Origin of the sequence: Serratia sp. YC16 (genome assembly GCF_009707615.1) — a bacterium.
Lineage (GTDB): Bacteria > Pseudomonadota > Gammaproteobacteria > Enterobacterales > Enterobacteriaceae > Serratia > Serratia surfactantfaciens.
This window is the reverse complement of record NZ_WLYN01000001.1, coordinates 683,948-739,811: the sequence shown is the minus strand read 5'-3', so window position 1 is coordinate 739,811 and position 55,864 is coordinate 683,948. Positions and strand designations below refer to the sequence as shown.

Below are 55,864 nucleotides of genomic sequence, written 5' to 3'. Positions count from 1 at the left end.
AAAGCACGCTGGTGCAACGTGGCTTCGACGGGGCGGTGCGGCATTTTCTCCATGCGGTTGCCAATCAGAGCGCGCCGGAAACCGGCGGCGAACAGGCGCTGGTGGCTCAGCGGATGGTCGAGCGCTTGCTGCGGGATAACTCTATGTAACATATGGCGGTAGCTATTCTTTTCCGGATGCGTAAACTGAGCCGATTGTTTCACTGACGCCTGCTGTTGCAGGCGTTGATATTTACGGTACCTATCAGATAACCACATGAACCTACTCAAATCCTTGGCTGCCGTCAGCTCGATGACGATGTTTTCGCGGGTGTTGGGCTTTGCCCGCGATGCGATCGTCGCGCGCGTGTTCGGGGCCGGTATGGCAACGGACGCCTTTTTCGTGGCGTTCAAACTTCCCAACCTGTTGCGCCGTATCTTCGCCGAAGGAGCGTTTTCGCAAGCCTTCGTGCCGATCCTGGCCGAATATAAAAGCCAGCAGGGTGAAGAGGCGACGCGCACGTTTATTGCCTACGTCTCCGGGCTGCTGACGCTGGTGCTGGCAGTAGTGACGGTGCTGGGGATGCTGGCCGCGCCCTGGGTTATCTATCTCACCGCGCCGGGCTTTACCGATACGCCCGACAAGTTTGCGCTGACGTCGGCGCTGCTGCGCATCACCTTCCCCTATATTCTGTTGATTTCGCTGGCATCGCTGGTGGGGGCCATCCTCAATACCTGGAACCGCTTCTCGATCCCGGCCTTTGCGCCAACGTTGCTGAACGTCAGCATGATTGGTTTTGCGCTGTTTGCCGCCCCCTACTTTAACCCGCCGGTGCTGGCGTTGGCCTGGGCGGTAGTGGTCGGCGGCGTGCTGCAGCTGGGCTACCAGCTGCCGCACTTGCGCAAGATCGGCATGCTGGTGCTGCCGCGACTCAAGCTGGGCGATGCCGGGGTCTGGCGCGTGATGCGTCAGATGGGGCCGGCGATCCTCGGGGTGTCGGTCAGCCAAATCTCGCTGATCATCAACACCATTTTCGCTTCGTTTCTGGTGTCCGGTTCGGTGTCCTGGATGTATTACGCCGACCGCCTGATGGAGTTTCCTTCCGGCGTGCTGGGCGTGGCGCTGGGCACTATCCTGCTGCCGTCGCTGGCCAAAAGCTTCTCGAGCGGCAACCACGACGAGTATTCGCGTCTGATGGATTGGGGGCTGCGTCTGTGCTTCCTGCTGGCGTTGCCGAGCGCCATCGCGCTGGGTATTTTGGCCAAGCCGTTGACCGTCTCGCTGTTCCAGTACGGCAAGTTCAGCGCCTTTGACGCGGCGATGACGCAACGCGCGCTGGTGGCCTACTCGGTAGGGCTGATGGGGCTGATCGTGGTGAAAGTTCTGGCACCGGGCTTTTATTCGCGTCAGGACATCAAAACGCCGGTCAAAATCGCCATTATTACGCTGATCATGACGCAGGTGATGAACCTGGCATTTATCGGCCCGCTGAAACATGCCGGTTTGGCGCTGTCGATCGGTTTGGCGGCCTGTCTGAACGCTTCGCTGCTGTATTGGCAATTACGCAAGCAAAAGATCTTCCAGCCGCAGCCTGGCTGGGCGCTGTTCCTCACCAAGCTGGTGATCGCGGTACTGGTGATGTCGGCGGTATTGATTGGCGCGATGTGGCTGATGCCGGCCTGGGATCAGGGCAATATGCTGGAGCGTTTGCTGCGCCTGGCTGCGGTGGTGGTGGCCGGTGTGGTGGCCTATTTCGGCGTGCTGGCCGGGTTGGGTTTCCGTCCGCGTGATTTCGCGCGCCGGGTCGCCTGAGCCGAATGCCAGAATGAAAAAAGGTCGCCTTGGCGACCTTTTTTGTTTTTCCGCACAGCGCGATTTACATGCGCTCGACGGTTTCGATACCCAGCGTATCCAGACCGGTTTTCAGCGTTTTCGAGGTCAGCAGCGCCAGCTTCAGGCGGCTCTGACGCGCTTCTTCGCTGTCGGCGCTCAGGATCTGGCAGTGCTCGTAGAAACCGGAGAACAGACCGGCCAGATCGTACAGGTAGCTGCACATGACGTGAGGCGTGCCTTCACGCGCGACGGTGGTGAGCACTTCTTCGAACTGCAGCAGGCGGGTGGCCAGCGCAATTTCGCGCTCTTCGGTCAGCGTCAGCGGCAGCGTCAGGCTGGTTTCGTCGATGCCAGCGCGTTTGAATACCGATGCCACACGGGTATAGGCGTACTGCATATAAGGCGCGGTATTGCCTTCGAAGGCCAGCATGTTATCCCAGTCGAAGACATAGTCGGTGGTGCGGCTTTTCGACAGGTCGGCGTATTTCACCGCGCCGATGCCGACCACGCGAGCGACGTTTTTCATTTCGTCTTCCGGCATATTCGGGTTTTTGCCGGCGATCAGCTGTTCGGCGCGCTCAATGGCCTCATCCAGCAGATCGGAGAGCTTCACCGTACCGCCCGAGCGGGTCTTGAACGGCTTGCCGTCTTTGCCCAGCATCATGCCGAACATGTGGTGTTCCAGCGAGACGGACTCTGGCACGTAACCGGCCTTGCGCACGATGGTCCAGGCCTGCATCAGGTGCTGATGCTGACGGGAGTCGATGTAATACAGGACGCGGTTGGCGCCCAGGGTTTCGTAGCGATACTTGGCGCAGGCGATGTCGGTGGTGGTGTAGAGGTAGCCGCCATCCTTTTTCTGGATGATGACGCCCATCGGGTCGCCGTCCTTGTTCTGGTATTCGTTAAGGAACACCACGGTGGCGCCTTCGCTTTCCACCGCCAGCCCTTTGGCTTTCAGATCGGCGACGATGCCCGGCAGCATCGCGTTGTACAGGCTTTCGCCCATCACGTCGTCTTCGGTCAGCGTGACGTTCAGGCGGTTATAGGTCAGTTGGTTTTGCGCCATGGTGATGTCGACCAGCTTGCGCCACATTTTCAGGCAGTACTGATCGCCGCCCTGCAGCTTCACGACGTACGCGCGCGCGCGCTCGGCGAACTCGGCGTCTTCGTCGTAATGCTTCTTGGCTTCGCGATAGAACTGTTCCAGATCGGACAGTCCCATATCGCTGGCGTTTTCATTCTGCATTTTTTCCAGATAGGCAATCAGCATGCCGAATTGAGTGCCCCAGTCGCCGACGTGGTTGGCGCGGATCACCTTATGGCCCAGAAACTCTTGGGTGCGCGCCGCGGCGTCGCCGATGATGGTGGAACGCAGGTGGCCGACGTGCATCTCTTTCGCCACGTTCGGCGCGGAATAGTCGATAACGATGGTTTGCGGCTCAACCGGCGCGATGCCCAGTTTCGGCGCGCTCAGCACCAGGTCCGCCTGACGGGCGACCCACTCGCTGTTCAGGAAAATATTGATAAAGCCGGGGCCGGCGATCTCCACTTTGCAGGCGATGTCGCCGAGATCCAGCAGTTGCACCACTTTTTCCGCCAGCTGGCGAGGGGGCATGCCGAGCTTTTTGGCGACGGACATCACGCCGTTGGCCTGGTAATCACCAAACTGAGCCTTGGCGGATGGGCGGACCTGCGCTTCGCAATCGGCTGGGGCGCCAGCGGCGATCAGCGCCTGGCTGACTTTATCTGAAAGAAGAACCTGAATATTCACCGGGTTACCTTAATGACGAACGAGGGGCCGATGCCAGCCCCTGCGGGATTCAACGGTGGTGGGCGCCGACGGCGACCGCCACAAAACAGCCTGCAAGTGTAACCGATTTGACACAGCCCGTCAGCAGTTGGCACGGCCGCCGCGATGAAACTGTTGTCGGGTGCGGCCGTCGATTATCAGGTCGATTGTCAGAAGGTGGGAAATGGTACGGCCGAGAAAAGAGCAGGCAGGGAGGAGAGAGCCTGGAGGCTAACGTTTTTTATTGTGACGTTTGCTGCCAAACGTATTGGGGCTGCGTGATTTAAAATGACGGTAAATGGCGTATACGGCGATAATTATCAACACCAAGGATATCGTCAGCAATAGCATAATGATCATCTCGAATTAAATTTTCCTCCAAGGTAGCCGAGTTGCTTCGGTGAATCAATTGCCCAGATCGAAATTAAGATAATCCTTAGGATTTTGTTTATCTGATAATTTTATCTTCTTTTTATACAACGGGTTGGGTTTTTTGTTTTGCATAATCTGGAAGCATCATCAGGGTCCGGATAAATTAAGTAATTCAATCGGTTTAACGACTCAATGCGGGTTTAACTTGTGTAAAATAACTTAAGTCCGGGCGTCATGATTAAAAAGTATAATGAAGTGCGAAAAATCTGATTTGTTATTTTATTGCCAATTTTATATCCCCCCCCTTATAGGATATCGGTTTCTTGTTCTTCGCCGATGTCAGAAAACCGGAGGAACTGTCGCGTATCTCTGGCGAGTACGGCCACCACCGTGTAAATTACGGCGTTTAACTTTACGCTCGTTGTTTTGAGGTTTCTATGACCACTCCCTTGCAGGCTATTGCCGAGCTTGACGATCTGACGCTTGACCTACCGCGTTTCGAACAGGCGTTGCAACAATTTGCAGCCAGACTGCGGCTCGATCTGTCCTCGTTTACCGCCGATCACATTTCCCTGCGTTGCCACCAAAACGCCACTGCCGAACGCTGGCGTCAGGGATTGATGCAGTGCGGAACACTGTTTTCCGAGGCGGTGATCAACGGGCGGCCTATCTGTCTGTTCGATTTGTCGCAGCCGCTGGTCGTGGGCCCGTGGCACATAGACTGTGTCGAGCTGCCGTATCCCGGGGAGAAACGCTATCCGCATGAAGGCTGGGAACATGTCGAGTTGGTCCTGAGCGGCGATCCGCAGACGCTGCACGCCCGGGCGTTGAGCTATCTTGCCGATGAAGTATTGCTGGCACCGGGGATCAAGCTGAAGCAAAGCTCGCCAAAAAACGAAGGCGAGAGATTGCCGAATCCAATCCTGGCCATCACCGACGGAACGGTCACGATCAAGTTTCATCCTTACTCCATTCGGGACATTGTCGCCAGCGAGCAAGGCTAGTCGAACAGCGTGGCGCAGGCCCGCGCCATGCGTTCGAGCGCTTCATCGAGCAGAGCCCGCCGGCAACCGAAGTTCAGTCGTACAAAGCGCCGATCGCCGAAATCCAAACCGGCGCTTAATCCAACGCCCGCGTGCTCGAAGAACTGTTGCGGATTGTCCACCGGCAAAGCGCTGCAGTCGATCCAGGTCAAATAGGTGGCTTCAATCGGCAACAACTTCAATCCCGGCATGGCGTTGATGCGCTCTGTCAGCCGATCGCGATTGGCGCGCAGATAAATCAACTGCTCGTCCAGCCAGGGTTGCCCGTATTGATAGGCCGCTTGGGCGGCGATCAGCGCCAGCAGATTGACCTCCGGCACGATGCCGCTGCGCGCGCGTTTCAGCTTTTGTCGCAGCGCGTCATTAGGGACGATCGCCATCGAGGCGCCCAACCCGGCGAGATTAAACGCTTTTGATGGCGACATCAGGGTTACGCTGCGTTGGGCCGCGTCTTCGTTCAGGGTGGCGAAAGGGATATGACGCACGCCGGGTTCAAGCAGCAGTTCGCAGTGGATCTCGTCCGAACAGACGATTAGATCGTGCTCGCGGGCGAACTGATGGTGCTGCAACAGCTCCTCTCGGCGATAAACGGTGCCGCCTGGATTTTGCGGGTTGCACAGCAGCAGGAGCTTTTCGTTGCCGCTGAGCCGTCCGCGTATCGCGGCAAAATCCAACACCCAACGTTGCTCCACTGCCGCCAGCGGCACCGAGAGGTGTTGGCGTCCGGCGAATTTGGCCGCTTTGCGAAACGGCGGATAAATCGGGGTAGGGGCCAGCGTGCTCTGGTGGGCATCGGTGCAGGCGCGCACGCACAGGTTCAGGCCGCACACCAGGCCCGGCAGGAAAATGATCCACTCAGGCTTGATGTGCCAGCCGTAGCGCTCTACCATGCGGCGGGTAAAAACCTCAATAAGATCATGGGATGGATGGGTGTAACCGAACACGCCGTGCGCTACGCGGCGCTGCAAGGCTTCGATCACCGCCGGCGGTGAGGTGAAATCGCTGTCGGCGACCCAGAGCGGAATAATGTCACGATCTCGATATTTATCCCACTTAACGCTGTCACTGTGACTGCGGTCTACCCATTGATCAAAATTGAATGCCATAGTGATAACCCTGAGCCGGTTTATGCTTAAGCATGAGCCTACGTGAGAAATAAAGAAATGAACAATTGCCGCCGTATGTTGGCCGTTATCTGGGGGTGACAATGATAAAACTGGAAGTTTGTTGCTTTAGCGTCGACTGTGCGCTGACGGCCGAACGGGCGGGCGCCGATCGTATCGAGTTGTGCGCCAGCCAGAGCGAAGGGGGATTGACGCCGAGTTATGGCACGTTGCGTCTGGCGCGCGAGCGGGTTTCGATCCCGGTACATCCGATCGTACGCCCGCGCGGTGGCGATTTCTGCTACGGCGCGGTTGATTTCGCGGTGATCAAGCAGGATATTTGCCAGATCCGCGAGATGGGGTTCCCTGGCGTGGTGGTCGGCATGCTGGATGAAGAAGGGCACATCGATCTGCCGCGCATGGGCGAAGTGATGAAGCTCTGTGAGGGCATGGCGGTGACCTTCCATCGCGCGTTCGACATGTGTCAGAACCCGATGGTGGCGCTCGCGCAACTGACCGACCTGGGCGTGGCGCGCATTCTGACCTCCGGCCAACAGCAGAGCGCCGAACTGGGTCTGCCGCTGCTGCGCGATTTGCGCCAGGCCAGTCAGGGGCCGGTGATCATGGCGGGCGCTGGCGTGCGCCTCAGCAATCTGCACAAGTTTGTCGATATCGGCCTGCACGAATTGCACAGCTCTTCCGGCCATCTGGTGCCGTCGACCATGCGTTACCGCAAGGCGGGGGTCACCATGTGCTCCGACAACGAGTTTGACGAATTTAGCCATTATTGCGTGGATGGCGAAATGGTGGAGGCGATGAAAAACGCGCTGGCCTTGGTTGATCCCTTGGCGCAAAGCGCATAAACACGCAGCTAACCGCGTTTGACAACCGGTTTCCGGGCCGTAAGACCCCTTTGCGTGACGCTGAGCCCTCGGCGATCGCGCAAGTACCAGGCCCCGGCGTATTGCCGGGGCTTTTTTTATGCCTTGTAAAGACTCTCTGCCCATTCCAACGCCGTTTCGCGGCTGAACAGGCCTTAACTCCTCTTGCGATCGTTATGTCCTGCTGATAAGTTTGTGAGTTAAAATCCTTTAAATATCATAATATTAAATGATTTTTTGATATGCATTTATGCGGTGAATGATTGGCGCCATGCCTCTCAATGCTGCGTCTGCATTTTCATGTCCGAACACAGCCTGGCTGATGGCCGGAACATCACAGCATCAATTGAGGAGAGCCGTCGGCGCAGCCGCAGAACGCGCTGATGGCGGACTTAACAAGGAGATAACGATAATGACCCGAACGGCACACTGTTTGACCGCTGCGCTTTTGCTGACCTTGACCCTGACCGGCTGTCAGACCGCCAAGCGGCCTGTTTCTACCTTAAGCAAGCCGCCCAGCGCAGAAGAAATTGCGGAGCAAGACAAACGGCAGCGTGAGGCCGAACGCATGCAGCAATGTCAGCGCGAACTGGATGCGATGCGCGGCATGGATAACGAAAAGTACCAAAAATTCAAACGCGAATTCGATACCTTGATGGGCGGTGCAGCGCAATATGCCGGGGTACGCCAACGGGTCAATACGGACACGCAGGAAACCGTCGACGCGCTGTATCGTTATCGTACCAACCGCCTTTGTGCGGACATCAGTTCTGCAATGATGACCGGACTGGCTGAGCGCGGAGAACGCGCCAAATGATCCTGCGTGCGAGAAAGGCATTGCTGAGCCTGATGATACCCTTGGCGTTTGCGCCAACGGTTGCTGTGGCAGATGACGATGTGCCTGCGCTGTTGCAATTTGCCGAGCGCTACCAGCGGCAGGATGCCCCGGCGGCGGACGCCGCTGCAACGGCCGTCCAGCCCCAGAAACCCCAAAAATCGGCGAGCCGGCCGGTTCAACCCCGCGAGGCGGCCACTCAGAAGAGGCAACTGGCGCAGTTGCAAAAGACGCTGCGCGAGAAAGATGCGCGATTGGATCAACAGCAAGCCGCTATTCAATCATTGCAGCAGGAACTGACCGCGTTGCGCGTCGCGTCCTCCCTGGCGGCTGCCGATAAACCGGCAGCGGCACCCGATCTGAGCGCGTTGAGCGACTTTGCCAGCGGCGTGCGGCAGGCGTTGAACCTGACGCCGCAGGAGCGACAGGCTCAGGCGCAAATAGCCGCGGCGCAAACGGCGCTAGCGCAGCAAAAGCAACAAACCGAGGAGCGAGATCGACGCATCGCATCGCTGGAACAACGGTTGGCGACGTTGTCTGAATCGTCTGATAACGTTCCGCAGCAGGTCTGGCGGGAAAAACTGACGGCGGCGCAAACCGCCAATGATAAAGCGCGCCAGCGTTATGAGCAGGACAAAAAAGCGGCCGCCGCTGAACTGGAACAACAGAAGGCCGAGGCCGCCAAGGCGCAGGATACGCTCCAGCAGCAGCTGGCGTTGCTGCAAAAAGAGCAGGAGGGCCAACGACAGCAGGGCGGGCAGCAAGAGAAAAGCCTGAAGGCGGCGTTGGCGCAGCAAAAGGCCGAGGCTGCCAAGACGGCGGGCGAACTGCAGCAGCAGCTGGCAACGCTGCAGAAAGAGCTGGACGGCCAACGCCAGCAGGGCGGGCAGCAAGAGAACAGCCTGAAGGCGGCGTTGGCGCAGCAAAAGGCCGAGGCTGCCAAGACGGCGGGCGAACTGCAGCCGCAGCTGGCAACGCTGCAGAACGAGCGGGACAGCCAGCGCCAGCATGCCGCGCAGCAAGAGAACAGCCTGAAGGCGGCGTTGGCGCAGCAAGAGGCCGAGGCTGCCAAGACGGCGGGCGATCTGCAGCAGCAGCTGGCAACGCTGCAGAAAGAGCGGGACAGCCAGCGCCAGCAAGCCGAGCAGCAAGAGAACAGCCTGAAGGCGGCGTTGGCGCAGCAAAAGGCCGTGGCCGCCAAGACGACGGGCGAGCTGCAACAGCAGCTGGCGCAGCTGCAGGAAAAAAACCAAACGCAAACCGAGCAGGCTAAGGCGCTGGAACAGCGTTTGGCGGCGGCAGCAGCGGAAAGCGCGCAGGCAGCGCAGCAGCGGGATAACGCGACGCAACAGGCGGATAAAACGGCGACGGCGCTGGCAGCCGCCCATCAGGCGCAGCAAGCCTTGCAAGAGGAGCTAAATGGGCTGAAAGCGCGGGCCAAATGGCTGCCGGATGCACTGACGCTCAAGAAAAAACCGGAGCAACAGAGCTATGCCGCCGGTGTCGCCCTGGGGCGCGACATTCAAACGATGCTGGCGGAGCGTAAAAATTGGGGCATCATTCCCGATAAAACCGTGCTGCTGGCCGGCGTAATTGATACCTTCAACGGCCATTACCAACTGAGCGATGCGCAGCTGGCCAGCGCATTGGCGGAGTCGGAAAAAGCGGTGAACGACGCCAGAAGCCAGGCGGCGAAGACGCAAACCAGCAAAGGCGAAGCGTTCGTCGCCGAGTTTAAAAAGAAGAAGGGCACGCAGAAGTCGCCAGCCGGCTTCTGGTATCGCATCGATTATGCCGGTGATGAAGCCATTGCGGAAAATGCGCGGGTGGACATCGTGGTGAAAGAGAGCTTGACCGACGGCAGCGTGATTCAGGATATGGATCGCAGTGGGAAGGTGATGTCACAGCCGCTCTCCGCCTATCCGCCGCTGTTCCGCGAGGCGATAGGCCATCTGAAAAATCACGGCTCGCTGACGATGGTGGTGCCGCCGGAGTTGGCGTACGGTGAAACGGGCTATGCGCCGCAGATCCCGCCGAACGCGACGATGGTCTATGAGCTGCGGATTGTCGATGTTGGCAACGGGTAAATGCGGGCCGGCGCAGGCCGGCCCGATTAGCAAGCGCTAGGGCTTTTTGGCGGTCAACACGGCGCGCAGCGGCGCCGGATAGCCTTCAACCGTTTTGCTGCGGTCGTTCGGGTCGAGGAATTCAGCCAGCGACTCGCTGGTCATCCAGTCTGTACGGCGCTGTTCTTCGAGGCTGGTGACGCACATATCGGCGATTTTCACGTCGACGAAGCCGCATTTCTCCAGCCAGCATTTCAGCGCTTCGGCGGAAGGAATGAAATACACGTTGCGCATCTGCGCATAACGGTCGCCCGGCACCAGCACCTGGTGGCGATCGCCTTCCACCACCAGCGTTTCCAGCACCAGTTCCCCCTCGGAGACCAGCTGATTTTTCAGTTGGTACAGGTGATCGAGCGGCGAGCGGCGATGATACAGCACGCCCATCGAGAACACGGTGTCGAACGCCGCCAGTTCCGGCAACTGCTCGATGCCGAGCGGCAGCAGGTGGGCGCGATGATCGCCGCCCAACAGTTTGCGCACCGCTTCAAATTGGCACAGGAACAGCTGCATCGGATCGATGCCTACGGCAAAGTGTGCGCCGGCGCCGATCATGCGCCACAGGTGATAACCGCTACCGCAGCCGACGTCGAGAATAGTACGGCCGGCCAACGGGGAGATGTGCGGCAGCACGCGATCCCATTTCCAGTCGGAATGCCATTCGGTATCGATATCGATGCCATACAGAGAGAAGGGTCCTTTGCGCCATGGCATCAGGGTGCGCAGCATTTTCTCGATACCTTCGAGCTGGCCCGGCGACAGCCCCGGTTCCATCTCGGCGCGCACGCCGTGCAGTAGATCGAGGCGGGTTGGGGCCAGCGTCGGCAAGTGCTCGACCGAGTTGAACCACTGTTTGAATTTGCCGTGCAGCGACTCCCGCTGCCAGGCGCTGAGTTGCGCGGGCAGCGTATCCAGCCAGTGGCTGAGGGGGCTTTTGGCGATATGCTGATAGAAGTCACCAAACTCGATCATTGCGCATCCCCCGCTTTCAGAGCGATCAGCGAACCGAAGTTGAAGCACTGGAACCACACTTCGGCATGCTCGAACCCAGCCTGTTGCAGACGCGCCTTGTGCGCCTCCACCGAGTCGGTCAGCATCACGTTTTCCAGCATGCTGCGTTTTTGGCTGATCTCCAGCTCGCTGTATCCATTGGCGCGTTTGAAATCGTGGTGCATGTTGAACAGCAGTTCGCCGACTTCGGCATCTTCAAAGCTGAACTTCTCCGACAGCACCAGCGCGCCGCCCGGGCGCAGGCCGCGATAGATTTTCTCCAGCAGACGCAGGCGGTCGGCGGGTTCGAGGAATTGCAGCGTAAAGTTCAGCACCACCATCGAGGCATTCTTGATATCGATATCGCGAATGTCGGCTTCGATAACCTCAACCGGTGTCTCGGCACGGAAGGCGTCGATATGGCGGCGGCAGCGTTCCACCATCGCCGGCGAGTTGTCGACGGCGACGATATGGCAGCCGGGCACCTTGATATTCCGCCGCATCGACAGCGTCGCCGCGCCCAGCGAGCAGCCGAGGTCATACACTCGGCTGTCGGGTTGCACAAAGCGTTCGGCCAGCATGCCGATCATCGAGATGATGTTGGAATAGCCGGGCACGGAGCGTTGGATCATGTCGGGGAACACTTCGGCGACGCGTTCGTCGAAGGTCCAGTCGCCCAGTTTGGCGATGGGGGCGGAGAAAAGGGTATCGCGGTTTGGCATAGCGGCAAATCAGTTCAGAATTCGAAGCTGCGTAGTCTAACAGAAAAGCGCAAAAAAGCGGAGCGGAAGCAGGCGGCGCGGCCGCCTGGTGATAAAACGGGATCAATGCAGGCTGAAAATCAGATCCCACGGCAGATAGAAGATATTTGCCAGCACCATCAACAACAAAGAGATATAGGTCGCGGCCATGCCCGAACGGCGCCAGCGCACCTCGCGGTTGCGTAAACCGTAGTAATGCACCAGCCGCCCGGCCATCAGCATCAGGCCGCAGAGGTGAATCATCCAGATTTCCGCGCCGTTCATCTCCATAATCACCAGCAATAAGGCAGCGATAGGAATGTATTCAACGGCGTTGCCATGTACGCGGATGGCGGTCTGTAACTCGTAAAAACCGCCGTCGCCGTAGGCTACGCGGTACTGCATCCTTAATCTGACTACGTCATAAGAGAGTTTGATCAACAACAATGCGCCGAGCACCACATAAAGCGCGCTTACCATTTTTCACTCCGTTCCCTAACCAAAACTGGCAGCCAGCATCATAGCCGTCATTGTATTCACTGTCGCGGGGAAATATTTGATGTTATTGGTCAGATTAATAGGTCAAAACAGTGCATCCTGTTCCGGCCAGTCCGGCGGCGCAGGCAAATTGGGGATCGCCAGGCGCAGCTGTTGCCAAATTTTTTGCGCTTGCTGGGGGGAATCGCCGTTGTCCGGCGTATGAATAAACAGATAAGGCTGATGCTGTTGCTGCCACAGCGGCAGTTTTTGCTGCCAGGCTTCGAACCAACGCAGGTTGTCAGTCAGTTGATCGCCGCCGATAAAGCGCACCAGCGGTTGGTCGGCGGTGACCAGGGCGTGTACCGGCAGCTTCGGCTTTTTCTGCTGCGCATCGCGCACGGCGGCGCTATTGGGGGCGGCGTGATGCACCGGGCGGCTGTCGAGGATCACCCGATTGATGCCGCGCTGGTGCAGCCCCTGATTCAGCGCACGTTCTTCCTCGCCCTTGGCGAAAAACGCCGGATGGCGCACTTCAACGCCGTAGGTGAATTCCTTCGGCAGGCTTTCGAAGAATTGCCACATGCGCGGCAGCTCATCGGGGCCGAAGGCGGCGGGCAACTGCAGCCACAGCTGACCGATGCGCTGGTGCACCGGACTCAGGCAGTGGTAAAACGCCTGCAGCTCGGCGGCGCAGTTGCGCAGGGCTGCCTTGTGGCTGATGTCCGACGGGAATTTGAAGCAGAAGCGAAAATCGTCGCCGGTCATGTCGCGCCAGCGCTGCACGATCTCCAGTTTCGGCAGCGCGTAGAAGGTGGTGTTGCCTTCCACGCAGTTGAAGTAGCGGCTGTAATCCGCCAAATCACGCAGCCCGATACGGTTCCAGGCCGAATGTTGCCACTGCGGCAGTCCGATGTAGATCACGGCGTCGTCTTCCTTTACTTAGCTCATCAGGCTACAACTTAACGTTACCGCTCGAGCGCGGCAAGAATTTCGCCGGTGTCGCGCACCCGTGCCAGCCGCGGGAAGATGTGCTCGAACGCGAAGCGGTGCATTTCCGCACTCTGCGCGCTGCAGGCATCTTCGGCGATCAGCAGTTCATAGCCGTGCTCCCAGGCGGCGCGGGCGGTGGACTCCACACCGATATTGGTGGAAATGCCGCCCAGCACCACGGATTTGACGCCGCGGCGCCGCAGCTGCAAATCCAGATCGGTGCCGTAGAAGGCGCCCCATTGGCGTTTGGTTACCCGAATATCGCTGTCGCTGACCGCCAGCTGCGCGGGGAACTCCCACCAATTGGCCGGTAAACCGCCGGCGGGCGCGGGAGCCGGTTTGTCCACCGGCTGCTTCAACGCTTCGGCGAAGGAGTCTGACCAGCCGACGCGCACCAGCAGTACCGGCGCGCCCAGCATACGAAAACGCGCGGCCAGCAACGCGGCGTTCGCCACGATCTGATCGGCGCTGTGCGGGCCGCCGGCGTAAGGGAGAATGCCGTTTTGCAAATCGATCAGCACCAGAGCGGTGGTTTGGGCGTCAAGTTTCAGCATGGATTTCATCTCGTTGCGAAGTGGATAAAAACTGTTCGGTACGCCAGCCGAGCGGCGTAAGGCGCAAAACCGGGGGAGAGTCAGGCTACGTGAAAAAACTGTCGCAGGTTAATGGGAAATTTGTTAATCGATGTGTTGATTCGGACAAAAACGCGCCATTTAGTGCAGTAACAATGCTGTGTTCGCACTTATCGGGCGGATGAATTTCCTTTATAATGACTCCCTTTTTTCAACACTCTTTAATCCAACGACCTATGCCGATTTATGAATATGCATGTGGTGCTTGCAACCATCGGTTAGAGAAATTGCAAAAATTTTCCGATGCGCCGCTGGCAGACTGCCCGGCGTGTGGGCAGCCCGCGTTGACCAAGTTGATCTCATCCTCCGGTTTCCAGCTTAAGGGCACCGGCTGGTATGCGACGGATTTTAAACCGGGCAACAAGTAGAATTTATCAGATAACAGCCGCGCGACAGGGGCGCAGTAGCCCGGCGCGGCATCGGCTGTGTAAAAGGATAGCGTATGCGTACTGAATATTGCGGGCAGTTGAATCTGTCCCACGTGGGCCAGGAAGTCACTCTGTGTGGTTGGGTCAATCGTCGTCGCGATCTCGGCGGCCTGATCTTTATTGATATGCGCGACCGCGAAGGCATCGTGCAGGTGTTCTTCGATCCGGACGAGAAAGTGGCGTTCGACAAGGCTTACGACCTGCGCAATGAGTTCTGCATCCAGATCGTCGGCACCGTGCGTGCGCGTCCGGACAGCCAGATCAATAAAGATATGGCCACCGGCGAAGTGGAAGTGTTCGCTCACGCGCTCGAGATCATCAACCGCTCCGAGCCGCTGCCGCTGGACTCCAACCAGGTCAACAGCGAAGAAGCGCGCCTGAAATATCGCTACCTGGATCTGCGCCGCCCGGAAATGGCCGAGCGTCTGAAGACCCGCGCCAAGATCACCAGCTTCGTGCGCCGCTTCATGGACAGCCACGGTTTCCTCGACATCGAAACGCCGATGCTGACCAAGGCGACGCCGGAAGGCGCCCGCGATTACCTGGTGCCGAGCCGCGTGCACAAGGGCAAATTCTACGCGCTCCCGCAGTCCCCGCAGCTGTTCAAACAGCTGCTGATGATGTCCGGCTTCGATCGTTACTACCAGATCGTCAAATGCTTCCGTGACGAAGACCTGCGTGCGGACCGTCAGCCTGAATTCACCCAGATCGACGTCGAAACCTCCTTCATGACCGCGGATCAGGTGCGTGAAGTGATGGAGAAACTGGCGCGTGAACTGTGGCTGGACGTGAAAGGCGTGGATCTGGGCGATTTCCCGGTCATGACCTTCGCCGAAGCGATGCGTCGCTTTGGTTCCGACAAGCCGGACCTGCGTAACCCGCTGGAGCTGGTGGACGTGGCTGACCTGGTCAAGGACGTCGAGTTTAAAGTGTTCTCCGGCCCGGCCAATGACGCCAAAGGCCGCGTGGCGGCGATCCGCGTACCGGGCGGCGCACAGCTGACCCGTAAGCAGATCGACGAGTACGGCGCTTTCGTCAACATCTACGGTGCCAAAGGCCTGGCGTGGCTGAAGGTCAATGACCGCGCCGCCGGCATGGAAGGCGTGCAGAGCCCGATCGCCAAATTCCTCAGCGCGGACGTGCTGGAAGCCGTCCTGGCGCGCACCGATGCGCAGACCGGCGATATCCTGTTCTTCGGCGCCGACAGCTTCAAGATCGTCACCGATGCGATGGGCGCGCTGCGCCTGAAGCTGGGTCGCGATTTGGCGCTGACCCAACTCGACAGCTGGGCGCCGCTGTGGGTGGTTGACTTCCCGATGTTCGAAGAAGACGAAGAGGGCGGCCTGGCGGCTATGCACCACCCGTTCACTTCACCGCGCGACATGAGCCCGGAAGAGCTGGCCGCCGCGCCGGTCAACGCCATCGCCAACGCCTATGACATGGTGATCAACGGCTACGAAGTGGGCGGCGGTTCGGTGCGTATTCACCGCAGCGAAATGCAGCAGACGGTGTTCAGCATTCTGGGCATTAACGAACACGAACAGCGCGAGAAGTTCGGCTTCCTGCTGGACGCGCTGAAGTACGGCACGCCGCCGCACGCCGGCCTGGCCTTCGGCCTGGACCGTCTGGTGATGCTGCTGACCGGCACCGACAACATCCGCGACGTCATCGCCTTCCCGAAAACCACCGCGGCGGCCTGCCTGATGACCGACGCACCGAGCTTCGCCAACCCGGCGTCGCTGCAGGAGCTGGCGATCAGCGTGGTAAAGAAAGCCGGTGCGGAACAAGAGAGCGAGTGATGAGTTATAAGCGCCCTGAATCTATCCTGGTAGTGATTTACGCGAAATCCAGTGGTCGGGTGCTGATGTTACAGCGGCGCGACGATACCGAGTTCTGGCAGTCGGTCACCGGCAGCCTGGAGCAGGATGAGTCGCCGCCGCATGCCGCGCAGCGTGAAGTCATGGAAGAAGTCGGCATCGATATCGAAGCAGAGCACCTGCCGTTGTTCGATTGCCAGCGCTGCGTGGAGTTTGAACTCTTTGTCCATTTGCGACATCGCTATGCGCCGGGAACCACGCGCAATAAAGAGCACTGGTTTTGTCTGGCGTTGCCCGAGGAGCGCGATCCGGTGATTACCGAGCATCACGCTTACCAATGGCTTGAGGCGGCAGAAGCCGTGAAGTTGACCAAGTCGTGGAGCAATCAGCAGGCGATTGAAGAGTTCGTGATCAATTCAGTCCAGTAGTTTTTTTCGGAGATTTTTTTATGGCAGGTCATAGTAAGTGGGCCAACACAAAGCACCGTAAAGCGGCGCAGGACGCCAAGCGCGGTAAAATTTTCACCAAGATTATTCGTGAGCTGGTCACGGCCGCCAAGCTGGGCGGCGGCGATCCGGATTCCAACCCGCGTCTGCGCGCGGCGATGGACAAGGCACTGTCGAACAACATGACGCGCGACACCATGAACCGTGCAATCGCGCGCGGCGTGGGCGGTGATGATGATACCAACATGGAAACCATCATCTATGAAGGCTACGGCCCTGGCGGCACCGCCGTCATGATCGAATGCCTGAGCGACAACCGCAACCGCACCGTGGCGGAAGTGCGTCACGCCTTCACCAAATGCGGCGGCAACCTCGGCACCGACGGTTCCGTTGCCTACCTGTTCACCAAGAAGGGCGTGATCACTTACGCACCGGGCCTGGATGAAGACAGCGTGATGGAAGCGGCGCTGGAAGCCGGTGCGGAAGACATCGTGACCTATGACGATGGCGCCATCGACGTGTTCACCGCCTGGGAAAGCCTGGGCGCGGTGAAAGACGCGCTGACCGCGGCGGGCTTCGAAGCCGAAGCGGCGGAAGTGTCGATGATCCCATCGACCAAGGCCGACATGGATGCGGAAACCGCGCCTAAGCTGCTGCGCCTGATCGATATGCTGGAAGACTGCGACGACGTGCAGGAAGTTTACCATAACGGTGAGATCTCCGACGAAGTGGCGGCGACGCTGTAATCCGGTAAAACGGGCGCCGCCACTCGGCGGCGCCGTGCATGCAAGGTGGATGTAGATATGGCGATCATACTCGGTATCGATCCCGGCTCACGCGTCACCGGCTATGGCCTTATTCGCCAGCAGGGGCGTCAGTTGAGCTATATCGCCAGCGGTTGCATTCGCACGGTGGTGGACGACATGCCGACGCGGCTGAAGCTGATTTATGCCGGCGTCAGTGAGATCATCACCCAGTTCCAGCCCGACTTCTTCGCCATCGAACAGGTGTTCATGGCCAAGAACCCGGATTCGGCGCTCAAGCTCGGTCAGGCGCGCGGCGTCGCGATCGTGGCGGCGGTGAATCAGAATCTGGAAGTGTTCGAGTATGCGGCGCGGCAGGTCAAACAAACCGTGGTCGGCACCGGTGCAGCCGAAAAGGCGCAGGTGCAACACATGGTGCGCTCGCTGCTCAAACTCTCGGCCAACCCGCAGGCGGATGCCGCCGACGCCCTGGCCATCGCCATTACCCACTGCCACCTTAGCCAGAACGTGCTGCGGATGAGCGAAGGGCGGCTGAACCTGGCGCGCGGGCGTTTGCGCTGACGCAAAGCGGTGATTACTCAGGCTGGATATTCATCCAGCCTTTTTTATGTTATAAGCTTTACCAGCAACGGCATGGCAGGGCGCCATGCCCGGTAATTCTGCAGGAGGGTAAATGATAGGTCGTCTCAGAGGAAATATTCTGGAAAAGCAGCCGCCGCTGGTGTTACTGGAGGCAAACGGCGTGGGCTATGAAGTGCACATGCCGATGACCTGCTTTTACGAGCTGCCGGAACTGGGGCAAGAGGCCATCGTGTTTACCCACTTCGTGGTGCGTGAGGACGCGCAGCTGCTGTACGGTTTCAACGACAAGCAAGAGCGTGCGCTGTTCCGCGAGCTGATCAAGGTTAACGGCGTCGGGCCGAAGCTGGCGCTGGCGATCCTGTCGGGCATGTCCGCACAGCAGTTCGTCAGTGCGGTGGAGCGCGAAGAGATCACTGCGCTGGTCAAGCTGCCGGGCGTGGGCAAGAAAACCGCCGAGCGCCTGGTGGTAGAGATGAAAGACCGCTTCAAGGGGCTCAACGGCGATCTGTTCAACAACAGCAGCGAGATCAGCCTGCCGGCCGCCGCCGACAAAACGCCGGAAGCGGACGCGGAAGCCGAAGCCGTCTCGGCGCTGGTGGCGTTGGGCTACAAGCCGCAGGAAGCCAGCCGCATGGTCAGCAAAATTGCCAAACCGGGTGCCGACTGCGAGACGCTGATCCGCGACGCGTTGCGCGCTGCTTTGTAAGGCCGCTAAGAGGTAGATAATGATTGAAGCCGATCGCCTGATCTCCGCCGAACCGATCAACGAGGAAGACGTCCTCGATCGTGCCATTCGCCCCAAGCTGTTGACCGAATATGTCGGCCAGCCGCACGTCCGCGAGCAGATGGAGATCTTCATCCAGGCGGCCAAACAGCGCGGTGACGCGCTCGACCACCTGCTGATCTTCGGCCCGCCGGGGCTGGGGAAAACTACCCTGGCCAACATCGTGGCCAACGAAATGGGGGTGAATCTGCGCACCACCTCCGGCCCGGTGCTGGAGAAGGCGGGCGATCTGGCGGCGATGCTGACCAACCTCGAACCGCACGACGTCTTGTTCATCGACGAAATCCACCGCCTGTCACCGGTGGTGGAAGAGGTGCTGTATCCGGCGATGGAAGATTACCAGCTGGATATCATGATCGGCGAAGGGCCGGCGGCGCGCTCGATTAAGCTCGATTTGCCGCCGTTTACCCTGGTGGGCGCCACCACCCGCGCCGGCTCGCTGACCTCACCGCTGCGCGATCGTTTCGGCATTGTCCAGCGGCTGGAGTTTTATCAGGTAGCGGATTTGCAGCACATCGTTTCTCGCAGCGCCGGTTGTCTGGGGCTGGAACTGTCCGATGAGGGTGCCCATGAGGTGGCCCGTCGCGCGCGCGGTACGCCGCGTATCGCCAACCGCCTGTTGCGCCGGGTGCGCGACTTCGCCGAGGTGCGCGCCAACGGCGTGATCAGCGGCGGGGTGGCGGCGCAGGCGCTCGATATGCTCAACGTCGATGCCGAGGGCTTCGACTATATGGATCGCAAGCTACTGCTGGCGATTATCGACAAGTTTACCGGTGGCCCGGTCGGGTTGGACAACCTGGCGGCGGCGATCGGCGAAGAACGCGAAACCATCGAAGACGTGATCGAACCGTTCCTGATCCAACAGGGCTTTATTCAGCGCACGCCGCGCGGCCGTTTGGCGACGCAGCATGCTTACCGGCACTTCGGGCTCGAACGCGAAGAGTAAGTTTTCCATCCTCAATGAAAAAGGGCCGCAAATGCGGCCCTTGTCATATCCCGGCTTTAAATCAGGCCTGCTGTTTTTTGAACAGGCTCAGCGTGAACAGCACGGCGGCGCAGAGCACCACCGAAGGGCCGGCCGGCGTATCGTAAAACGCCGAGAAGGTCAGGCCGCCGGTGACCGCCACCATGCCGAGCAACACGGCGACGCCGGCCATTTGCTCCGGCGTACGCGCGAAGCGGCGAGCGGTGGCCGCCGGAATGATCAGCAGCGAGGTGATGATCAGGGCGCCGACGAATTTCATCGCCAGGCCGATGGTCAATGCGGTAATCAGCATCAGCACGGTGCGAGCCCTCGCCAGATTGACGCCGTCGACGTGCGCCAGCTCCGGGCTGATGGTCATCGACAGCAGATCGCGCCACTGCCACCACAGCACCAGCAGCACCACGGCGACGCCACCGGCGATCATCGCAATATCGCTCAGCGTGACCGACAGCAGATCGCCGAACAGATAGGCCATCAGATCGACCCGCACGTTGGACATCAGCGCCACCACCACCAGCCCCAGCGACAGGGCGCTGTGGGCCAGAATGCCGAGCAGGGTATCCACCGAAAGCTGCGGGCGGCGTTCCAGCCACACCAGGGCCAGGGCCAGCAGCAGGGTAATGGCGATCACCGCATAGAAAGGATTGATGTCCAGCAGCAGACCAAAGGCGACACCGAGCAGCGAGGCGTGCGCCAGGGTATCGCCGAAGTAGGACATGCGGCGCCAGACCACGAAGGAGCCCAGCGGCCCGGCGGCGCTAGCCAGCAAAACCCCGGCCAGCCAGCCGGGAAGTAACAATTCGATCATGCTTCGCGGCTCCCGGTTTTCTTCAAGACAATTCTTCCCTGCAGGTCGTGGCGGTGATTGTGATGGTGGCGATACACCGCCAGCTGTTCTGCGCCGCGGTTGCCGAACATGGCGATGAATTCGGGATGCATTGAGACCACCTCCGGCGCGCCGGAACAGCAGATATGCTGATTGAGGCACAACACCTCGTCGGTTTTGGCCATCACCAGATGCAGATCGTGCGAGACCATCAGCACGGCGCAGCCCAGCTCTTTACGCAGCTGATCGATCAGGTCGTACAGCGCCAACTGACCGTTGACGTCCACCCCTTGCGTGGGTTCGTCCAGCACCAGCAGTTGCGGTTTATTCAGCAGCGCCCGCGCCAACAGTACGCGTTGGTTCTCGCCGCCGGAGAGCTTTTGCATCGGCTGGTCGAGCAGGTGCGCGGCGTGCACGCGCTTGAGCGCCGGCAGAATGTCGGCTTTCTTTACGCCGGGCTTCAATCGCATAAAGCGGCTGACGGTCAGTGGCAGGGTGGCGTCGAGGTGGAGTTTTTGCGGCACGTAGCCGATGCGCAGATCGGGCTCCCGCTCCAGCGTGCCGGCGGTTGGTTTGACCAATCCGAGCACCACGCGCACCAACGTGGATTTGCCCGCGCCGTTCGGGCCAAGCAGCGTGAGAATGCGGCCGGGCTGCAGGCTGAGGGAAATATTCGACAGCACCTTGCGGCTGCCGAAGGCGACGGAGATATTTTTTAGCGTTATCAGTGTGGACATCTCGAGATTACAGGTTGCAGAACGAAGCGGATGTTATAATATCACGCCTTGTTGATGAAAACGATGGGATTACTGATGATGGCACAGAAAAATAAATGGCTGCAGCGCACGCTGCTGGCCAGCGCACTGTTGATGGCCGGCCCGCTGAGCAGCGCTTCCGCTGCGGTGGTGACCTCGATTCGTCCGTTAGGCTTTATCGCATCGGCGATCGCCGACGGCGTGACGCCGACCGAGGTGCTGCTGCCGGATGGCGCTTCGCCGCACGATTTCGCGCTGCGTCCCTCCGATATCCAGCGCCTACGCTCCGCAGACCTGGTGCTGTGGGTCGGGCCGGATATGGAAGCGTTCCTGACCAAGGCGCTGGTGCCGATTTCGGCAGACCGCAAACTGGCCATCAGCGAACTGCCGGCGGTGAAACCGCTGCTGATGAAAGGCGAAGATGACGACGATCATGATCATGCAGGTGAAGCGCATAATCATGCCGATGACGATCACGGGCATCATCACGGCGAGTACAATATGCACGTTTGGTTGTCGCCGGAGGTGGCAAAAGTGACGGCGATCGCGATTCACGACAGATTATTGGAACTTATGCCGCAAAATAAGGACAAATTAGACGCAAACCTGCGCCAGTTCGAGAATCTGCTGACGCAAACTGACAAAAATGTTGGTAACATGCTTACGCCTGTGCAAGGTAAGGGTTATTTTGTTTTTCATGATGCTTACGGCTACTTTGAGAAACACTACGGTTTGAGTCCGCTGGGCCATTTCACCGTCAATCCCGAAATTCAGCCTGGAGCACAGCGCCTACACCAAATTCGAACACAGTTGGTTGAGCAGAAAGCGGTATGCGTTTTTGCTGAGCCACAATTCAGGCCGGCCGTAATCAATGCCGTCGCCAAGGGTACCAAAGTGCGTTCAGGAACGCTGGACCCGCTGGGCATCGGCATCGCGCTGGGGAAGGACAGCTACGGGAAATTCCTGACAGCGCTGTCAAACCAGTACGTGAGCTGCCTGAAGTAAAGCTTATGAGGATAATATCGAGTGCAGCAGATAGTCCGAACTATCGCTCTGGCGTATAACAACCTGCCACGGCCCCACCGCGTCATGCTGGGGTCGCTGACAGTCGTCACATTGGCCGTCGCTGTTTGGCGGCCTTTTGTTTATCACCCAGAACATAATCCCATCGCCAAGAACGTCGAATTAGAATCCAGTCAGTTGCGGTCATTGCTTCCCGAAGCCAGTGAGCCGATCGATGCCGACCAACCCACCCCCGATGACGAAATCCCGCAGGATGAACTGGATCAGAAGGATGCCGGCGATGACGGCGTGCATGAATATGTGGTTTCTACCGGCGACACCCTCGGCAGCATTCTGACGCAATATGGCATCGACATGTCGGATGTCACTCTGTTGGCTTCGCAAAACCGCGATCTGCGTAACCTGAAGATCGGCCAGCAACTGTCGTGGACCGTGAACGACGCGGGCGACCTGCAACAGCTGACCTGGGAGGTTTCTCGCCGTGAAACCCGCACCTATGACCGCGTCGGCAACAGCTTCAAAGAATCGAAAGAGGCGCAGCAGGGCGAATGGCGCAACAACGTGATCAGCGGCCGGGTCAACGGCAGCTTCGTCAGTAGCGCCGGTGATGCCGGGTTGAATCGTAACGAAATCAATGCGGTGATCAAGGCGCTGCAGTGGCAGCTCGATTTCCGCAAGCTGCGCAAAGGCGACCAATTCTCCGTGCTGATGTCGCGTGAACATTTCGACGGCAAGAAATCGCAAAGTCAGCTGTTGGGCGTGCGTATGCGCACCGGCGGCAAGGATTACTATGCGATCCGCGCCGAAGACGGCAAATTCTACGATCGCCAGGGCTCTGGCCTGGCGCGCGGCTTCATGCGTTTCCCGACCATGAAACAGTTCCGCATCTCCTCCAACTTCAACCCGCGCCGCGTGAACCCGGTGACCGGGCGCGTGGCGCCGCATAAGGGCGTCGATTTCGCCATGCCGGTCGGCACGCCAGTGCTGGCGGTCGGCGACGGTGAAGTGGTGATCGCCAAGCGCAGCGGCGCGGCGGGCAACTATGTGGCGATCCGCCACGGCCGCCAGTACACTACGCGCTATATGCATCTGAAAAAGTTGCTGGTGAAACCCGGCCAGAAAGTGAAACGCGGCGATCGTATTGCGCTTTCCGGCAACACCGGGCGCTCCACCGGGCCGCACCTGCACTTTGAACTGTGGACCGGCCAGCAGGCGGTGAACCCGCTGACGGCCAAGCTGCCGCGTTCCGAAGGGCTGAGCGGCAAAGACCGCAGCGATTATCTGGCGCAGGTGAAGGAAGTCGTTCCTCAACTGCAGCTGGATTAACGTCCCCCTTTTCCGGCGCTTCGGCGCCGCTAATTTCATCGGCCTGATTGCGGGCCGATGCTGTTTTATCTGGGCGGTTCGCGGTTGTTAATTGCAAAATCGGTGATGGCAATTATGATTAGCCGAATCGCTAAGCCAAGAGCATGTGCATGCAAAACGAGAAGAAATCGAACGTAGAGTTCATCCCGCAGTTTCAGAAAGCCTTTTTATCTCCACGCTACTGGGGCGTGTGGTTGGGAACCGGTCTGATGGCCGGCATTTCGCTGGTGCCTGCGCGCCTGCGCGATCCGGTGCTGGGCGCGGTCGGCAAACTGGCCGGTAAGCTGGCGAAGGGGGCGCGCCGCCGCGCCCGCATCAACTTGCTTTATTGCTTGCCGGAGCTGCCGGAAAGCGAACGCGAACACATCATCGACCAGATGTTCGCCTGCGCGCCGCAGTCGATGGTGCTGATGGCGGAACTGGCCTGCACCAAGCCGGAGAAAGTGCTCAAGCGCGTGCGCTGGCACGGCGAAGAAGTGTTGGACAGGATCCGGGCGGAAGGGCGCAACGTGATCTTCCTGGTGCCGCACGGCTGGGCGGTGGATGTGCCGGCGATGTTGATGGCCGCGCGCGGCCAACCGATGGCGGCGATGTTCCACAATCAGCGTAATCAGCTGATCGACTACCTATGGAACGCCGTGCGCCGCAAATTCGGCGGCCGTATGCACGCGCGCAACGACGGCATCAAACCCTTTATCAGTTCGGTGCGGCAGGGTTATTGGGGCTATTACCTGCCCGATCAGGATCATGGCGCGGAGCACAGCGAGTTCGTCGATTTCTTCGCGACCTATAAGGCGACGCTGCCGGCGGTGGGGCGGCTGATGAAGGTGTGTCGTGCGGCTATCGTGCCTTTGTTCCCGGTGTACGACGGCAAAACCAGCATGCTGGATATCTATATTCGCGAGCCGATGGATGACCTGGCCGAAGCCGACGATCCGCGCATTGCTCGCCGCATGAACGAAGAGGTGGAAAATCTGGTGGGCCCGAACCCGGAGCAGTACACCTGGATCCTCAAACTGCTGAAAACGCGTAAGGAAGGGGAGATTGAACCTTACTCGCGCGATGATCTGTACCGTTAATTTCTTCTGTCGCTAACGCCGGCCGGGTCTCACCCGACCGGCGTCTCTTCAAATGTGCACCATACAGCCGCGCGCCCGCAGGATGTCGACGACTTTCGGCGTGTGGGTGAAATCGTTCCAACGCAGGTCCAGCTTGCGCAGCCGGCTCAGTTCGCCAAGGCTTTCCGGCAGGTCGCTTAGGCGATTGGCCCGCAGATCCAGGCTTCTTAGCGCCGTCAGCTCACCGATATTATCCGGCAGCTGCGTCAGCTGATTGAAACGCAGGCTCAGCTCGCTCAATCGCGGCAGGCGGCAGAAGGCTTTCGGCAGCGCGGCGATGGCGTTGTTCGTCGCATCGAGAACCTCCAGCTCGCTGAGCAGGACGATCTCCGCCGGCAGCGTGGTCAGGGCGTTTTTCATGATATGCAGTTCGCGCAGCGCGCGCAGTTGCCCGATTTCGGCTGGCAGGCTGCGGATGCGATTGTTGTATAAACGCAGCTCCTGCAATGCCGCAAGCCTCGGTATCGCCTGTGGCAACGCGGTCAGATGGTTGTCGGTCGCGTTGAGATAGACCAGCTGTTGCAGCTGCGCCAGCGAGTGCGGCAGACAGCAAAAGCCGTTATCGCTCAAATAGAGGTATTTCAACCGATGCAGTTGGCCCAGCGCCTCGGGGAGCTCGCTGGCGCGATTGTGGCCAAAGTCGAACATCTCGAGCTGTTGTAACTGGCCAATCTCCGGCGGCAGGTGGCCGATCTGATTGCAGGAGATGTTTAGCACCTGCAGGTTGCGGTGTTGCAAGATAGAGGCGGGGAAGGCCGTCAGCTGATTGTCGTACAGGCTGATTTTGCGCAGTGCATGGCCGGTTAGCTGCGATTCGTCGAGCTGCGTCAGGCCGCGCCCATCGAGATCGAGCGCATCACCGGTCGAGGCGGGATTGTGTTGGTGGAGCATGGCGTTCTCCGTCGTTTATGGCGATGTCAGGGCAAAAAAAATGCCGGCCATCGTGGGACGGCCGGCATTTCGTCTGCGGCGTGGATTACTCGACGCGCAGGATACGGCTGGTATTGGTGGTGCCGACGGTTTCCATCACGTCGCCCTGGGTGACGATCACCAGGTCGCCGGAAACCAGGAAGCCTTTGTCGCGCAGGCGATTGACAGCTTCGTTGGCGGCGATCACGCCGTCTTTGTGGCTGTCGAAGTACACCGGCGTTACGCCGCGATACAGTGCGGTCAGGTTCAGCGTGTGTTCATGACGGGACATGGCGAAGATCGGCAGGCCGGAGCTGATGCGTGACATCATCAGCGCGGTGCGGCCGGATTCGGTCATGGCGATCAGCGCGGTGACGCCTTTCAGGTGGTTGGCCGCATACATCGAAGACATGGCGATCGCCTCTTCGATGTTGTCGAACTGCACGTCCAGACGGTGTTTGGAAACGTTGATGCTCGGGATCTTCTCGGCGCCGAGACAAACGCGCGCCATTGCCGCGACGGTTTCCGCCGGGTATTGGCCGGCAGCGGTTTCCGCCGACAGCATGACGGCATCGGTGCCGTCCAGCACGGCGTTGGCCACGTCCATGACCTCGGCGCGGGTCGGCATCGGGTTGGTGATCATCGACTCCATCATCTGGGTCGCGGTGATCACCGCGCGGTTCAGGGTGCGGGCGCGGCGGATCAGTTTCTTCTGAATGCCGACCAGTTCCGGATCGCCGATTTCGACGCCCAGATCGCCACGGGCGACCATCACCACGTCGGAGGCCAGAATGATGTCGTCCATCGCTTCGTCGCTGCACACCGCTTCGGCGCGTTCAACCTTGGATACGATCTTGGCGTTGCAGCCTGCGTCGCGCGCCAGACGGCGGGCGTAGTTCAGGTCTTCGCCGGTGCGCGGGAAGGAAACCGCCAGGTAGTCGACGCCGATCTTGGCGGCGGTAACGATGTCCGCCTTGTCTTTTTCGGTCAGCGCTTCGGCCGACAGGCCACCGCCGAGTTTATTGATGCCCTTGTTGTTGGACAGCGGGCCGCCAACGGTCACTTCGGTAAATACTTTCATGCCCTGAACTTCGAGCACTTTCAGCTGAACGCGGCCGTCGTCGAGCAGCAGGACGTCGCCCGGCACCACGTCGGCAGGCAGGCCTTTATAGTCGATACCGACTTTTTCTTTGTCGCCTTCGCCTTTGGACAGGTTGGCGTCCAGCAGGAATTTATCGCCCACGTTGAGGAAAATCTTGCCTTCCTTAAAGGTGGATACGCGGATTTTTGGCCCTTGCAGGTCGCCGAGGATAGCGACGTGACGCCCCAGTTTGGCAGCGATTTCGCGCACTTTGTCAGCGCGAGCCTGGTGATCTTCCGGGCTGCCATGGGAGAAGTTGAGCCGAACTACGTTGGCGCCGGCGGCAATGATCTTTTCCAGATTATTGTCGCGGTCTGTAGCCGGACCCAGGGTGGTAACGATTTTGGTTCTTCTGAGCCGTCTGGACATGTATTACTCCGTTGACTGGTGAAGCAAATATTGGTGTTGCGATAACGTCGGATAACGAAACCAGGCGTGAAATGTAATTTTACAACACTGATATTTCACCCGGGTTACCCGCATGAGCGTGTTAACAGGGTACAGCCTCTGATGCCGCCATTCAAATGTCTGTTGAACGGCGATTTTTTCTTCGTAAGGTTACGAGTCAAAACTGTTGGGAATGACCACGCCTTTATCAAAGCGCGATTCTTTGAGCGCTTCTTTGACCCGCTTCAAGTTATCTCTGAATTTAGCCCCTCTGCGCAAGGTAAATCCGGTGGCGAGCACGTCAATGAGCGTTAATTGCGCGATCCGCGACACCATCGGCATATAAACGTCGGTGTCCTCGGGCACGTCGAGCAGTAGAGCGAGGGTCGCCGCCTGAGCGAGCGGGGTATCGCGCGAGGTGATGGCCAGCACCGTGGCGTCGTTTTCGCGCGCCAACTGGGCCATCTCCACCAGATTCTTGGTGCGACCGGTATGCGAGATCAACACCACCACGTCGCCTTCGCCGGAGTTCATGCAGCTCATGCGCTGCATGACGATGTCATCGAAGTAGACCACCGGGATGTTGAAGCGGAAAAATTTGTTCATCGCGTCGTGCGCCACCGCCGCAGAGGCGCCCAGGCCGAAGAAAGAGATCTTTTTTGCCTGGGTGAGCAGGTCAACCGCACGATTGATTGCGGCAATATCCAAATTTGCCTTTACTGTATCCAGGCTGGCCATCACCGACTCGAAGATCTTGCTGGTATAGGCATCGACGCTGTCATCTTCCTCGACGTTACGGTTTACGTAAGGCGTGCCGTTGGCCAGGCTCTGGGCGAGATGCAGTTTGAAGTCGGGAAAGCCTTTAGTATCAAGGCGGCGGCAAAAACGGTTGACGGTGGGTTCGCTGACGTCGGCCATGCGCGCCAGCGTAGCGATGCTGGAGTGAATAGCGGTCTGCGGGGAGGCCAGGATCACCTCGGCGACTTTCCTTTCAGATTTGCTCAGGAGTTCCAGATGGCTCTGGATTTTGTCCAGCGTATTCATATAACGAGAGTCACTCATGGTTTTATCCCTGTGGCTTTCAAGCGACAGCGTCGAATTTCGTCCGTGTACGCCGTGCAAGCAGACGCCAAACGAGCGGCTGTAACCTGAAATCGATAGGGTATGTCGATTTCAAATAAAGGAGAAATCAATGCCGGTTTAGTGAAAATATACTACGTGCTGGTAACCGTTGGCAGTCTCGACAGGGCGTATGCAGGCTTTTTTCACCAGAATATGACCTGTGTCTAACTTTCATAATGGTAACAGAGCGTCAAAAAAGACGAAAAATTACAGTTTTGTCCACCTGCAACGGCTCTGCCGCGCAGTGGCGCTTACCACTGGAATCTTTGGGGCTTTTTTTCTGCTTTTGCACCGGGTTTGCTGGCCGTAGTCAAACAGAGTACATTAGTAATGTAAGAAAATTACAAATATCCTGCAACGAGGAGATGAACATGGCGGTAACCTCTACAGCCCAGGCGTGTGACCTGGTTATTTTCGGCGCGAAAGGTGATTTGGCGCGCCGTAAACTGCTGCCTTCCCTGTACCAGTTAGAGAAAGCCGGACACATCCACCCGGATACGCGGATCATCGGCGTCGGCCGCGCGGAGTGGGATAAAAAAGCTTATACCGAAGTGGTCAAGGAAGCGCTTGGCACCTTCATGAAGGAAAAACTGGATGACGAACTCTGGGCCACGCTGAGCGCGCGCCTGGACTTCTGCAACCTGGACGTCAACGACAGCAAGAACTTTACCAAACTGGGTAAAATGCTGGATCAGAAGCACCGCACCACCATCAACTACTTCGCTATGCCGCCAAGCACCTTCGGCGCCATTTGCAAAGGGTTGGGCGAAGCCAAGCTGAACCACGAGCCGGCGCGCGTGGTGATGGAGAAACCGCTGGGCACCGATCTGGCGTCCTCCCGCGTGATCAACGATCAGGTGGCTGAGTACTTCAATGAGTCCCAGGTTTACCGTATCGACCACTATCTCGGCAAAGAGACGGTGTTGAACCTGTTGGCGCTGCGCTTCGCCAACTCGCTGTTCGCGTCCAACTGGGATAACCGCACCATCGACTCGGTGCAGATCACCGTAGCGGAAGAGGTGGGCATCGAAGGGCGCTGGGGTTACTTCGACCAGGCCGGCCAGATGCGCGACATGATCCAGAACCACCTGCTGCAGATCCTGACCATGATCGCCATGTCGCCGCCGGCGGATCTGACCACCGACCGCATCCGCGACGAGAAGGTCAAGGTACTGCGTTCGCTGCGCCGCATCGATCAGACCAATGTCCGGGAAACCACCGTGCGCGGTCAGTACACCGCCGGCTTCGTCCAGGGCAAGAAAGTGCCGGGCTATCTGGAAGAAGAGGGGGCGAACAAGAGCAGCAGCACCGAAACCTTCGTCTCCATCCGCGTGGATATCGACAACTGGCAGTGGGCCGGGGTGCCGTTCTACCTGCGCACCGGTAAACGTCTGCCGACCAAATGTTCGGAAGTGGTGGTGTACTTCAAAAACCCGCCGCTTAACCTGTTCAGCGACTCGTATCAGCAGCTGCCGCAGAACAAGCTGACCATCCGTCTGCAACCGGACGAAGGCATCGAAATTCAGGTGCTGAACAAGGTGCCGGGGCTGGATCACAAGCACCGCTTGCAGACCACCAAGCTGGATCTGAGCTTCTCGGAAACCTTCAATCAGGAGCACGTGGCGGACGCCTATGAGCGCCTGTTGCTGGAGACCATGCGCGGCATCCAGGCGCTGTTCGTGCGCCGTGATGAAGTGGAAGAGGCCTGGAAGTGGGTCGACTCCATCATGGACGCGTGGAAAGCCGACAACGAAGCGCCTAAGCCTTATCAGGCGGGCACCTGGGGGCCGGTGGCCTCGGTGGCGATGATCACCCGCGACGGCCGTTCCTGGAACGAGTTCGAGTAATGCGCAATGCCGGCAGCCTGTCTGCCGGCTTTTTTTTACCTGCGATCTGCGCGTGGGCCACATCACTTACGGTACGGCCGGCGTCCGCGCGTTTGCGCGGAACCCTGTGGCAGGGGCGTGCCATTGTTAACCGCGAGTAATGGAGAAATAACGATGAAAAACTGGAAAACCAGCGCCGAACAGCTCCTGACGGCGGGACCGGTGGTGCCGGTTATCGTGATCAACAAGCTGGAACAGGCGGTTCCGCTGGCGAAAGCGCTGGTTGCCGGGGGCGTGCGGGTGCTGGAGGTGACGTTGCGCACCGCCTGTGCGCTGGAGGCGATTCGCGCTATCGCTAAAGAGGTGCCGGAGGCGATCATCGGCGCCGGTACGGTGATCAATCCGCAGCAGCTGCGGGAGGTGACCGAGGCGGGGGCGCAGTTCGCCATCAGCCCGGGGTTGACCGAAGCCTTGCTGCAGGCGGCGACGGCGGGGACGATCCCGCTTATTCCGGGCATCAGCACCGTTTCTGAACTGATGCAGGGGATGGATTACGGCCTGCGCGAGTTCAAATTCTTCCCGGCGGAAGCCAACGGCGGAGGGAAGGCGCTGCAGGCGATCGGCGGTCCGTTCCCGCAGGTGCGTTTCTGCCCGACCGGCGGCATTACGCCGAACAATTATCGCGATTATCTGGCGCTGAAAAGCGTGCTCTGCATCGGCGGCTCCTGGCTGGTGCCGGCGGACGCGCTCGACAGCGGCGACTACGCGCGCATCACCGAACTGGCGCGCAATGCCGTCAGCGGCGCCGCGTCGTAACCCGCGCCGCGCCTGAGGTTGGCGCTTATTTGCACATCCTGGATTATCTCAAGGCTCAACGCTCCGTTGGGCCTTTTTTAATTTTCATTGCAATTAACTTTATTATTTTTAACCCGTTTTTTTCTGCTTTTTTATGAAAACGGCAGTTTGCTTTCTTATTTTGGCTGTGGTAAAAATATCTCAGTTGAAAATTTTACTTTTATGAGGATATTGGGCAAATCGCACGGTGTGCGGCTGATAATAGAGAACTATTATGATGACTATTAACGGAACTACCCTCAGAACCTCTACTTGCCAACTCTTCCTGTCTGCGATCCTTGCCAGTGAGCATCACTGGTGCAGCGAGCTATAGCGTCTTTCTCCCTTAACCGGTGCAGGTAGCGGGCTTACGCCTTCACGCTATCGTTCAGCCGGGCAAACATTCTTTTTGCGTTTGGGTCAGTTTATCCCCAGGGATCTCTGCGTCTTGCGCGCCGCACGGCGGCCGTTTGACGAGATAAATCGGGATAAATATGCCTTGGCGCGCGTTATTCGCCGTTTGGGAGAAAAATTATGATTTATTGGATCTTTTTAGGTTTGGCCATCATGACCGAAATCATCGGCACCTTGTCGATGAAATACGCCAGCGTCAATGGCGGCATGAGCGGGCATATCGTGATGTATGTGATGATTACCGCGTCTTACGTGTTGCTGTCTGTCGCGGTAAAACGCGTAGCGCTGGGCGTGGCCTATGCGCTGTGGGAAGGGATCGGCATTCTGTTCATCACCCTGTTCAGCGTGCTGTGGTTCGACGAGCCCATCTCTGTGCTGAAGGTGCTGGGTCTGGCGACGCTGATCGCCGGCATCATGCTGGTGAAATCCGGCACCCGCAAAGAGCGAAAACAGGTCAGCCCGCGAGGTGACAACCATGCAACAGTTTGAGTTGTACCACATCGGGTTCCTGGGTCTGGCGATCGTGTTGGAAATCGTCGCCAACATCTTCCTGAAGATGTCGGACGGCTTCCGTAAAATTTGGTTGGGGCTGTTGTCGCTGCTGTCGGTACTCGGCGCGTTCAGCGCCCTGGCGCAGGCGGTAAAGGGCATCGATCTGTCGATCGCTTATGCGCTGTGGGGCGGTTTCGGTATCGCCGCCACTATCGCTGCGGGCTGGATCATGTTCGGCCAGCGGTTAAACGCCAAAGGCTGGATCGGCCTGGCGCTGTTGCTGGCGGGGATGGTGATCCTCAAACTGTCCTGATAGCGGGCAATAAAAAAACCGCAGGCATAGCCGCCTGCGGTTTTTTTTCGTCTGCGCTCAGGCTTACAGCGCGGCGATGATTTTGATTTCCACCTTGTACTTCGGATTCATCAGCTGCGCCTGCACGGTGCAGCGCACCGGCGCGCTGCCGGCGACCACCCAGGCGTCCCAGGCGGCGTTCATCGCAGCGAAGTCGGCGGTGTTGGCCAGGAAAATGGTGGCGTCAAGAATACGGCTCTTATCCGAACCTACGCGCGCCAGCAGCACGTCAATGGCGGCAAGGGCGTTGGCGGTCTGCGCGGTCGCGTCATCGTCCAGGTTCTCCGGCACGCTGGTGTAGTAAACGGTCTCGTTGTGCACCACGGCTTCGGACCAGCGCTTATCGGGATCAATTCTTTCAATATTCATTTGCTTATCTCCATATCATCGTCCCGCTAAGGGTAGCACAGCCGGTGATGAAAAAGCGCGGCGATAAAGTGGGTGGTAGCCGGGCGGCAGGCTTGGCATAATCACCGCTGAATGACACCGGCAGAGAGACAGCGTGACAGACGATTTTGCAACAGACGGCGCATTGGCGCAGGCTATCAAGGGATTCAAACCGCGTGAGCCGCAGCGGCAGATGGCGCAAGCCGTCACCGAGGCGATCAATTTCAAGCAGGAACTGGTGGTGGAAGCCGGCACCGGCACCGGCAAGACCTTCGCTTATCTGGCGCCGGCATTGCGCGCCGATCGCAAAGTGATCATCTCTACCGGTTCGAAAGCGTTGCAGGATCAGCTGTATGCGCGCGATCTGCCCACCGTCGCCAAGGCGCTGAAGTACAAAGGCAAGCTGGCGCTGCTCAAGGGGCGTTCCAACTACCTGTGCCTGGAGCGACTGGAGCAGCAGTCGATGGCCGGCGGCGAGCTGGCGGGCCAGACGCTGATCGACCTGGTGCAGCTGCGCAAGTGGTCGTCGCAGACCAAAGAGGGCGATATCAGCACCTGCAGCGAAGTGGCGGAAGACAGCTTCGTCTGGCCGCTGGTGACCAGCACCAATGACAACTGTCTGGGTAGCGACTGCCCGCTGTATCAGGATTGCTTCGTGGTCAAGGCGCGCCGCCGCGCGATGGATGCGGATGTGGTGGTGGTGAACCATCACCTGTTCCTGGCGGATATGGTGGTGAAAGAGGGCGGTTTCGCCGAGCTGATCCCGGAAGCCGAGGTGATGATTTTCGATGAAGCGCACCAAATTCCCGACATCGCCAGCCAGTATTTCGGCCAGCAGCTCACCAGCCGCCAGTTGCTGGATCTGGCGAAGGACATCACCATCGCCTACCGCACCGAGGTGCGCGACGCCGCCCAACTGCAAAAAAGCGCCGACCGTCTCAGCCTGAGTACGCAAGATTTCCGCCTGAATCTGGGGGAGCCGGGCTTTCGCGGCAATCTGCGCGACGTGCTGGGCGAACCGAACGTGCAGCGCGCTCTGTTGTTGCTCGATGACGCGCTGGAGCTGTGTTATGACGTCATGAAACTGTCGCTGGGGCGTTCGGCGCTGCTGGATGCCGCTTTTGAGCGCGCCACGCTGTATCGCGCGCGCCTCAAACGGCTGAAGGCGGTGACGGAGCCGGGCTACAGCTATTGGTATGAATGCAATTCACGCCACTTCGTGTTGGCGCTGACGCCGCTGACGGTGGCCGATCGGTTCCGCGAAATGCTGGACGAGAAGCCGGGCAGTTGGATCTTTACCTCGGCCACGCTGTCGGTCAACGATCGGTTGGGCCATTTCACCGAACGGTTGGGGCTGACCAAGGCTAAAACGTTGCTGCTGCCGAGCCCATTCGACTATGCCAAACAGGCGTTGCTGTGCGTGCCGCGCTTTTTGCCTTCGCCGAATCAACCGGGCGGAGCGCGCCAGCTGGCGCGCATGCTGCGGCCGTTAATCGAAGCCAACAACGGCCGCTGCTTCTTCTTATGCACCTCGCATCAGATGATGCGCGAGCTGGCGGAAGAGTTCCGCGCCACGATGACGCTGCCGGTATTATTGCAAGGGGAAACCAGCAAAGGGCAGTTGCTGGCGCAGTTCGTTGCCGCCGGTAACGCGCTGTTGGTGGCGACCAGCAGTTTTTGGGAAGGGGTGGACGTGCGCGGTGATGCGCTATCTTGCGTCATCATCGATAAGCTGCCGTTCACGTCACCGGACGATCCGCTGCTGAAGGCACGCATTGAAGATTGCCGCCTGCGCGGCGGCGATCCGTTCAATGACGTGCAGTTGCCGGATGCGGTCATCACCCTGAAGCAGGGCGTTGGGCGTTTGATCCGCGATACCGACGATCGCGGCGTGCTGGTGATTTGCGATAATCGTCTGGTGATGCGCCCTTATGGCGAGGTGTTCCTCAACAGCCTGCCGCCCACGCCGCGCACCCGCGATCTGAAGCAGGCGATCGCCTTCCTGCAGGCCGCCGAGACGTCGGCTACGTGAAAGATGAAGGGCTTACGGGGCTGTGCTACAATGCGCGCCCTGTATGAAAAACCCAGTTTTATTCCCGCCAGAGGTTGGCATGTCCACGCGAATTTTAGCGATCGATACCGCGACGGAAGCCTGTTCCGTCGCCGTCTGGAATCAAGGCGAAATCCACGCCCTGTTTGAGCTGTGCCCACGCGAGCATACGCAACGTATTTTACCTATGGTGCAGCAGGTGCTGGCGGAATCCGGTCTGGCGCTCAACCAGCTCGATGCGCTGGCCTTCGGCCGCGGCCCCGGCAGTTTTACCGGGGTGCGTATCGGCATCGGCATCGCTCAGGGCCTGGCGCTGGGCGCCGAGCTGCCGATGATTGGCGTTTCCACGCTGCAAACCATGGCGCAGGGCGCCTGGCGCGTCAGCGGCGCTGAACGCGTGCTGGCGGCGATCGATGCGCGCATGGGCGAGGTCTACTGGGGGCAGTTCGAGCGTCAGGCTGACGGCCGCTGGCTGGAAAGCGAAGGCGAGGCGGTGCTGTCGCCGGTTCAGGCGTTGGAGCGCGCGCAGCGCCTGCAGGGGGAATGGGCCCACGTCGGCACCGGCTGGCAAACCTATCCCGATCTGGTCAAGGGTTCCGCTCTGAGCGTGCGTGACGGCCAGATGCTGTTGCCGCAGGCGCAAGACATGCTGCCGCTGGCGCTGCACGCCTGGCAACAGGGGCTGGCGGTGGCGGTAGAAAACGCCGAGCCGACCTACCTGCGCAATGAAGTGACCTGGAAAAAGCTGCCGGGCCGTGAGTAATCGCGGCGTATTGTGCTGTTGTTGATGCCGGGCGATGAAGGCCTGCAACTTGAACGATGAAACGCGGTCAAAGTTACAGGCATTTCAGGAGATTGCGACCATGTTAATCCGCACTGCAAGTAAAAAGCTGTCGCTGCTGGCCATCGCCTGCGGCGCGCTGGTTCTGACCGGGTGCGTCACCGTACCGGATGCGATCAAAGGCTCCAGCCCTTCGCCGGTGACTCAGCTTTCCTCGGTACAAAATGCACCGAACCTGTTTACCGGCGCGGAAGCCCGCTTCGGCGGCACCGTGGTGAACGTCGCCAACGAACAGGGGCGTACGGTGCTGGAGATCGCGGCAGTGCCGCTCGACAGCGGTGCGCGGCCGATATTGGGTGAACCCTCGCGCGGCCGCTTGCTGGCCACGGTAAATGGTTTCCTCGAGCCGGTTGATTTCAAAGGCCAACTGGTGACCGTTGTCGGCCCCATTACCGGCCTGAAAGAGGGGCGGATCGGCATGACGCCGTATCGCTTCGTGACGATGAACGTCACCGGTTTCAAACGCTGGCATCTGGTGCAGCAGGTGGTGATGCCGCCGGCGCCGATGGGGCCTTGGGGCTGGCGCGGTGGTCCGTGGGGACCCGGTTGGGGGGCTGGCTATGGTTGGTACAACCCTGGCCCGGCACAGGTGCAAACCATCGTAACCGAGTAGCATACGCTTGATGTGAACAAATTTGACAGGGCGGCTCAGGCCGCCCTTTTGCTTTTTGGGATAAGGAATATCCGACAATTAGTGACGTACATCGCAACCTGAATAATGTTTAAAACCCGAACTGGTCTGCTGAGTTAAAATATTGTTATGGTTAGGCTGCGAGTTTGAGGGCTGCGATGATAATTAGTAATGATTTCAGGAGTAATACCTTGGATAAGGTCTGGTTAAAACGGTATCCGGCAGATGTGCCCGCAGAGATTGATGCCGATCGCTATTCGTCGTTGATCGAAATGTTTGAGCATGCCGTGCAGCGCTATGCCGATCAGCCCGCCTTTATCAATATGGGTGAGGTGATGACCTTCCGCAAACTGGAAGAACGCAGCCGGGCTTTCGCGGCTTACCTGCAAAATGAACTGGGCCTCAAGAAGGGCGACCGCGTCGCGCTGATGATGCCTAACCTGCTGCAATATCCCATCGCCTTGTTTGGCATTCTGCGCGCCGGTATGGTGGTGGTCAACGTCAACCCGCTGTATACCCCGCGCGAGCTGGAGCACCAGTTAAACGACAGCGGCGCCAGCGCCATTGTCATCGTGTCCAACTTCGCCCATACGCTGGAAAAAGTGGTGTTCAACACCCAGGTCAAGCACGTGATTCTGACGCGCATGGGCGATCAGCTTTCGGCCGCCAAAGGCACGCTGGTCAACTTCGTGGTCAAATACGTCAAGCGTCTGGTGCCGAAATACAACCTGCCGGATGCCATTTCATTCCGCAGCGCGCTGCAGCGCGGCCGCCGCCTGCAGTATGTAAAACCGGACATCATTAATGCCGATCTGGCCTTCCTGCAATACACCGGCGGCACGACCGGCGTGGCGAAGGGCGCGATGCTGACGCACCGCAACATGCAGGCCAACCTCGAGCAGGCCAAAGCCGCCTATTCGCCGCTGTTCCGTGAAGGGCAGGAACTGGTGGTGACGGCGTTGCCGCTGTATCACATTTTCGCGCTGACGGTGAACTGCCTGCTGTTTATCGACCTGGGCGGGCGCAATTTGCTGATCACCAACCCGCGCGACATTCCAGGGCTGGTGAAAGAACTGGGCAAATATCCGTTCACCGCCATGAGCGGGGTGAATACGCTGTTCAACGCGTTGCTGAACAACGAAGATTTCCACAAGCTCGATTTCTCTACGCTGCGCTTCTCGGTTGGCGGCGGCATGTCGGTGCAAAAGGCGGTGGCCGAGAAATGGGAGAAAACCACCGGCAAGCATTTGCTGGAAGGTTACGGCCTGACGGAGTGCGCACCGCTGGTGGCCGGCAACCCTTACGATCTGAAACACTACAGCGGCAGCATCGGCCTGCCGGTGCCGTCGACGGATATTCGACTGGTGGATGACAACGGTCAGGATGTGCCGCCGGGTGAACCGGGCGAACTGTGGGTCAAAGGGCCACAAGTTATGTTAGGCTATTGGCAGCGCCCGGAAGCCACCGACGAAGTGCTGAAAGACGGCTGGCTGGCGACCGGCGATGTGGTTACCGTAGACGAGCAGGGGTTTGTGCGCATCGTCGACCGCAAGAAAGACATGATCCTGGTCTCTGGTTTCAACGTCTATCCGAACGAGATCGAGGATGTGGTGAGCCAGCACCCGAAAGTGCTGGAATGTGCGGCGATCGGCGTGCCCAGTGAGGTTTCCGGTGAAACGGTGAAGATCTGCGTGGTGAAGAAAGACGCCTCGCTGACCAAGGAAGAGCTGTTGACCCATTGCCGCCGTCACCTGACCGGGTATAAAGTGCCTAAAATTGTTGAGTTCCGCGATGAGCTGCCGAAGTCGAACGTCGGCAAGATATTGCGGCGAGAACTGCGCGAGGAGCAAAAAACGCCGAAGCCGGCCGATGCCGCCTAGGTTTTGCCTTTGCGCCTGACTATCGACAACGCCGGTGAATGCCGGCGTTGTTGTGTTTGAATCCTACAAGAGAATGATGTTTTGAATTATCAGTTGATCACTACCGATGCCGGATTGCAGCAGGTCTGCGAGCAGGCGAGAAAGCATGCCCAGATAGCGCTGGACACCGAGTTTGTCAGAACGCGCACCTACTATCCGCAGCTGGGCCTGATCCAGCTCTACGACGGTGAACAACTCTCCCTTATCGATCCTTTGCCGATCAAGCAGTGGCAGCCGTTTGTCGACCTGTTGGCCGACACCGCCGTGGTGAAATTCCTGCATGCCGGCAGCGAAGATCTCGAAGTGTTTCTCAACGCCTTTAAGACGCTGCCGACGCCGATGGTCGATACCCAGATCCTGGCGGCCTTTACCGGCCGGCCGCTCTCCTGCGGTTTCGCGACGCTGGTGGCGGAGTACATGAAGGTTGAGCTGGACAAAAGCGAGTCGCGCACCGACTGGCTGGCGCGCCCGCTGACCGAAAGACAGTGCGTATACGCGGCGGCCGACGTGTTCTATCTGCTGCCGATGGCCAAACAGCTGGTGCAGGAGACCGAAGAGGCCGGTTGGACCGCGGCGGCCAATAACGAGTGCCTGCTGTTGTGCCAACGCCGCAGCGAGACGCTGGCGCCGGAATTGGCCTATCGTGAAATCAGCAATGCCTGGCAGCTGCGTCCGCGCCAGCTGGGTTGTCTGCAGAAGCTGGCGGAGTGGCGGTTGCGCCAGGCGCGCGAGCGCGATTTGGCGGTGAACTTCGTGGTGCGGGAGGAAAACCTGTGGCAGGTGGCGCGCTATATGCCTTCTTCGCTGGGAGAACTGGATTCGCTGGGTCTGAGCGGGCCGGAGATCCGTTATCACGGTAAAACGCTGCTGGCGCTGGTGGCCGAGGCCGAAGCCTTGGACGAAGGCGAGCTGCCGGCGCCGTTGGCCAACCTTATCGATCAGCCGGGCTACAAGAAGGTGTTTAAAGACATCAAGGCGGCGATCGCCACCGTCAGCGAGCAAAGTGGGTTGAGCAGCGAGCTGCTGGCGTCCCGTCGCCAAATTAACCAACTGCTGAACTGGCATTGGAAACTGAAGGACGGCGAGAGTCGCCCTGAATTAATCAGCGGCTGGCGTGGCGATTTATTAATGGCGCCGTTGCAGGAGATCCTGAAAGAATATTAATCGCTGGCACTCACCAGGGCAGGGTAAGGAAACTCTGCTCGGGTGAATATAGGCAGGAAATAATGCGTTGAAGGTAAATCTGGCCAGAATTTACTTTAAACGAGGTGGCGGCAAAGTTAATTGGGAATTGTCCCAAAGGGAAAAATCGCTTTTTTGCTGCCGATGATGCTTATTAACTGGATGCACATACAGTTACCCCCTGCATAAAATATACAGGGGGTAATTAATGCGTCGCAATCATTTAGCTGCTTCTTCCGATTCCGGTAATGTCACGTTAAGTTCAAGTACCGAAATATCGTCCCCTTTCTGCTCGAACTGCACATGCAGCATTTCAGGATCGATCTGAATGTATTTGCAAATAACCGCCAGAATATCGCGTTTCAGATCAGGCAGATACGGGGGCTCACTGTCCCCGCGACGACGCTCTGCGACGATAATCTGCAGCCGTTCCTTGGCTATATTGGCTGTCTGTTTTTTGCGGGACAGAAAGAAGTCTAATAAGGCCATGGTTTATCCCCCAAAAAGGCGTTTCAGGAAACCCTTCTTCTCTTCTTCAATGAAGCGGAATGGGCGTTCTTCCCCCAACAAGCGGCAAACGGTATCGTCATACGCCTTACCGGCGTCTGACTCGGCATCCAGAATGACAGGCTCACCCTGGTTGGAAGCACGCAGCACTGACTGGTCTTCCGGAATCACACCCACCAGCGGAATGCGCAGGATCTCCAGCACGTCTTCCATGCTCAGCATGTCACCACGGCTGACGCGGCCCGGGTTGTAACGGGTCAGCAGCAGGTGTTCCTTGATAGGCGATTCGCCTTTCTCGGCACGGCGCGACTTGGAAGAAAGGATCCCCAGAATACGGTCGGAGTCACGTACCGAAGAGACTTCCGGGTTGGTGGTGATGATAGCTTCGTCGGCGAAGTACAGCGCCATCAGCGCACCGGTTTCGATACCGGCCGGCGAGTCGCACACCACGAAGTCAAAATCCATCTCACCGAGATCGTTGAGGACCTTTTCAACGCCTTCTCGGGTAAGCGCGTCTTTGTCGCGCGTCTGCGAAGCAGGCAGGATATAGAGGTTTTCAGTGCGTTTGTCTTTGATCAACGCCTGATTCAGCGTGGCGTCGCCCTGAATCACGTTCACGAAATCATAAACTACCCGACGTTCGCAGCCCATAATCAGGTCAAGATTACGCAGACCGATATCGAAATCGATCACCACGGTTTTCTTGCCTTTCTGGGCCAGGCCGGTAGCGATGGCCGCGCTCGAAGTGGTCTTGCCAACGCCCCCTTTACCCGATGTAACAACAATAATGCGTGCCATGAAATGGATTCCTTGTCAAAAGGGCTTAGTTTAAAGGTTGTATGGTTAAAGCGTTATCCAACAGGCTGAGTCGTACGGCCTGCCCGACGTAATCGGACGGGATTTGATCGCTCAACCAGTACTGCCCTGCGATAGAGACTAGCTCAGCCGCCAGGTGGGTGCAAAAAATCTGACATTGCGTGTCGCCTGACGCGCCTGCCAGTGCGCGGCCGCGCATCATGCCATAGACGTGAATATTGCCGTCGGCAATCAATTCGGCGCCGGCGCTGACGCTGCTGGTCACGATAAGATCGCAGTTGCGGGCGTAAATCTGTTGGCCGGAACGGACAGGCGTGCTGATGATGCGCGTTTTGGCGGGGGCGTTATCCGCCGCCACTGGCGCAGGGGTAGGCTCCGGCGCCGCCATTTTCTGGCCTTTGCCTTCGCTCAGCAGCGGTAGCCCGGCGCGGGCTATCGCGCGCTTTTGTCGCTCATCTCTGCAACCGCTGATACCCACAACGCGCAGACCTGCCGCCGCGACAGCCTGTTGAAGTTCTTTCCAGTTCGCATCGCCATCCAGCGTTGCGACGTTGATAACAACAGGGGCGTTTTTCAGAAAAGCGGGCGCTTGCTCAACTTTTTCTTGTAACGCCTGACGTATTACCTCGGGCTGCGAATTATGCAAATGAACAACCGATAGGGTAAAACTGCTGCCTTTTAGCTCAATTGGCGATTGTGACATCTATCCTGACTCAGTCTCAGCAACTTTAAATCCCCGGAATACCACTCGGGGTGCGATATTCCGATGTACTATAAGCATGTTATAGTCAGAGTTATATCCAGGCAAGACGCTCCCTCAATTAAATAGAGTTAAAAAAATGCTTTGTGTGATCTATAGAAGCCCGAAACGCGATCAAACTTATCTTTATGTCGAAAAAAAAGACGATTTCTCTCGTGTGCCGGAAGAGCTGATGAAAAGTTTCGGCGTGCCGCAATTCGCCATGATGCTTTCGCTCGATGAACGCAAGAAATTGGCTTCGGCGGATATCGAAAAGGTGAAGCAGGCGCTGAAAGACGAAGGCTATTACCTGCAGTTCCCGCCGCCGGTTGAAAATCTGCTCAACCAGCATCTGGCGGGCGACAAGTCCTGAGGCAGGCGCTGCGGCCAGGGGAGGCGCGATGACACGTTCGGTGAGAACAACCGCGCTGGCCGTTTGGCTGGCGCTGGGCGGTGCGCTGATACCGGGCTCGTCACACGCGGCGCAGGAGACGACGCTGGCGGCGAGCGGCCGCGATCCGGCGCAGTTTCCGGCGTATGTCGAGCAGCTTAAGCGGCGGGCGAGGGAGCAGGGCATCAGTCAGGGCACGCTCGACCGCGCTTTTGCGCAAATCCATTTCGTCGATCGGGTGATCAAGGCCGATCGCAATCAGCCGGAGCAGAAGGTAACCCTGGACGACTACCTGCGGCGGATGATGTCGCCCGTCAAGGTGCGCCAGGGGCGCGAACTGTACCGGCAGCGCCATGCGCAATTGTCGCGGGCCAGCGGGCGCTATCGGGTGCCGGGGCGCTATATCATCGCGCTGTGGGGCATGGAGAGTGCCTATGGCAAGATTCAGGGGCGGGAAGACGTGGTGTCTGCGCTGGCGACGCTGGCGTTCGAAGGGCGCCGCGAAGCCTTTTTCAGTCAGGAGCTGCTGGCGGCGCTGCAGATAATCGAGCAGGGACACGTTGGCGATGCGTCGCTGAAAGGGTCCTGGGCCGGCGCGATGGGGCAATGCCAGTTTATGCCGAGTTCCTTCCTGCGCTATGCGGCGGATGGCGATGGTGACGGGCGCATCGATATCTGGAATAACATCGATGACGTATTTGCCTCTACCGCCAGCTATTTATCCAAAGAGGGCTGGCAGCCGGGCATCGGTTGGGGGCGCGAGGTCAAGCTGCCCGCCGGTTTCAACCGGGCCGAACTGGGGCTGAAGGATGCGCAGGCGCGCAGCGTCAACGATTGGCAACAACGCGGCGTTCGGCGTGCGGATGGCAGTGCGTTGCCGCACGCCATTCAGCGCGGCTGGATCATCGCGCCGGACGATCTGCAGGGGCGGACGTTCCTGGTCTATGATAATTTCCGCACCCTGATGCACTGGAATCGCTCTTACTATTTCGCTATCGCCGTGGGTATGATGGCGGACGCGATCGGACATTGATTCGACACACCAATAATCGGCTTGGCGCGCCAAGCCTCTACAGTTTGGGAGAAGCGGTATGTATCAACATAGAGACTGGCAGGGTTCGTTGCTCGATTTCCCGGTGAACAAGGTGGTTTGCGTCGGCAGCAACTACGCCGATCACATCAAGGAAATGGGCAGCGCGGTTTCCGTCGAGCCGGTGGTGTTTATCAAACCGGAAACGGCGCTGTGCGATATCCGCCAGCCGGTGGCCATCCCTAAAGAGTTCGGTTCAGTGCACCATGAGGTCGAGCTGGCGGTGCTGATCGGCACGCCGCTGAAACAGGCCAACGAAGACCGCGTGGCGCGGGCGATCGCCGGTTACGGCGTGGCGCTCGATCTGACGCTGCGCGATCTGCAGGCGGGCTTTAAAAAAGCCGGTCAGCCGTGGGAAAAGGCCAAGGCCTTCGACGGTTCCTGCCCGATGTCGGGATTTATCCCGGTAGCCGAGTTCGGCGATCCGCAAAACGCCGAGCTGTCGTTGACCGTTAACGACCAACTGCGCCAGCAGGGCAATACGCGTGACATGATCACGCCGATCCTGCCGCTTATCAGCTACATGAGCCGTTTCTTCACGCTGCGCGCCGGCGACATCATTCTGACCGGCACGCCGCAGGGCGTGGGCCCGATGGCTTCCGGCGACATGCTGAAAATCAGCCTGAACGGCAAAACCCTCAGCACCCGGGTGATCTGATTTCTCCTCGCCGCCGGCATCGTCGGCGGCAAAACTTGCATCTCGCGGCTAAAATGTCTATATAGTCCCCCCTCGAACCTGTGCGCAGGTGACTTTTCCCTTTACCTAAACCGGACGCTAACATGTCACAACTCGCTTTTTGGCAACAGAAAACGCTGGCGGAAATGTCAGAACAAGAGTGGGAGTCGTTGTGCGACGGGTGCGGGCAATGCTGTTTGAATAAGCTGATCGACGAAGATACCGACGAGATTTATTTTACCAACGTAGCCTGCAACCAGCTCAACATCAAATCCTGCCAATGCCGCAACTACGAGCGGCGCTTCGAGCTGGAAGAAGACTGCATCAAACTGACGCGCGAGAACCTCACCACCTTCGATTGGCTGCCACCTACCTGCGCCTACCGTCTGATTGGCGAAGGTAAACCGCTGTTCCCCTGGCACCCGTTGCTGAGCGGCTCCAAGGCGGCGATGCACGGTGAGCGCATCACGGTGCGGCATATCGCGGTGCGTGAGAGCGAAGTGGTGGACTGGCAGGACCATATCCTCAACAAGCCGGACTGGGCCAGGTAAAATCGGAACCCTTGCGGATCAAGGCGGAGCGCGATGCAAGAGGGCGGAGTGGTCGGGCACTCCCCCTTTGCGTTGTTGAGCTAACCCGCTGGCGTGGGGCTCATGGCATAAGCCGTCATTTCACTCTTTTTTATCGCGCCGGTGCCAGTTCGCCAGGTTTTTTAGCGGTTGTTTCACATAAGGGCTGGCTTTGATCAGGCTGAACAGCAGCTTATTCACCGCCGTACCCACCTTGTCCATCGGCCGGTCGATATCGAGAAACAACACCGCGCGCAGCTCGTCGGTATCATTACGCACTTCGTGCTCATAAGAGTCGTCAAACAAAATCACTTTGCCTTCATCCCAATGCAGGATTTGATCGTCAACGCGGATCCACAGCTTTTCCCGATCCTTTGGCACGATTAATCCCAGATGAGCGCGCACCACGGCACGCGTCGGGCCTTTGTGCGGCACGATATGATAGTGCGGCTTAAGGATAGAGAACATGGCGGTGCGCATGCCGGGGATCTCGCTGACCGCTTGCGCGGTACGCGGGCAAATGGCGCAGTTTTCATCAACGCGTTGCCCATAGACAAACAGCCCGAAGGTTTTCCAGTTATCCCCTTTGGAGATGCGTTTCTGATCCGGTGATATTTGGTGGAATGCGGGAATATCTTCAGGATGCTCCAACAGGCGATCCAACTCCTCCCGAATGGCGGGCCAACGGGCTTCCAGCGCCGTCACCCAATTAAATTCATGATTACCGATCTGCGGCGTGGTGGAGATTAGCGAATGGCGAGTCTGAAACTCGCCGTTCCAGCGCAGGAATCTTTTCCCTGTTTTAAGCAGCAGGCGACGCAGGAACGGGCGCTGAGACGAGGGAGGCAATGCGGTATCCGGCATAGATCGTGTCCTTGATATCATTTGCTGTAGTCAGCCAAAGACTGGGCCCGGCTTACTAGAGAAAAAGTGTGGAAATCCAAACGTCATCAGCATAGGTAAAGAATCAGGAACGATTTTAATCATTAGTGCGCGAACGGTGAGTCGAGACTCGATGCGCGCTATCAGCATTGCGGGATAAGGGAGAATTTTTGCAAGTCAGGGGGAAGGGGGAAGGGGGAAAAAAGCCCCTACATAGATGAGGGGCAAGACACACAACAACACCAGGGAAATCGGTAGTACTCACTTTGCCGATACTATAAGGATTTTATGGGCAAAGTTCACCAAAATATTGTGCTCTGAATGTGACAAAGGCGCAGTCGTTCATAAATAACGGTAATTTATTGTCGGCCGAAAGCCGAGAGGATTGCGCCGACATCGCCTGTTTTTGCCTGCTGGTATCACAGAAGTTTAATGTTATGTAAATTACGCGCGTAATCGAGCCAGGATGCTTCTTTTTAAGCGATAAGTTGGGTAATTTGGCCGCTCTCCCGCAAGTTCGAGAGCATAACAATGAAAATGGTTCGTCTGTTTGCCGTGGCTGGAGCGCTGATCGTGCTCGTTTATTTCCTCACACATACCTGAAATGGGGTTATCTCTGAATTTGACAGCAATACCCTAAAAAAAACGGCGCCTTCAGGCGCCGTTTTTGGTTTATGTACCGATCAGCGGCCGAACAGATCGCGGCGGCGTGGGCGAACAAACTGTGCGATCAACACGATCAGCGCCACCAGCAGGTAGGCGCCGAAGATGCCGACCAGCCATTGCGGCATTTCCAGGGTCAGGAACTGCCATTGGCGCACGGAACAGTCACCGGAGGCGTGGAACACCGCCGGCAGCCATTTGTCCAGCGGCAGCCACGAAGGGAAGCTGACGAAGAAATCGCAGGTATTGAACGGCGAAGGGTGCAGTTGGATCATGGTGTGCTTCCACGCCAGCTGAACGCCTTCCCAGGCGCTGTAGATCCACAGCAAGATCGCCGCGTAGCGCAGCGGGGTTTTCGGCGCGATGGCGCCCACCAGCGAGGCGCCGAGGATGCCGAACAGTGCGCAACGCTCGTAAATGCACATGACGCAGGGCTGCAGCAGCATCACGTGCTGGAAATAGAGCGCGACCAGTTCCAACACCAACGCTGTCAGGGCCATCAGCAGCCAGGCGCCGCGTCCTTGTGAACAGCGGTTAAAGAATTGCAACATATCTAGATTCTTCCATGCAGTAAGCAATTGAACCGGCAGTGTAAACCAATTCATCTTCGCTGCCAGCCACCTGGGCCGGTTTCCGCGTAAAAATAGTCGGTTTACTCTGCCGGCGCCGCATCAGTGGCCGATAGCGTCGAGAGGAGGCAGCGTCAGCCAGTGCCACTGCGTCAACAGTTCGGTCGCCGGCTCCAGCGTGAACTGTACGCACAGCAGGCCGACCACGGTCAGCACCACCGTATACGGCAGGGCCATCCACACCATGCGTCCATACGACAGGCGCACCAGCGGCGCCAGCGCCGACGTCAGCAGGAACAGGAACGCCGCCTGGCCGTTCGGGGTAGCGACAGAAGGCAGGTTGGTGCCGGTATTGATGGCGACCGCCAGCAGTTCAAACTGTTTCAGCGCAATGGCGCCAGACTCCAGCGCGGCACGCGCCTCGTTGATGTAAACCGTGCCGACGAACACGTTGTCGGAAACCGACGACAGCAGACCGTTGAACAGGTAGAACAGCGAAAGCTGAGAGGCGGGCTCGGCGCGCAGCACAAACTGGATCACCGGGCTGAACAGGTGCTGTTCGATGATCACCGCAACGACGGTGAAAAACACCGTCAACAGGGCGGTGAACGGCAGCGCTTCCTGGAACGCTTTGCCGATGGCGTGTTCATCGTTCACGCCGCACAGCGAGGTGGCGAGAATGATCACCGACAGGCCGATCAACCCGACCTCGGCCAGGTGGAAGGCCAGTGCCAACACCAGCCAAACGCCGATCAACGCCTGCATCACCAGCTTGAGACGTTCTTGCTTGCTGCGGCCTGCAGTGGCCTTGCGGTCATACTCTTTCAGCACCTCGCGCACTGCGTCCGGCAACTGCACGCCGTAGCCAAACAGACGAAAACGCTCTACCAGCCAGCAGACCAGCAGGCCGCACACCAGCACCGGCAAGGTGACCGGCGCCATACGCAGGAAGAAGTCGATAAAGCCCCAGTCCGCGCTCTTGGCGATGATCAGGTTCTGCGGCTCGCCCACCATCGTCATGACCCCGCCGAGCGCGGTGCCGACGCCGGCATGCATCAGCAGGCTGCGCAGAAAGGCGCGGAATTGTTCCAGCGTCTGTTTGCGCTCTTCGCCGGTGAAATCGCTGTCGTCGCCGATGTCGCCGTCGGGGCGATTTGAGGTCACGTTGTGATAGATGGAATAGAACCCTGTGGCGACGCTAATTACCACCGCCACGACCGTCAGCGCGTCGAGGAAAGCGGAAAGGAAGGCGGCGGCCAGGCAGAATGCCAGCGACAACAGCGTTTTCGAGCGGATGTTGAGCAGCAGTTTGGTAAATACGAACAGCAGCAGCTGCTTCATAAAGTAGATGCCGGCTACCATAAAGACCAGCAGCAGCAGCACTTCCAGATTATGTTCGATTTCCTGCGAGACCTGGGCCGGGCTGGTCATGCCGATGGCTACCGCCTCCAGCGCCAGCAGGCCGCCCGGCAGCAACGGGTAGCACTTCAACGCCATCGCCAGGGTAAAGATGAACTCCACCACCAGCAGCCAACCCGCGATAAACGGACTGGCGAAAAAGAACACCAGCGGGTTGATCGCCAGGAAAATAATAATGGTCAGTTTGTACCAGTCGGGAGATTGCCCCAGGAAGTTTTTGAGCAGGGCGCTGCGCAAGGTTGTTTCCATTGTCCTTTATGCATCCTTAAATCAGTCGTAGCACGTACCCTAACAACGCGGCGGGGGCGGGCGCAACCGGAGCTTGTTTTACGGCGGTAAATTTCTTGCAACCGGTGTTTTTGCGCGTTTTTTGCCACTTTATGCACACTTTCGTTTATTGTTTTTCGCTCACGCTATGTCATGTCTGTGTGATCTGGTATGATGAGCTGATTACTTTTACTGAATTTATCGTCGCAACGGAACGTCAAACACATGGTCATAAAGGCGCAGAGTCCTGCCGGTTTCGCGGAAGAGTACATTATTGAGAGTATTTGGAATAATCGCTTCCCCCCTGGCTCTATTTTGCCCGCGGAGCGTGAGCTTTCGGAGTTGATTGGCGTCACGCGCACCACATTACGTGAAGTGTTGCAACGTCTTGCCCGCGATGGCTGGTTGACCATTCAGCATGGCAAACCGACCAAAGTGAACAATTTCTGGGAAACGTCCGGCCTCAACATCCTTGAGACCGTAGCCCGTCTCGATCACAAAAGCGTCCCGCAGCTGATCGATAATCTGCTGTCGGTACGCACCAATATCGCGTCGATCTTTATTCGCGCCGCGGTGCGCAATCATCCGGAGCAGGCGCAGGAAGTGCTGGCGAAGGCCGCCGAAGTCGAAGATCAGGCGGATGCGTTCAATGTGCTGGATTATGAAATCTTCCGCGGTCTGGCGTTCGCTTCCGGCAACCCGATCTACGGCCTGATCTTCAACGGGTTGAAAGGGCTGTATACCCGCGTGGGCCGTTACTACTTCTCCAACCCGGAAGCGCGCAAGCTGGCGCTGACCTTCTACAGCAAACTGTCCACGCTGTGCCATGAGAAGATGTACGACCAGGTGATGGATACCGTGCGTAATTACGGTAAAGACAGCGGGGCGATTTGGCAGAGCATGCAGGGCACCATGCCAAGCGATCTGACCGAAGCGCGCCGCTGATCGCGTGCGAGCGAAATAATAAAGGGCGCCTTTCGGCGCCCTTTGTCGTTATGGCACAGCGGTTACTGCGGCGTAGGCCGCGGCGGGCAACGATCGAGCAGCTCTACGCTGCCGTCTTCGTTTTGCTGCTCGAGGATCACGTCGAAGCCCCACAGGCGATGCAGATGTTTCAACACGTCGCGGCGGCTTTTATCCAGCGGCGCGCGTTCCTGCGGAATATAACGCAGGGTCAGCGAGCGGTCGCCGCGCAGGTCCACGTTCCAGATCTGAATGTTCGGTTCGTGGTTGCTCAGATTGTATTGCGCCGACAGCTCCTGGCGGATCGCCCGGTAGCCGGCTTCGTTGTGGATCGCGGCGATTTCCAGATAGTTGTTGCGATCGTCGTCCAGCACGGTGAACAAGCGGAAGTCGCGCATCACTTTGGGCGACAGGAACTGGCTGATGAAGCTTTCGTCCTTAAAGTCGCGCATGGCGAAATGCAACGTGTCCAGCCAGTCTTTGCCGGCGATGTCCGGGAACCAGTAGCGATCTTCTTCGGTCGGTGATTGGCAGATGCGCTTGATGTCCTGGAACATGGCGAAGCCCAGCGCGTAAGGGTTGATACCGTTATAGTACGGGCTGTTGTACGGCGGCTGGTACACCACGTTGGTGTGGCTGTGCAAAAACTCCAGCATAAAGCGTTCGGTCACCCGGCCTTCGTCGTACAGATGATTGAGGATGGTGTAGTGCCAGAAGGTGGCCCAACCCTCGTTCATCACCTGAGTCTGTTTTTGCGGGTAGAAATATTGGCTGACTTTGCGCACGATGCGCAACACCTCACGCTGCCAAGGCTCGAGCAGCGGCGCGTTCTTCTCGATAAAATAGAGGATATTTTCCTGCGGTTCACTCGGATAGCGGCGCGCCTGCTCCGGCGACTCTTCGCGCTCGACGCGCGGCAAGGTCTTCCACAGCGTGTTCACCTGGCTCTGCAGATACTCTTCGCGGCTTTTCTGGCGCGCTTTCTCTTCCACCAATGAAATTTTTTGCGGACGTTTGTACCGGTCGACGCCGTAATTCATTAGCGCGTGGCAGGAATCCAGCAGCCGTTCCACCTCATCGACGCCGTAGCGCTCTTCGCACTGGCTGATGTAGTGGCGAGCAAACAGCAGATAATCGACGATAGAGCTGGCATCAGTCCAGCTGCGGAACAGGTAGTTGTTCTTGAAGAACGAGTTGTGGCCATAGCAGGCGTGCGCCATCACCAGCGCCTGCATGGTGATGGTGTTCTCTTCCATCAGGTAGGCGATGCAGGGATTGGAGTTGATGACGATTTCATACGCCAGCCCTTGCTGGCCTTGCTTGTAGCGCTGCTCGGTTTCGATGAACTTTTTGCCGAAGGACCAGTGGGTATAGTTGATCGGCATGCCGACGCTCGAATAAGCGTCCATCATCTGCTCGGAGGTGATCACCTCGATCTGATGGGGGTAGGTGTCGAGCCGGTAATGCTTGGCGACGCGGTCGATCTGCTCCAAATACACCTGCAGCAGTTCGAACGTCCAGTCCGGTCCATCGCTCAGCCGTTTATCATCCTTAACCTTTTCATGTGTTGAAGTAGTCATCAGCGCACCCTCATTATTCACGGGCCTCGCTCAAACGGCAGGCCCTGTAACAAGCATAGTTCAAGTCATAATTAACCGTTGCAAATCAGTGAAATAAAAATGCCGGTACGCAAGGGAGCGAACGGCGGTCGATCCGGCGCCGCGTCCGTCCCGGCAGAAGCCCCGCGCTTCTTCTCCGAGTATAGCCCTGCGGCATGGGGGCGCAATAGCTTGCTTACAGCGCCAGAATGATTGAAAGCTGTTATGTTATATTGTAACTTTTCGTTTTTCTCAATTCTCAATGACGGACAAGGAGCGCATTTTGGCGAGGCATTTTGGCAAACTGGCGGTGGCGCTGGCGGCGATGTTCATAAGCGGACAGGCGGTCGCCCACGGGCATCATTCACATGGCAAACCGCTGACGGAAGTGGAAAAAAGGGCGGAAGCGGGCGTGTTCGACGACAAGGACGTCAAAGATCGCGACTTGGCCGACTGGGAGGGGGTATGGCAATCCGTCTATCCTTATTTGCTCAATGGGGAGCTTGACCCGGTGTTCAAGAAGAAAGCGACGCAGGATAACAGCAAGAGCTTCGCCGAAGTGAAGGCGTATTACCGCAAAGGGTACGCCACTGATGTGGATACCATCGGCATTGAGAACGGCGTCATGGAGTTTCACCGCGGAGATCAATCCAGCGCCTGTCAGTATAAGTACGCCGGGCATAAGATCCTGACTTATGTCTCCGGTAAAAAGGGCGTGCGCTATCTGTTCGAATGCCAGGATGCCGACAGCCAGGCACCGAAATTCGTGCAGTTCAGCGATCATATTATCGGCCCGCGCAAATCGGCGCATTTCCATATCTTTATGGGCAACACGTCGCAGGAGGCGCTGCTGAAAGAAATGGATAACTGGCCGACCTACTACCCGTTCCAGCTACAGACCAAAGAGGTCGTGGACGAGATGCTGCATCACTGACGCCGGTCTGTCCCACAGTCACAAGCCCGCACGGGTGGGCTTGTGCTCAGTCAAACGGCCTGATTTGCAGATAATCATCCGTAACCTCCAGTTCAAATAACGTTTCATCCGTCAACAACGCTGCGCGCATTCGCTCCCGGGCTTGCCGATAGCGTTCCTCCAATTGAACGGCACCGGCGCTTTCCCATGCGGCGCGGCTTGGCCACTGCGCATAGCCGATAAACTGCCCGCCCGCATCGCGATGCAAACGCGAACCGAGGCTGCCGCGCTGCAGATAGATACCCTGAGTCAACTCAAGCCAGGCCTGGCGAAAGGCTGATTCGTGTCCGGTTTTGACTGAGAATCGGTAGATAGCGATAAACATAACAGGCACTCCAGAATAGCGATAATGTGAACTCTAGGATCTGCTCGACGGCATAACGGTTCATATCATGCTGAGCGATGAAAAGGAGGGATTGGCGCCAGGGTGTGCGGCTGCTCAATTCAATAGCAATAATGGGGCTATTATTGGCTGAAATTTTACGCGACTTTTCTGCTGTGAAGACAATGACCCGAGTTTGTCTGTTGTGTTGGTTTTATGTATTTTGTTGGTGTTTTATTCTGTTTATGTGTTGGCTGGTATTTTTATATTCTGTTAAAACCATGTTGCTTATCACGCCTTTTTTTGGTGCTGTCAGTGACAGCATTGCTAGCGATTCAGCGTCGACCTCACGTTATAATCCCCCATGAACCGCATCTTATCGCTATTTACTGGCGGCTATTGCAAATGCCTGGCCTATCGACGATAAATTAATTGTGAATATTGTCACGTTTGATGATGAAGTTGTTGGACGGATTTTTTCACTGAGTTAATTTCCTGTGAGCAGAAGATTATGCTTTGTGAAGCCTTGAGCTGGAGTCAGCGATGCGAGTGGTAATTTTAGGTAGTGGAGTGGTGGGCGTAGCCAGTGCCTGGTATTTGGCGAAAGCGGGGCATGAGGTGACGGTGATCGATCGTCAGCCCGGCCCGGCATTGGAGACCAGCGCGGCGAACGCCGGGCAGATCTCACCGGGCTATGCTGCCCCCTGGGCGGCGCCGGGCGTGCCGCTGAAAGCCATCAAGTGGATGTTCCAGCGCCATGCGCCGTTGGCGGTCCGCCTCGACGGCAGCAGCTTCCAGCTGAGCTGGATGTGGCAGATGCTGAAAAACTGCAATACCGAACACTACATGACCAACAAAGGCCGCATGGTGCGCCTGGCGGAATATAGCCGCGATTGCATCAAAGCGCTGCGCCAGGAAACCGGCATCCAGTACGAAGGGCGTCAGGGCGGCACGTTGCAGCTGTTCCGTACCCAACAACAGTTTGAAAACGCGGCGAAAGACATCGCGGTATTGGAAGATGCCGGGGTGCCTTACCGGTTGCTGGAGGCCAACCAGCTCGCCAGCGTCGAACCGGCTCTGGCGCAGGTGGCGCACAAGCTGACGGGCGGTTTGCAGTTGCCTAACGACGAAACCGGCGATTGTCAGCTGTTCACGCAGCAATTGGCGAAGATGGCAGAGCAGGCGGGCGTGACCTTCCTGTTCAACCGCAGCGTCGATCGCCTGCTGGTGGAGGGCGACAAGATCGCCGGCGTGCAGTGCGGTGAAGAGGTGTTCAAAGCCGATAGCTACGTGGTGGCGTTCGGGTCGTACTCTACGGCGCTGCTGCGCGGCCTGGTGTCTATCCCGGTTTACCCGTTGAAGGGCTATTCGCTGACCATCCCGATCGCTGATGAAACGGCGGCGCCATTCTCTACGGTACTGGATGAGACGTACAAAATCGCCATTACCCGTTTCGACCAGCGTATTCGCGTCGGCGGTATGGCGGAGATCGTCGGTTTCAATACTCAGCTGGAGCAAAAACGGCGCGAAACGCTGGAGATGGTGGTGCGCGATCTCTATCCGAACGGCGGCAGAGTGGAGGACGCGACGTTCTGGACCGGGCTGCGCCCGATGACGCCGGACGGAACGCCGATCGTCGGCCGCACTTCGCTGAAGAATCTGTACCTCAACACCGGGCATGGCACGTTGGGCTGGACGATGGCCTGCGGTTCCGGGCAGTTGCTGTCCGATCTGATGTCCGGCATTACGCCGGCGATCCCTTCCGATGATCTGGCGGTGGCGCGCTACAGCGCCGGGTTTCGCCAGCAACACGCGGTTCCGCTGAGCGACGTGCATCCCGCACGCTAATCGTCCGATTCGATTATAGACTTTCCTGGCCACGCGCAGGCGCGCGTGGCCGCTGTATGCTGCCCCAAGGAGAAGCGATGCCCCGTCCGATAACCGCCACGATGCATCTCGGCGCGATTGAAAACAACCTGCAGGTGGTGCGCCGTTTTGCCCCCGGCGCCAAAGTCTGGGCGGTGGTTAAAGCCAACGCCTATGGCCACGGCATCAAACACGTTTGGCGCAGCATGGCGCAAACCGACGGTTTCGCCATGCTGGATCTGGCCGAAGCGGTGCTGCTGCGTGAGTCCGGCTGGCAGGGGCCGATTCTGCTGCTGGAGGGCTTTTTCCAGCCGCAGGATCTGGCGCTGCTCGACCGTTATCACCTGACGACGGCGGTGCACAGCGACTGGCAGTTGGCGGCGATCGCCGACGCCAGGCTGAGCGCGCCGCTCGACGTCTATTTGAAAGTGAATAGCGGCATGAACCGGCTGGGATTCGCACCCGAACGGCTGCACGAGGTGTGGCGCAGGGCGCAGGCGGTTGCCAACATCGCCGAGCTGACGCTGATGAGCCATTTCGCCACCGCCGACGGCCCGGAAGGAGTGACCCGGCAGATGGCCACCATCGAGGCGGCCGCCGCCGATATACCGCTGCCGCGCTGCCTGGCCAACTCGGCCGCCACGCTGTGGCATCCTTCGACCCACGGCAGCTGGGTGCGCCCTGGGATCATTCTCTATGGCGCCTCGCCGAGCGGTTGCTGGAGTGATGTGGCGTCGACGGGGTTGCAGCCGGCGATGACGCTGAGCAGTGAAATCATCGGCATTCAGCAATTGAAGTCTGGCGATCGCGTCGGCTATGGCGGCCGTTACAGCGCCGCCGGCGCGCAGCGTATCGGTGTGGTGGCCTGCGGTTATGCCGACGGCTATCCGCGTCATGCGCCGACCGGTACGCCGGTATGGGTGGATGGCGTACTGACGCGCACCCTGGGAACGGTATCGATGGATATGCTGGCGGTAGATTTAACGCCCTGTCCACAAGCCGAATTGGGCGCCGAAGTCGAGCTGTGGGGGAAACGCCTGCCGGTGGACGAAGTAGCCACGGCGGCAGGGACGTTAGGTTATGAGCTGTTGTCGGCGTTAGCGGCGCGGGTGCCGGTCGTCACCGAAGCCTGAGCCGGGCTCAGGCGACTTTTCTGATCTGTCCTTTAATCTGCTTGCTGAGACGCCGCGCGTGCAGCGCCAGCAGGCAGCCTACCAGCATGACCAACGCCAGCGACAGTTTCGGTTGCAGCGGCAACGCCATCGCCACCAGACCCAGCGCGGCGCCGCCCGCCATCTGCACGAAGCCGACCAGCGCAGACGCGACGCCGGCCTCATTGGAGTAGGGTTCCAGCGCATAGCTGGTGGCCGGGCCCATCACGAACGCCAATCCGGCACAGGCGCTGGCGACCGGCAGCATATATGCCAGCCAATGCGCTTGCGCCGCCGCAGGCAGCAGCATGACGCCCAGCAGCAGCCCTAGACAGCCCAATCCCATCAGCATGCCGCCGATCGCCAGGCAAACCGGACGGCCGACTTTGTGGATGATGCGGTTGGCGAAGAAGCTGACCAACATGATCCAGAAGCCGTTGGCGCCGAACACCAGCGAGAATTGCAGCGGGGTCAGGCCGGCGGTGCCCATCAGCACGTTGGGGGCCAGGGAAACGTAGGTCAACGCCATGCCCATCGCCCCGGAATTCACCACGGCAAAGGAGAAGAAACGCCGTTCGCTGAGGATGCGTGCGTATTGGCGCACCGGCAGCCCTTTGACCGGCACGGTATCGACGGGGCGGGTTTCAGGCAGATACAGCGCGATGATCGCTAATACCAGCAGCGCGTAGCCGACCAGGAACCAGAAAGGCGCGCGCCAGCCGAAGGCCTCGGCGAGCAGACCGCCGAGCAGCGGCGCCAGCGCCGGGATGATGTTCAGCGTGCCGTTGAGGAAGCCGAACGCGCGAGCGGCATCGTCACCATTCAGGCGATCGCGTACGCCGCTGAAGGCGACGACGGCGGTGCAACAGACCGCTACCCCTTGCAGCAGACGCGAGGCGATGAAAACGGTCGAGTTGCTGGCCAGCGCCGCCATCGCCGCACCGAGCATGTAGAGAATAATGCCGGCCAGCGCCACCGGTTTGCGGCCGTAGTTATCCACCAACGGACCGGCGATGACCTGGCCGAGGCCGAGCACCAAAATAAACAGTGAAATGGTGGATTGTATCAGCGCTTCACTGCTGCCCAGGCCGACGGCGATGGCGGGAATGGTCGGCAGATAAAGGTCGATGCCTAATGGGCCAAGCAGCACCAGGCTGAGAAGCAGAAACAGAAACTTTTGCATAACAAGAAAGGCATGTCCGAGTGACAAAGAGGGCTAGAGTAGAGATT

The 55,864-nt window shown here is 58.5% G+C and carries 55 protein-coding genes (1 of these 55 only partly in view); 33 read left to right on the top strand and 22 right to left on the bottom strand.

Going from position 1 to position 55,864, the window contains the following annotated elements:
- A protein-coding gene (locus GKN89_RS03405; RefSeq protein WP_025159813.1) for a Gfo/Idh/MocA family protein crosses the window boundary here: on the top strand, positions 1–149 show its final stretch. It extends 772 nt beyond the left edge of the window; 149 of the gene's 921 nt are visible here — the last part of the coding sequence; the start codon falls outside the window, past its left edge; the stop codon is at positions 147–149.
- Between the two features lie 106 nt (positions 150–255).
- Positions 256–1,791 carry a murein biosynthesis integral membrane protein MurJ gene (murJ, locus tag GKN89_RS03400; RefSeq protein ID WP_123895173.1) on the top strand — a complete coding sequence of 512 codons (1,536 nt, stop codon included), beginning with the start codon at positions 256–258 and terminating at the stop codon, positions 1,789–1,791.
- Between the two features lie 64 nt (positions 1,792–1,855).
- Here murJ and argS read toward each other — a convergent pair whose 3' ends face one another.
- A complete protein-coding gene (gene argS / locus GKN89_RS03395) occupies positions 1,856–3,586 on the bottom strand; it encodes an arginine--tRNA ligase (RefSeq protein ID WP_370520151.1) in 1,731 nt (576 codons plus the stop codon).
- 827 nt (positions 3,587–4,413) lie between these two features.
- Here argS and GKN89_RS03390 point away from each other — a divergent pair.
- Entirely contained in the window at positions 4,414–4,980 is a 567-nt protein-coding gene (locus GKN89_RS03390; protein WP_154746341.1) for a VOC family protein, read from the top strand.
- Here the strand turns inward: GKN89_RS03390 and GKN89_RS03385 are convergent.
- On the bottom strand, positions 4,977–6,125 hold the full coding sequence (locus GKN89_RS03385) for a MalY/PatB family protein (protein ID WP_154746340.1): 1,149 nt from the start codon (positions 6,123–6,125) through the stop codon (positions 4,977–4,979). The genes GKN89_RS03390 and GKN89_RS03385 overlap by 4 nt on opposite strands.
- A gap of 101 nt (positions 6,126–6,226) precedes the next feature.
- Between GKN89_RS03385 and cutC the strand changes: the two genes are divergently transcribed.
- The 3 genes from cutC (at position 6,227) to GKN89_RS03370 (ending at position 9,925) form a co-directional block, all read left to right on the top strand.
- Positions 6,227–6,985, top strand: coding sequence for a copper homeostasis protein CutC (gene cutC / locus GKN89_RS03380; protein WP_154746339.1), 759 nt, complete (start codon positions 6,227–6,229; stop codon positions 6,983–6,985).
- A gap of 430 nt (positions 6,986–7,415) precedes the next feature.
- Positions 7,416–7,820 (top strand): hypothetical protein, encoded by a 405-nt coding sequence (locus GKN89_RS03375; RefSeq protein ID WP_025159811.1) that lies wholly within the window; start codon positions 7,416–7,418, stop codon positions 7,818–7,820.
- Entirely contained in the window at positions 7,817–9,925 is a 2,109-nt protein-coding gene (locus GKN89_RS03370) for an FKBP-type peptidyl-prolyl cis-trans isomerase N-terminal domain-containing protein (RefSeq protein WP_154746338.1), read from the top strand. Before GKN89_RS03375 ends, GKN89_RS03370 begins: the two co-directional genes overlap by 4 nt.
- 36 nt (positions 9,926–9,961) lie before the next feature.
- Here the strand turns inward: GKN89_RS03370 and cmoB are convergent, their stop codons facing one another.
- The 5 genes from cmoB to GKN89_RS03345 form a co-directional block, all read right to left on the bottom strand.
- Complete coding sequence (gene cmoB / locus GKN89_RS03365; protein WP_154746337.1) at positions 9,962–10,933, bottom strand: tRNA 5-methoxyuridine(34)/uridine 5-oxyacetic acid(34) synthase CmoB; 972 nt, start codon at positions 10,931–10,933, stop codon at positions 9,962–9,964.
- On the bottom strand, positions 10,930–11,673 hold the full coding sequence (cmoA, locus tag GKN89_RS03360; RefSeq protein WP_063918483.1) for a carboxy-S-adenosyl-L-methionine synthase CmoA: 744 nt from the start codon (positions 11,671–11,673) through the stop codon (positions 10,930–10,932). Before cmoA ends, cmoB begins: the two co-directional genes overlap by 4 nt.
- A 102-nt stretch (positions 11,674–11,775) precedes the next feature.
- Entirely contained in the window at positions 11,776–12,171 is a 396-nt protein-coding gene (locus GKN89_RS03355) for an MAPEG family protein (RefSeq protein ID WP_154746336.1), read from the bottom strand.
- A gap of 102 nt (positions 12,172–12,273) precedes the next feature.
- The gene (locus GKN89_RS03350; protein WP_370520172.1) at positions 12,274–13,089 is read right to left on the bottom strand and encodes a DUF72 domain-containing protein; all 816 of its coding nucleotides are present in this window, start codon (positions 13,087–13,089) and stop codon (positions 12,274–12,276) included.
- A gap of 47 nt (positions 13,090–13,136) precedes the next feature.
- Positions 13,137–13,715 (bottom strand): hydrolase, encoded by a 579-nt coding sequence (locus GKN89_RS03345; protein WP_154746335.1) that lies wholly within the window; start codon positions 13,713–13,715, stop codon positions 13,137–13,139.
- 215 nt (positions 13,716–13,930) lie between these two features.
- On the opposite strand from GKN89_RS03345, the gene GKN89_RS03340 reads away from it, so the two are divergent.
- The 7 genes from GKN89_RS03340 (at position 13,931) to ruvB (ending at position 19,560) form a co-directional block, all read left to right on the top strand.
- Positions 13,931–14,161: a zinc ribbon domain-containing protein gene (locus GKN89_RS03340; protein ID WP_320204121.1), complete on the top strand. Its 231-nt coding sequence runs from the start codon at positions 13,931–13,933 to the stop codon at positions 14,159–14,161.
- A 74-nt stretch (positions 14,162–14,235) separates the two neighbouring features.
- Positions 14,236–16,020: an aspartate--tRNA ligase gene (aspS, locus tag GKN89_RS03335; protein ID WP_019452809.1), complete on the top strand. Its 1,785-nt coding sequence runs from the start codon at positions 14,236–14,238 to the stop codon at positions 16,018–16,020.
- Positions 16,020–16,466 carry a dihydroneopterin triphosphate diphosphatase gene (gene nudB / locus GKN89_RS03330; RefSeq protein ID WP_019452808.1) on the top strand — a complete coding sequence of 149 codons (447 nt, stop codon included), beginning with the start codon at positions 16,020–16,022 and terminating at the stop codon, positions 16,464–16,466. The genes aspS and nudB overlap by 1 nt, the downstream gene beginning before the upstream one ends.
- Positions 16,467–16,486: 20 nt before the next feature.
- The gene (locus GKN89_RS03325; protein ID WP_004932370.1) at positions 16,487–17,230 is read left to right on the top strand and encodes a YebC/PmpR family DNA-binding transcriptional regulator; all 744 of its coding nucleotides are present in this window, start codon (positions 16,487–16,489) and stop codon (positions 17,228–17,230) included.
- 57 nt (positions 17,231–17,287) lie between these two features.
- Positions 17,288–17,809, top strand: coding sequence for a crossover junction endodeoxyribonuclease RuvC (gene ruvC / locus GKN89_RS03320; RefSeq protein ID WP_004932367.1), 522 nt, complete (start codon positions 17,288–17,290; stop codon positions 17,807–17,809).
- A gap of 112 nt (positions 17,810–17,921) precedes the next feature.
- Complete coding sequence (gene ruvA, locus GKN89_RS03315; protein WP_004932365.1) at positions 17,922–18,536, top strand: Holliday junction branch migration protein RuvA; 615 nt, start codon at positions 17,922–17,924, stop codon at positions 18,534–18,536.
- A 19-nt stretch (positions 18,537–18,555) separates the two neighbouring features.
- On the top strand, positions 18,556–19,560 hold the full coding sequence (gene ruvB, locus GKN89_RS03310; protein ID WP_019452807.1) for a Holliday junction branch migration DNA helicase RuvB: 1,005 nt from the start codon (positions 18,556–18,558) through the stop codon (positions 19,558–19,560).
- Between the two features lie 61 nt (positions 19,561–19,621).
- Here ruvB and znuB read toward each other — a convergent pair whose 3' ends face one another.
- Entirely contained in the window at positions 19,622–20,407 is a 786-nt protein-coding gene (gene znuB, locus GKN89_RS03305) for a zinc ABC transporter permease subunit ZnuB (RefSeq protein ID WP_019452806.1), read from the bottom strand.
- Positions 20,404–21,162, bottom strand: coding sequence for a zinc ABC transporter ATP-binding protein ZnuC (gene znuC / locus GKN89_RS03300; protein WP_004932357.1), 759 nt, complete (start codon positions 21,160–21,162; stop codon positions 20,404–20,406). The genes znuB and znuC overlap by 4 nt, the downstream gene beginning before the upstream one ends.
- A 78-nt stretch (positions 21,163–21,240) precedes the next feature.
- On the opposite strand from znuC, the gene znuA reads away from it, so the two are divergent.
- The 3 genes from znuA to lpxM all read left to right on the top strand — a co-directional run bounded on the left by znuA (position 21,241) and on the right by lpxM (position 24,647).
- A complete protein-coding gene (znuA, locus tag GKN89_RS03295; protein ID WP_154746644.1) occupies positions 21,241–22,185 on the top strand; it encodes a zinc ABC transporter substrate-binding protein ZnuA in 945 nt (314 codons plus the stop codon).
- A 21-nt stretch (positions 22,186–22,206) separates the two neighbouring features.
- A complete protein-coding gene (gene mepM, locus GKN89_RS03290; RefSeq protein ID WP_063918482.1) occupies positions 22,207–23,529 on the top strand; it encodes a murein DD-endopeptidase MepM in 1,323 nt (440 codons plus the stop codon).
- A gap of 149 nt (positions 23,530–23,678) precedes the next feature.
- On the top strand, positions 23,679–24,647 hold the full coding sequence (gene lpxM / locus GKN89_RS03285) for a lauroyl-Kdo(2)-lipid IV(A) myristoyltransferase (protein ID WP_019452803.1): 969 nt from the start codon (positions 23,679–23,681) through the stop codon (positions 24,645–24,647).
- A 48-nt stretch (positions 24,648–24,695) separates the two neighbouring features.
- Here lpxM and GKN89_RS03280 read toward each other — a convergent pair whose 3' ends face one another.
- From GKN89_RS03280 to GKN89_RS03270, 3 genes are all read right to left on the bottom strand, one after another.
- Positions 24,696–25,577, bottom strand: coding sequence for a leucine-rich repeat domain-containing protein (locus GKN89_RS03280; protein ID WP_154746334.1), 882 nt, complete (start codon positions 25,575–25,577; stop codon positions 24,696–24,698).
- 85 nt (positions 25,578–25,662) lie between these two features.
- Positions 25,663–27,105: a pyruvate kinase gene (gene pyk, locus GKN89_RS03275; protein WP_019452801.1), complete on the bottom strand. Its 1,443-nt coding sequence runs from the start codon at positions 27,103–27,105 to the stop codon at positions 25,663–25,665.
- 189 nt (positions 27,106–27,294) lie between these two features.
- Positions 27,295–28,167 carry a MurR/RpiR family transcriptional regulator gene (locus tag GKN89_RS03270; RefSeq protein WP_019452800.1) on the bottom strand — a complete coding sequence of 291 codons (873 nt, stop codon included), beginning with the start codon at positions 28,165–28,167 and terminating at the stop codon, positions 27,295–27,297.
- Positions 28,168–28,616: 449 nt separating this feature from the next.
- Between GKN89_RS03270 and zwf the strand changes: the two genes are divergently transcribed.
- The 4 genes from zwf (at position 28,617) to mdtI (ending at position 32,124) form a co-directional block, all read left to right on the top strand.
- On the top strand, positions 28,617–30,092 hold the full coding sequence (gene zwf, locus GKN89_RS03265; RefSeq protein ID WP_019452799.1) for a glucose-6-phosphate dehydrogenase: 1,476 nt from the start codon (positions 28,617–28,619) through the stop codon (positions 30,090–30,092).
- A gap of 153 nt (positions 30,093–30,245) precedes the next feature.
- On the top strand, positions 30,246–30,887 hold the full coding sequence (locus GKN89_RS03260) for a bifunctional 4-hydroxy-2-oxoglutarate aldolase/2-dehydro-3-deoxy-phosphogluconate aldolase (protein WP_154746333.1): 642 nt from the start codon (positions 30,246–30,248) through the stop codon (positions 30,885–30,887).
- A 552-nt stretch (positions 30,888–31,439) separates the two neighbouring features.
- Positions 31,440–31,808 (top strand): multidrug/spermidine efflux SMR transporter subunit MdtJ, encoded by a 369-nt coding sequence (mdtJ, locus tag GKN89_RS03255; protein WP_019452797.1) that lies wholly within the window; start codon positions 31,440–31,442, stop codon positions 31,806–31,808.
- The gene (gene mdtI, locus GKN89_RS03250; RefSeq protein WP_074054019.1) at positions 31,795–32,124 is read left to right on the top strand and encodes a multidrug/spermidine efflux SMR transporter subunit MdtI; all 330 of its coding nucleotides are present in this window, start codon (positions 31,795–31,797) and stop codon (positions 32,122–32,124) included. Before mdtJ ends, mdtI begins: the two co-directional genes overlap by 14 nt.
- 63 nt (positions 32,125–32,187) lie before the next feature.
- On the opposite strand, the gene GKN89_RS03245 is transcribed toward mdtI, so the two are convergent.
- Complete coding sequence (locus tag GKN89_RS03245; protein WP_019452795.1) at positions 32,188–32,532, bottom strand: RidA family protein; 345 nt, start codon at positions 32,530–32,532, stop codon at positions 32,188–32,190.
- 133 nt (positions 32,533–32,665) lie between these two features.
- Here GKN89_RS03245 and GKN89_RS03240 point away from each other — a divergent pair, with 133 nt between their 5' ends.
- The 5 genes from GKN89_RS03240 (at position 32,666) to rnd (ending at position 39,155) form a co-directional block, all read left to right on the top strand.
- Positions 32,666–34,582, top strand: coding sequence for an ATP-dependent DNA helicase (locus tag GKN89_RS03240; protein WP_063918479.1), 1,917 nt, complete (start codon positions 32,666–32,668; stop codon positions 34,580–34,582).
- 79 nt (positions 34,583–34,661) lie between these two features.
- Positions 34,662–35,363 (top strand): tRNA (adenosine(37)-N6)-threonylcarbamoyltransferase complex dimerization subunit type 1 TsaB, encoded by a 702-nt coding sequence (gene tsaB / locus GKN89_RS03235; RefSeq protein WP_154746332.1) that lies wholly within the window; start codon positions 34,662–34,664, stop codon positions 35,361–35,363.
- A 100-nt stretch (positions 35,364–35,463) separates the two neighbouring features.
- Complete coding sequence (locus tag GKN89_RS03230; protein WP_063918637.1) at positions 35,464–36,054, top strand: Slp family lipoprotein; 591 nt, start codon at positions 35,464–35,466, stop codon at positions 36,052–36,054.
- A 209-nt stretch (positions 36,055–36,263) separates the two neighbouring features.
- Positions 36,264–37,952: a long-chain-fatty-acid--CoA ligase FadD gene (fadD, locus tag GKN89_RS03225; protein ID WP_019452791.1), complete on the top strand. Its 1,689-nt coding sequence runs from the start codon at positions 36,264–36,266 to the stop codon at positions 37,950–37,952.
- 81 nt (positions 37,953–38,033) lie between these two features.
- Positions 38,034–39,155: a ribonuclease D gene (gene rnd, locus GKN89_RS03220; protein ID WP_154746331.1), complete on the top strand. Its 1,122-nt coding sequence runs from the start codon at positions 38,034–38,036 to the stop codon at positions 39,153–39,155.
- 237 nt (positions 39,156–39,392) lie between these two features.
- Here the strand turns inward: rnd and minE are convergent, their stop codons facing one another.
- From minE to minC, 3 genes are read right to left on the bottom strand one after another with little or no spacing between them, the layout of a single operon-like run.
- On the bottom strand, positions 39,393–39,662 hold the full coding sequence (gene minE / locus GKN89_RS03215; RefSeq protein WP_004932303.1) for a cell division topological specificity factor MinE: 270 nt from the start codon (positions 39,660–39,662) through the stop codon (positions 39,393–39,395).
- Positions 39,663–39,665: 3 nt separating this feature from the next.
- Entirely contained in the window at positions 39,666–40,478 is an 813-nt protein-coding gene (gene minD, locus GKN89_RS03210; protein ID WP_004932300.1) for a septum site-determining protein MinD, read from the bottom strand.
- 25 nt (positions 40,479–40,503) lie between these two features.
- Positions 40,504–41,199: a septum site-determining protein MinC gene (gene minC, locus GKN89_RS03205; RefSeq protein WP_019452789.1), complete on the bottom strand. Its 696-nt coding sequence runs from the start codon at positions 41,197–41,199 to the stop codon at positions 40,504–40,506.
- A 136-nt stretch (positions 41,200–41,335) separates the two neighbouring features.
- On the opposite strand from minC, the gene GKN89_RS03200 reads away from it, so the two are divergent.
- The 4 genes from GKN89_RS03200 to GKN89_RS03185 all read left to right on the top strand — a co-directional run bounded on the left by GKN89_RS03200 (position 41,336) and on the right by GKN89_RS03185 (position 43,943).
- Positions 41,336–41,608 (top strand): YcgL domain-containing protein, encoded by a 273-nt coding sequence (locus GKN89_RS03200; protein WP_019452788.1) that lies wholly within the window; start codon positions 41,336–41,338, stop codon positions 41,606–41,608.
- Between the two features lie 28 nt (positions 41,609–41,636).
- A complete protein-coding gene (locus GKN89_RS03195; protein ID WP_154746330.1) occupies positions 41,637–42,659 on the top strand; it encodes a lytic transglycosylase domain-containing protein in 1,023 nt (340 codons plus the stop codon).
- Between the two features lie 58 nt (positions 42,660–42,717).
- Complete coding sequence (locus GKN89_RS03190) at positions 42,718–43,374, top strand: fumarylacetoacetate hydrolase family protein (protein ID WP_025159804.1); 657 nt, start codon at positions 42,718–42,720, stop codon at positions 43,372–43,374.
- Between the two features lie 122 nt (positions 43,375–43,496).
- The gene (locus GKN89_RS03185) at positions 43,497–43,943 is read left to right on the top strand and encodes a YcgN family cysteine cluster protein (protein ID WP_025159803.1); all 447 of its coding nucleotides are present in this window, start codon (positions 43,497–43,499) and stop codon (positions 43,941–43,943) included.
- Between the two features lie 120 nt (positions 43,944–44,063).
- Here the strand turns inward: GKN89_RS03185 and GKN89_RS03180 are convergent, their stop codons facing one another.
- From GKN89_RS03180 to nhaB, 3 genes are all read right to left on the bottom strand, one after another.
- Complete coding sequence (locus GKN89_RS03180; protein ID WP_154746329.1) at positions 44,064–44,825, bottom strand: aspartyl/asparaginyl beta-hydroxylase domain-containing protein; 762 nt, start codon at positions 44,823–44,825, stop codon at positions 44,064–44,066.
- Positions 44,826–45,526: 701 nt separating this feature from the next.
- Entirely contained in the window at positions 45,527–46,057 is a 531-nt protein-coding gene (gene dsbB / locus GKN89_RS03175) for a disulfide bond formation protein DsbB (RefSeq protein WP_004932277.1), read from the bottom strand.
- A 120-nt stretch (positions 46,058–46,177) separates the two neighbouring features.
- Positions 46,178–47,743 carry a sodium/proton antiporter NhaB gene (gene nhaB / locus GKN89_RS03170; RefSeq protein ID WP_063918474.1) on the bottom strand — a complete coding sequence of 522 codons (1,566 nt, stop codon included), beginning with the start codon at positions 47,741–47,743 and terminating at the stop codon, positions 46,178–46,180.
- A 243-nt stretch (positions 47,744–47,986) separates the two neighbouring features.
- Here nhaB and fadR point away from each other — a divergent pair, with 243 nt between their 5' ends.
- Positions 47,987–48,706: a fatty acid metabolism transcriptional regulator FadR gene (gene fadR, locus GKN89_RS03165; RefSeq protein ID WP_025159802.1), complete on the top strand. Its 720-nt coding sequence runs from the start codon at positions 47,987–47,989 to the stop codon at positions 48,704–48,706.
- 62 nt (positions 48,707–48,768) lie between these two features.
- On the opposite strand, the gene GKN89_RS03160 is transcribed toward fadR, so the two are convergent.
- Positions 48,769–50,304: a SpoVR family protein gene (locus GKN89_RS03160; RefSeq protein ID WP_019452781.1), complete on the bottom strand. Its 1,536-nt coding sequence runs from the start codon at positions 50,302–50,304 to the stop codon at positions 48,769–48,771.
- Positions 50,305–50,605: 301 nt separating this feature from the next.
- Here GKN89_RS03160 and zinT point away from each other — a divergent pair, with 301 nt between their 5' ends.
- Positions 50,606–51,256 (top strand): metal-binding protein ZinT, encoded by a 651-nt coding sequence (zinT, locus tag GKN89_RS03155; RefSeq protein WP_063918472.1) that lies wholly within the window; start codon positions 50,606–50,608, stop codon positions 51,254–51,256.
- A gap of 46 nt (positions 51,257–51,302) precedes the next feature.
- Here the strand turns inward: zinT and GKN89_RS03150 are convergent, their stop codons facing one another.
- Positions 51,303–51,620, bottom strand: coding sequence for an antibiotic biosynthesis monooxygenase (locus GKN89_RS03150; RefSeq protein WP_019452779.1), 318 nt, complete (start codon positions 51,618–51,620; stop codon positions 51,303–51,305).
- Between the two features lie 540 nt (positions 51,621–52,160).
- Between GKN89_RS03150 and GKN89_RS03145 the strand changes: the two genes are divergently transcribed.
- Entirely contained in the window at positions 52,161–53,465 is a 1,305-nt protein-coding gene (locus GKN89_RS03145) for a D-amino acid dehydrogenase (RefSeq protein WP_025159801.1), read from the top strand.
- Positions 53,466–53,542: 77 nt separating this feature from the next.
- On the top strand, positions 53,543–54,616 hold the full coding sequence (gene dadX / locus GKN89_RS03140; RefSeq protein ID WP_154746328.1) for a catabolic alanine racemase DadX: 1,074 nt from the start codon (positions 53,543–53,545) through the stop codon (positions 54,614–54,616).
- Positions 54,617–54,623: 7 nt separating this feature from the next.
- Here dadX and GKN89_RS03135 read toward each other — a convergent pair whose 3' ends face one another.
- A complete protein-coding gene (locus tag GKN89_RS03135; RefSeq protein ID WP_154746327.1) occupies positions 54,624–55,817 on the bottom strand; it encodes a multidrug effflux MFS transporter in 1,194 nt (397 codons plus the stop codon).
- Positions 55,818–55,864 lie beyond the last annotated feature (47 nt).

Excerpts from the sequence above, each read along its gene's own strand:
- dadX (WP_154746328.1), top strand. The coding sequence starts at position 53,543 with ATGCCCCGTCCGATAACCGCCACGATGCATCTCGGCGCGATTGAAAAC.
- tsaB (WP_154746332.1), top strand. The coding sequence starts at position 34,662 with ATGTCCACGCGAATTTTAGCGATCGATACCGCGACGGAAGCCTGTTCC.
- GKN89_RS03375 (WP_025159811.1), top strand. The coding sequence starts at position 7,416 with ATGACCCGAACGGCACACTGTTTGACCGCTGCGCTTTTGCTGACCTTG.
- GKN89_RS03190 (WP_025159804.1), top strand. The coding sequence starts at position 42,718 with ATGTATCAACATAGAGACTGGCAGGGTTCGTTGCTCGATTTCCCGGTG.
- GKN89_RS03325 (WP_004932370.1), top strand. The coding sequence starts at position 16,487 with ATGGCAGGTCATAGTAAGTGGGCCAACACAAAGCACCGTAAAGCGGCG.
- GKN89_RS03385 (WP_154746340.1), bottom strand. The coding sequence starts at position 6,125 with ATGGCATTCAATTTTGATCAATGGGTAGACCGCAGTCACAGTGACAGC.
- GKN89_RS03345 (WP_154746335.1), bottom strand. The coding sequence starts at position 13,715 with ATGCTGAAACTTGACGCCCAAACCACCGCTCTGGTGCTGATCGATTTG.
- GKN89_RS03270 (WP_019452800.1), bottom strand. The coding sequence starts at position 28,167 with ATGAATACGCTGGACAAAATCCAGAGCCATCTGGAACTCCTGAGCAAA.
- GKN89_RS03195 (WP_154746330.1), top strand. The coding sequence starts at position 41,637 with ATGACACGTTCGGTGAGAACAACCGCGCTGGCCGTTTGGCTGGCGCTG.
- pyk (WP_019452801.1), bottom strand. The coding sequence starts at position 27,105 with ATGTCCAGACGGCTCAGAAGAACCAAAATCGTTACCACCCTGGGTCCG.
- dsbB (WP_004932277.1), bottom strand. The coding sequence starts at position 46,057 with ATGTTGCAATTCTTTAACCGCTGTTCACAAGGACGCGGCGCCTGGCTG.
- GKN89_RS03370 (WP_154746338.1), top strand. The coding sequence starts at position 7,817 with ATGATCCTGCGTGCGAGAAAGGCATTGCTGAGCCTGATGATACCCTTG.
- aspS (WP_019452809.1), top strand. The coding sequence starts at position 14,236 with ATGCGTACTGAATATTGCGGGCAGTTGAATCTGTCCCACGTGGGCCAG.
- cmoB (WP_154746337.1), bottom strand. The coding sequence starts at position 10,933 with ATGATCGAGTTTGGTGACTTCTATCAGCATATCGCCAAAAGCCCCCTC.
- GKN89_RS03145 (WP_025159801.1), top strand. The coding sequence starts at position 52,161 with ATGCGAGTGGTAATTTTAGGTAGTGGAGTGGTGGGCGTAGCCAGTGCC.
- minE (WP_004932303.1), bottom strand. The coding sequence starts at position 39,662 with ATGGCCTTATTAGACTTCTTTCTGTCCCGCAAAAAACAGACAGCCAAT.
- znuA (WP_154746644.1), top strand. The coding sequence starts at position 21,241 with ATGGCACAGAAAAATAAATGGCTGCAGCGCACGCTGCTGGCCAGCGCA.
- GKN89_RS03230 (WP_063918637.1), top strand. The coding sequence starts at position 35,464 with ATGTTAATCCGCACTGCAAGTAAAAAGCTGTCGCTGCTGGCCATCGCC.
- ruvB (WP_019452807.1), top strand. The coding sequence starts at position 18,556 with ATGATTGAAGCCGATCGCCTGATCTCCGCCGAACCGATCAACGAGGAA.
- GKN89_RS03185 (WP_025159803.1), top strand. The coding sequence starts at position 43,497 with ATGTCACAACTCGCTTTTTGGCAACAGAAAACGCTGGCGGAAATGTCA.
- GKN89_RS03245 (WP_019452795.1), bottom strand. The coding sequence starts at position 32,532 with ATGAATATTGAAAGAATTGATCCCGATAAGCGCTGGTCCGAAGCCGTG.
- znuC (WP_004932357.1), bottom strand. The coding sequence starts at position 21,162 with ATGTCCACACTGATAACGCTAAAAAATATCTCCGTCGCCTTCGGCAGC.
- nhaB (WP_063918474.1), bottom strand. The coding sequence starts at position 47,743 with ATGGAAACAACCTTGCGCAGCGCCCTGCTCAAAAACTTCCTGGGGCAA.
- GKN89_RS03260 (WP_154746333.1), top strand. The coding sequence starts at position 30,246 with ATGAAAAACTGGAAAACCAGCGCCGAACAGCTCCTGACGGCGGGACCG.
- murJ (WP_123895173.1), top strand. The coding sequence starts at position 256 with ATGAACCTACTCAAATCCTTGGCTGCCGTCAGCTCGATGACGATGTTT.
- cmoA (WP_063918483.1), bottom strand. The coding sequence starts at position 11,673 with ATGCCAAACCGCGATACCCTTTTCTCCGCCCCCATCGCCAAACTGGGC.
- GKN89_RS03160 (WP_019452781.1), bottom strand. The coding sequence starts at position 50,304 with ATGACTACTTCAACACATGAAAAGGTTAAGGATGATAAACGGCTGAGC.
- GKN89_RS03200 (WP_019452788.1), top strand. The coding sequence starts at position 41,336 with ATGCTTTGTGTGATCTATAGAAGCCCGAAACGCGATCAAACTTATCTT.
- GKN89_RS03180 (WP_154746329.1), bottom strand. The coding sequence starts at position 44,825 with ATGCCGGATACCGCATTGCCTCCCTCGTCTCAGCGCCCGTTCCTGCGT.
- znuB (WP_019452806.1), bottom strand. The coding sequence starts at position 20,407 with ATGATCGAATTGTTACTTCCCGGCTGGCTGGCCGGGGTTTTGCTGGCT.
- GKN89_RS03135 (WP_154746327.1), bottom strand. The coding sequence starts at position 55,817 with ATGCAAAAGTTTCTGTTTCTGCTTCTCAGCCTGGTGCTGCTTGGCCCA.
- ruvA (WP_004932365.1), top strand. The coding sequence starts at position 17,922 with ATGATAGGTCGTCTCAGAGGAAATATTCTGGAAAAGCAGCCGCCGCTG.
- mdtI (WP_074054019.1), top strand. The coding sequence starts at position 31,795 with ATGCAACAGTTTGAGTTGTACCACATCGGGTTCCTGGGTCTGGCGATC.
- nudB (WP_019452808.1), top strand. The coding sequence starts at position 16,020 with ATGAGTTATAAGCGCCCTGAATCTATCCTGGTAGTGATTTACGCGAAA.
- GKN89_RS03150 (WP_019452779.1), bottom strand. The coding sequence starts at position 51,620 with ATGTTTATCGCTATCTACCGATTCTCAGTCAAAACCGGACACGAATCA.
- GKN89_RS03390 (WP_154746341.1), top strand. The coding sequence starts at position 4,414 with ATGACCACTCCCTTGCAGGCTATTGCCGAGCTTGACGATCTGACGCTT.
- GKN89_RS03280 (WP_154746334.1), bottom strand. The coding sequence starts at position 25,577 with ATGCTCCACCAACACAATCCCGCCTCGACCGGTGATGCGCTCGATCTC.
- GKN89_RS03340 (WP_320204121.1), top strand. The coding sequence starts at position 13,931 with ATGACTCCCTTTTTTCAACACTCTTTAATCCAACGACCTATGCCGATT.
- minD (WP_004932300.1), bottom strand. The coding sequence starts at position 40,478 with ATGGCACGCATTATTGTTGTTACATCGGGTAAAGGGGGCGTTGGCAAG.
- fadR (WP_025159802.1), top strand. The coding sequence starts at position 47,987 with ATGGTCATAAAGGCGCAGAGTCCTGCCGGTTTCGCGGAAGAGTACATT.
- ruvC (WP_004932367.1), top strand. The coding sequence starts at position 17,288 with ATGGCGATCATACTCGGTATCGATCCCGGCTCACGCGTCACCGGCTAT.
- GKN89_RS03355 (WP_154746336.1), bottom strand. The coding sequence starts at position 12,171 with ATGGTAAGCGCGCTTTATGTGGTGCTCGGCGCATTGTTGTTGATCAAA.
- zwf (WP_019452799.1), top strand. The coding sequence starts at position 28,617 with ATGGCGGTAACCTCTACAGCCCAGGCGTGTGACCTGGTTATTTTCGGC.
- minC (WP_019452789.1), bottom strand. The coding sequence starts at position 41,199 with ATGTCACAATCGCCAATTGAGCTAAAAGGCAGCAGTTTTACCCTATCG.
- mdtJ (WP_019452797.1), top strand. The coding sequence starts at position 31,440 with ATGATTTATTGGATCTTTTTAGGTTTGGCCATCATGACCGAAATCATC.
- lpxM (WP_019452803.1), top strand. The coding sequence starts at position 23,679 with ATGCAAAACGAGAAGAAATCGAACGTAGAGTTCATCCCGCAGTTTCAG.
- cutC (WP_154746339.1), top strand. The coding sequence starts at position 6,227 with ATGATAAAACTGGAAGTTTGTTGCTTTAGCGTCGACTGTGCGCTGACG.